At 73.0% G+C, this 57,671-nt stretch carries 51 protein-coding genes and 1 tRNA gene (1 of these 52 running past the window's edge); 26 read left to right on the top strand and 26 right to left on the bottom strand.

The features are described 5' to 3' along the window. Window positions 1-592: 592 nt before the first annotated feature. Together LX15_RS21160 and LX15_RS21165 are read left to right on the top strand one after the other, a co-directional pair. A complete protein-coding gene (locus tag LX15_RS21160; protein WP_253671366.1) occupies window positions 593-1,117 on the top strand; it encodes an NUDIX domain-containing protein in 525 nt (174 codons plus the stop codon). A 246-nt stretch (window positions 1,118-1,363) separates the two neighbouring features. After that, window positions 1,364-2,131, top strand: a complete 768-nt coding sequence (locus LX15_RS21165; RefSeq protein WP_253671367.1) for a CPBP family intramembrane glutamic endopeptidase — start codon at window positions 1,364-1,366, stop codon at window positions 2,129-2,131. An 80-nt stretch (window positions 2,132-2,211) separates the two neighbouring features. Here LX15_RS21165 and LX15_RS21170 read toward each other — a convergent pair whose 3' ends face one another. After that, the gene (locus LX15_RS21170) at window positions 2,212-3,132 is read right to left on the bottom strand and encodes an SDR family NAD(P)-dependent oxidoreductase (RefSeq protein ID WP_253671368.1); all 921 of its coding nucleotides are present in this window, start codon (window positions 3,130-3,132) and stop codon (window positions 2,212-2,214) included. 385 nt (window positions 3,133-3,517) lie between these two features. Here LX15_RS21170 and LX15_RS21175 point away from each other — a divergent pair, with 385 nt between their 5' ends. Further along, entirely contained in the window at window positions 3,518-4,765 is a 1,248-nt protein-coding gene (locus tag LX15_RS21175; protein ID WP_253671369.1) for an arginine deiminase, read from the top strand. A 133-nt stretch (window positions 4,766-4,898) separates the two neighbouring features. On the opposite strand, the gene LX15_RS21180 is transcribed toward LX15_RS21175, so the two are convergent. Continuing rightward, on the bottom strand, window positions 4,899-6,353 hold the full coding sequence (locus tag LX15_RS21180; RefSeq protein ID WP_253671370.1) for a hypothetical protein: 1,455 nt from the start codon (window positions 6,351-6,353) through the stop codon (window positions 4,899-4,901). 342 nt (window positions 6,354-6,695) lie between these two features. On the opposite strand from LX15_RS21180, the gene LX15_RS21185 reads away from it, so the two are divergent. The 3 genes from LX15_RS21185 (at window position 6,696) to LX15_RS21195 (ending at window position 10,125) form a co-directional block, all read left to right on the top strand. Further along, window positions 6,696-7,988: an alpha/beta hydrolase gene (locus LX15_RS21185; RefSeq protein ID WP_253671371.1), complete on the top strand. Its 1,293-nt coding sequence runs from the start codon at window positions 6,696-6,698 to the stop codon at window positions 7,986-7,988. Window positions 7,989-8,219: 231 nt separating this feature from the next. After that, on the top strand, window positions 8,220-9,746 hold the full coding sequence (locus LX15_RS21190; protein WP_253671372.1) for an alpha/beta fold hydrolase: 1,527 nt from the start codon (window positions 8,220-8,222) through the stop codon (window positions 9,744-9,746). A gap of 139 nt (window positions 9,747-9,885) precedes the next feature. After that, window positions 9,886-10,125, top strand: a complete 240-nt coding sequence (locus LX15_RS21195; protein WP_253671373.1) for a DUF6457 domain-containing protein — start codon at window positions 9,886-9,888, stop codon at window positions 10,123-10,125. 59 nt (window positions 10,126-10,184) lie between these two features. Here LX15_RS21195 and LX15_RS21200 read toward each other — a convergent pair whose 3' ends face one another. Continuing rightward, window positions 10,185-11,015 carry a putative hydro-lyase gene (locus LX15_RS21200; protein ID WP_301305000.1) on the bottom strand — a complete coding sequence of 277 codons (831 nt, stop codon included), beginning with the start codon at window positions 11,013-11,015 and terminating at the stop codon, window positions 10,185-10,187. 84 nt (window positions 11,016-11,099) lie between these two features. Between LX15_RS21200 and LX15_RS21205 the strand changes: the two genes are divergently transcribed. Together LX15_RS21205 and LX15_RS21210 are read left to right on the top strand one after the other, a co-directional pair. After that, window positions 11,100-11,657, top strand: a complete 558-nt coding sequence (locus tag LX15_RS21205; RefSeq protein WP_253671374.1) for a ferritin — start codon at window positions 11,100-11,102, stop codon at window positions 11,655-11,657. A 362-nt stretch (window positions 11,658-12,019) separates the two neighbouring features. After that, on the top strand, window positions 12,020-12,367 hold the full coding sequence (locus LX15_RS21210; protein WP_253671375.1) for a hypothetical protein: 348 nt from the start codon (window positions 12,020-12,022) through the stop codon (window positions 12,365-12,367). A 250-nt stretch (window positions 12,368-12,617) separates the two neighbouring features. On the opposite strand, the gene LX15_RS21215 is transcribed toward LX15_RS21210, so the two are convergent. From LX15_RS21215 to LX15_RS21235, 5 genes are all read right to left on the bottom strand, one after another. Then, window positions 12,618-13,166 (bottom strand): hypothetical protein, encoded by a 549-nt coding sequence (locus LX15_RS21215; protein WP_253671376.1) that lies wholly within the window; start codon window positions 13,164-13,166, stop codon window positions 12,618-12,620. Then, window positions 13,163-13,654 (bottom strand): SigE family RNA polymerase sigma factor, encoded by a 492-nt coding sequence (locus tag LX15_RS21220; RefSeq protein ID WP_308213502.1) that lies wholly within the window; start codon window positions 13,652-13,654, stop codon window positions 13,163-13,165. Before LX15_RS21220 ends, LX15_RS21215 begins: the two co-directional genes overlap by 4 nt. 220 nt (window positions 13,655-13,874) lie before the next feature. Next, on the bottom strand, window positions 13,875-14,228 hold the full coding sequence (locus LX15_RS21225; protein WP_253671377.1) for a DUF952 domain-containing protein: 354 nt from the start codon (window positions 14,226-14,228) through the stop codon (window positions 13,875-13,877). Further along, window positions 14,228-15,181 carry a DUF5926 family protein gene (locus tag LX15_RS21230; protein WP_253671378.1) on the bottom strand — a complete coding sequence of 318 codons (954 nt, stop codon included), beginning with the start codon at window positions 15,179-15,181 and terminating at the stop codon, window positions 14,228-14,230. The genes LX15_RS21225 and LX15_RS21230 overlap by 1 nt, the downstream gene beginning before the upstream one ends. Window positions 15,182-15,239: 58 nt before the next feature. Further along, entirely contained in the window at window positions 15,240-16,007 is a 768-nt protein-coding gene (locus LX15_RS21235) for a glycerophosphodiester phosphodiesterase (RefSeq protein ID WP_443729324.1), read from the bottom strand. A gap of 237 nt (window positions 16,008-16,244) precedes the next feature. Between LX15_RS21235 and LX15_RS21240 the strand changes: the two genes are divergently transcribed. Then, on the top strand, window positions 16,245-17,474 hold the full coding sequence (locus LX15_RS21240) for a cytochrome P450 (RefSeq protein ID WP_253671380.1): 1,230 nt from the start codon (window positions 16,245-16,247) through the stop codon (window positions 17,472-17,474). 560 nt (window positions 17,475-18,034) lie between these two features. Here the strand turns inward: LX15_RS21240 and LX15_RS21245 are convergent. From LX15_RS21245 to LX15_RS21260, 4 genes are read right to left on the bottom strand one after another with little or no spacing between them, the layout of a single operon-like run. Then, complete coding sequence (locus LX15_RS21245) at window positions 18,035-18,904, bottom strand: DUF4328 domain-containing protein (RefSeq protein ID WP_253671381.1); 870 nt, start codon at window positions 18,902-18,904, stop codon at window positions 18,035-18,037. 42 nt (window positions 18,905-18,946) lie between these two features. Further along, window positions 18,947-19,294 (bottom strand): rhodanese-like domain-containing protein, encoded by a 348-nt coding sequence (locus LX15_RS21250; RefSeq protein WP_253671382.1) that lies wholly within the window; start codon window positions 19,292-19,294, stop codon window positions 18,947-18,949. Between the two features lie 46 nt (window positions 19,295-19,340). Beyond that, entirely contained in the window at window positions 19,341-20,309 is a 969-nt protein-coding gene (locus tag LX15_RS21255; RefSeq protein WP_253671383.1) for a hypothetical protein, read from the bottom strand. Window positions 20,310-20,314: 5 nt separating this feature from the next. After that, window positions 20,315-20,833, bottom strand: coding sequence for a SigE family RNA polymerase sigma factor (locus tag LX15_RS21260; protein ID WP_253671384.1), 519 nt, complete (start codon window positions 20,831-20,833; stop codon window positions 20,315-20,317). A 187-nt stretch (window positions 20,834-21,020) separates the two neighbouring features. Between LX15_RS21260 and LX15_RS33200 the strand changes: the two genes are divergently transcribed. Beyond that, window positions 21,021-21,962, top strand: a complete 942-nt coding sequence (locus LX15_RS33200; protein WP_253671385.1) for a serine hydrolase — start codon at window positions 21,021-21,023, stop codon at window positions 21,960-21,962. Between the two features lie 10 nt (window positions 21,963-21,972). Here LX15_RS33200 and LX15_RS21270 read toward each other — a convergent pair whose 3' ends face one another. The 7 genes from LX15_RS21270 to LX15_RS21300 all read right to left on the bottom strand — a co-directional run bounded on the left by LX15_RS21270 (window position 21,973) and on the right by LX15_RS21300 (window position 30,147). Then, window positions 21,973-23,580, bottom strand: coding sequence for a monocarboxylic acid transporter (locus LX15_RS21270; protein WP_253671386.1), 1,608 nt, complete (start codon window positions 23,578-23,580; stop codon window positions 21,973-21,975). After that, window positions 23,577-23,963, bottom strand: coding sequence for a DUF485 domain-containing protein (locus LX15_RS21275; protein ID WP_253671387.1), 387 nt, complete (start codon window positions 23,961-23,963; stop codon window positions 23,577-23,579). The genes LX15_RS21270 and LX15_RS21275 overlap by 4 nt, the downstream gene beginning before the upstream one ends. Before the next feature lie 246 nt (window positions 23,964-24,209). Then, window positions 24,210-25,985 (bottom strand): sodium/solute symporter, encoded by a 1,776-nt coding sequence (locus LX15_RS21280; RefSeq protein WP_253671388.1) that lies wholly within the window; start codon window positions 25,983-25,985, stop codon window positions 24,210-24,212. Window positions 25,986-25,994: 9 nt separating this feature from the next. Continuing rightward, entirely contained in the window at window positions 25,995-26,408 is a 414-nt protein-coding gene (locus tag LX15_RS21285) for a hypothetical protein (RefSeq protein WP_253671389.1), read from the bottom strand. Next, on the bottom strand, window positions 26,405-27,241 hold the full coding sequence (locus LX15_RS21290; RefSeq protein ID WP_253671390.1) for a LytR/AlgR family response regulator transcription factor: 837 nt from the start codon (window positions 27,239-27,241) through the stop codon (window positions 26,405-26,407). The genes LX15_RS21285 and LX15_RS21290 overlap by 4 nt, the downstream gene beginning before the upstream one ends. Window positions 27,242-27,817: 576 nt before the next feature. Further along, the gene (locus tag LX15_RS21295) at window positions 27,818-28,693 is read right to left on the bottom strand and encodes a S49 family peptidase (protein ID WP_253671391.1); all 876 of its coding nucleotides are present in this window, start codon (window positions 28,691-28,693) and stop codon (window positions 27,818-27,820) included. An 83-nt stretch (window positions 28,694-28,776) separates the two neighbouring features. After that, window positions 28,777-30,147, bottom strand: a complete 1,371-nt coding sequence (locus LX15_RS21300; RefSeq protein ID WP_253671392.1) for a sensor histidine kinase — start codon at window positions 30,145-30,147, stop codon at window positions 28,777-28,779. A 233-nt stretch (window positions 30,148-30,380) separates the two neighbouring features. Here LX15_RS21300 and LX15_RS21305 point away from each other — a divergent pair, with 233 nt between their 5' ends. Genes LX15_RS21305 through LX15_RS21315 form a run of 3 tightly spaced genes read left to right on the top strand, consistent with a single transcriptional unit; the run spans window position 30,381 to window position 33,173 of the window. After that, the gene (locus LX15_RS21305) at window positions 30,381-31,136 is read left to right on the top strand and encodes a (Fe-S)-binding protein (protein WP_253671393.1); all 756 of its coding nucleotides are present in this window, start codon (window positions 30,381-30,383) and stop codon (window positions 31,134-31,136) included. Next, a complete protein-coding gene (locus LX15_RS21310) occupies window positions 31,118-32,548 on the top strand; it encodes a LutB/LldF family L-lactate oxidation iron-sulfur protein (RefSeq protein ID WP_253671394.1) in 1,431 nt (476 codons plus the stop codon). The genes LX15_RS21305 and LX15_RS21310 overlap by 19 nt, the downstream gene beginning before the upstream one ends. After that, complete coding sequence (locus tag LX15_RS21315; protein WP_253671395.1) at window positions 32,541-33,173, top strand: LutC/YkgG family protein; 633 nt, start codon at window positions 32,541-32,543, stop codon at window positions 33,171-33,173. The genes LX15_RS21310 and LX15_RS21315 overlap by 8 nt, the downstream gene beginning before the upstream one ends. A gap of 13 nt (window positions 33,174-33,186) precedes the next feature. On the opposite strand, the gene LX15_RS21320 is transcribed toward LX15_RS21315, so the two are convergent. After that, on the bottom strand, window positions 33,187-34,050 hold the full coding sequence (locus LX15_RS21320; RefSeq protein ID WP_253671396.1) for an Fpg/Nei family DNA glycosylase: 864 nt from the start codon (window positions 34,048-34,050) through the stop codon (window positions 33,187-33,189). A gap of 374 nt (window positions 34,051-34,424) precedes the next feature. After that, window positions 34,425-34,868 carry a DUF983 domain-containing protein gene (locus LX15_RS21325; RefSeq protein ID WP_253671397.1) on the bottom strand — a complete coding sequence of 148 codons (444 nt, stop codon included), beginning with the start codon at window positions 34,866-34,868 and terminating at the stop codon, window positions 34,425-34,427. A gap of 255 nt (window positions 34,869-35,123) precedes the next feature. On the opposite strand from LX15_RS21325, the gene LX15_RS21330 reads away from it, so the two are divergent. The 3 genes from LX15_RS21330 to LX15_RS21340 all read left to right on the top strand — a co-directional run bounded on the left by LX15_RS21330 (window position 35,124) and on the right by LX15_RS21340 (window position 36,846). Beyond that, window positions 35,124-36,224, top strand: a complete 1,101-nt coding sequence (locus LX15_RS21330; protein WP_253671398.1) for an alpha/beta hydrolase — start codon at window positions 35,124-35,126, stop codon at window positions 36,222-36,224. A gap of 23 nt (window positions 36,225-36,247) precedes the next feature. Further along, window positions 36,248-36,323 (top strand) — tRNA-Gly (locus LX15_RS21335). Between the two features lie 112 nt (window positions 36,324-36,435). Further along, window positions 36,436-36,846 (top strand): PPOX class F420-dependent oxidoreductase, encoded by a 411-nt coding sequence (locus LX15_RS21340; protein ID WP_253671399.1) that lies wholly within the window; start codon window positions 36,436-36,438, stop codon window positions 36,844-36,846. Window positions 36,847-36,850: 4 nt separating this feature from the next. Here the strand turns inward: LX15_RS21340 and LX15_RS21345 are convergent, their stop codons facing one another. Then, on the bottom strand, window positions 36,851-37,174 hold the full coding sequence (locus tag LX15_RS21345; protein ID WP_253671400.1) for a hypothetical protein: 324 nt from the start codon (window positions 37,172-37,174) through the stop codon (window positions 36,851-36,853). 200 nt (window positions 37,175-37,374) lie between these two features. Next, window positions 37,375-38,046, bottom strand: coding sequence for a peptide-methionine (S)-S-oxide reductase MsrA (gene msrA / locus LX15_RS21350; RefSeq protein ID WP_253671401.1), 672 nt, complete (start codon window positions 38,044-38,046; stop codon window positions 37,375-37,377). A gap of 155 nt (window positions 38,047-38,201) precedes the next feature. Here msrA and LX15_RS21355 point away from each other — a divergent pair, with 155 nt between their 5' ends. The 6 genes from LX15_RS21355 to LX15_RS21380 all read left to right on the top strand — a co-directional run bounded on the left by LX15_RS21355 (window position 38,202) and on the right by LX15_RS21380 (window position 48,345). Continuing rightward, entirely contained in the window at window positions 38,202-39,356 is a 1,155-nt protein-coding gene (locus tag LX15_RS21355; RefSeq protein ID WP_253671402.1) for an SHOCT domain-containing protein, read from the top strand. A gap of 238 nt (window positions 39,357-39,594) precedes the next feature. After that, the gene (locus LX15_RS21360; protein WP_253671403.1) at window positions 39,595-40,737 is read left to right on the top strand and encodes a hypothetical protein; all 1,143 of its coding nucleotides are present in this window, start codon (window positions 39,595-39,597) and stop codon (window positions 40,735-40,737) included. Further along, window positions 40,730-44,518, top strand: coding sequence for an FkbM family methyltransferase (locus LX15_RS21365; RefSeq protein ID WP_253671404.1), 3,789 nt, complete (start codon window positions 40,730-40,732; stop codon window positions 44,516-44,518). The genes LX15_RS21360 and LX15_RS21365 overlap by 8 nt, the downstream gene beginning before the upstream one ends. Continuing rightward, window positions 44,515-45,639: a hypothetical protein gene (locus tag LX15_RS21370; protein WP_253671405.1), complete on the top strand. Its 1,125-nt coding sequence runs from the start codon at window positions 44,515-44,517 to the stop codon at window positions 45,637-45,639. Before LX15_RS21365 ends, LX15_RS21370 begins: the two co-directional genes overlap by 4 nt. Further along, the gene (locus LX15_RS21375; RefSeq protein WP_253671406.1) at window positions 45,636-46,775 is read left to right on the top strand and encodes an acyltransferase family protein; all 1,140 of its coding nucleotides are present in this window, start codon (window positions 45,636-45,638) and stop codon (window positions 46,773-46,775) included. The genes LX15_RS21370 and LX15_RS21375 overlap by 4 nt, the downstream gene beginning before the upstream one ends. A gap of 139 nt (window positions 46,776-46,914) precedes the next feature. Continuing rightward, window positions 46,915-48,345 carry an alpha-amylase gene (locus LX15_RS21380; protein ID WP_253671407.1) on the top strand — a complete coding sequence of 477 codons (1,431 nt, stop codon included), beginning with the start codon at window positions 46,915-46,917 and terminating at the stop codon, window positions 48,343-48,345. Between the two features lie 57 nt (window positions 48,346-48,402). On the opposite strand, the gene LX15_RS21385 is transcribed toward LX15_RS21380, so the two are convergent. Next, entirely contained in the window at window positions 48,403-50,211 is a 1,809-nt protein-coding gene (locus LX15_RS21385) for a gamma-glutamyltransferase family protein (protein ID WP_253671408.1), read from the bottom strand. 552 nt (window positions 50,212-50,763) lie between these two features. On the opposite strand from LX15_RS21385, the gene LX15_RS21390 reads away from it, so the two are divergent. Continuing rightward, complete coding sequence (locus LX15_RS21390) at window positions 50,764-51,726, top strand: aldo/keto reductase (RefSeq protein ID WP_253671409.1); 963 nt, start codon at window positions 50,764-50,766, stop codon at window positions 51,724-51,726. A gap of 296 nt (window positions 51,727-52,022) precedes the next feature. After that, on the top strand, window positions 52,023-52,781 hold the full coding sequence (locus tag LX15_RS21395; protein WP_253671410.1) for an SDR family NAD(P)-dependent oxidoreductase: 759 nt from the start codon (window positions 52,023-52,025) through the stop codon (window positions 52,779-52,781). Between the two features lie 371 nt (window positions 52,782-53,152). Here the strand turns inward: LX15_RS21395 and LX15_RS21400 are convergent, their stop codons facing one another. Further along, window positions 53,153-54,817, bottom strand: a complete 1,665-nt coding sequence (locus LX15_RS21400) for a TM0106 family RecB-like putative nuclease (protein ID WP_253671411.1) — start codon at window positions 54,815-54,817, stop codon at window positions 53,153-53,155. Window positions 54,818-54,940: 123 nt separating this feature from the next. Between LX15_RS21400 and LX15_RS21405 the strand changes: the two genes are divergently transcribed. Continuing rightward, window positions 54,941-55,381, top strand: coding sequence for a DUF6474 family protein (locus LX15_RS21405; RefSeq protein WP_253671412.1), 441 nt, complete (start codon window positions 54,941-54,943; stop codon window positions 55,379-55,381). 83 nt (window positions 55,382-55,464) lie between these two features. Here the strand turns inward: LX15_RS21405 and LX15_RS21410 are convergent, their stop codons facing one another. Continuing rightward, window positions 55,465-57,156 (bottom strand): BCCT family transporter, encoded by a 1,692-nt coding sequence (locus tag LX15_RS21410; protein WP_253671413.1) that lies wholly within the window; start codon window positions 57,154-57,156, stop codon window positions 55,465-55,467. A 470-nt stretch (window positions 57,157-57,626) separates the two neighbouring features. Here LX15_RS21410 and LX15_RS21415 point away from each other — a divergent pair, with 470 nt between their 5' ends. After that, on the top strand, window positions 57,627-57,671 hold the 5' portion of the coding sequence (locus LX15_RS21415; protein WP_253671414.1) for a hypothetical protein. The gene runs 507 nt beyond the window's last position; only the first 45 of its 552 coding nucleotides appear in the window; its start codon is at window positions 57,627-57,629; the stop codon falls past the right edge of the window.

Here is a 57,671-nt window from a genome sequence, read left to right on the forward strand (position 1 = left end):
GACTAGAACCCGTTCCTGAAACACGGGTCCTCCGCCGCTTTCTCCGTTCGTGCGCCTAGCGGAGCGAATCGAGGGAGCACACTTCCTGTCTCCGGACGATCGGGCGTGGATGCGTGAGCGCCTGGCCGAGTCGCAACATCGGTACGGCCAGATTCCGCGGGGCCGGCCGATCGGCGTTGTGTCGCCTGCATCCGGGGCGAGCGGGGTCCGCGCCCGTGGTCTGGGTGGCGCGGGGTGCCATGAGACAGCGGGCGGGGCACCGTGGAAGGTGTCCCACCCGCCCTGACCTGCGGAATCAGAGTCAGTGTTTTGCGCACACAGTTGGTCTACCGGCTGGCGGGGTCGCCCCTCCGACGATGCCGTGTCCCGTCTGGCTGCTGCTCTCATCCACAACTATGACCGGCATCGGGACTGGATGTCTTCGAGCGGTCCAAGACGCTGAGCGTGTCCTGGCTAGGGCCGCCGGTGAAGTACCTGCGAAGTGGGTAGCGTCGTTTGACGAAGCATCTCTCGCCAGCGAGGTGGCAGCCGGCTTCCTCGCGGCCTTGACCAGCCGTCAGGCTGGTGGCTGCCCAGAAAGTGAGGGTGAGTCATGGCCGATCTGACCGACGACACACGGTTCGCCTACCTCGCGGAAGGAAACGCGAAGCAGGCGCGGAAGCGGGTGGCCGCCGACCTACTCATCAGAGACGCCGCCGACCGGGTCCTGCTGGTGAACCCGACCTACAAGGAATGTTGGGACCTTCCCGGCGGGATGGCCGAGGAGAACGAGCCGCCCCGGAAGGCCGCCGAGCGGGAACTCGTCGAGGAACTGGATCTCGTGGTGACGGCCGGTGATGTCCTGGTCCTGGACTGGATCGGACCACACGGCCCCTGGGACGACCAACTCCTGTTCATCTTCGACGGCGGAAGGCTCACCGCGCGCCAGGTGGCGTCGATTCGTGTGGCGGACCAGGAGATCAGCGAGTACGCCTTCGTCGATCTCGACTCCGCCGTTCGCATGCTTCGGGCTGACATGGCACAACGGTTGGTTCGGGCACAGCGCGCTCTCCCGCGAGGCACCACCGACTACTCGGAGGGTCCGCGCCCGTGGTCTGGGTGGCGCGGGGTGCCATGAGACAGCGGGCGAGGCACCGTGGAAGGCACCCCGCACTCGACCGTCACCGCGTAAACCAGCCCTGACCTGGGGAAAAGACGAGCCGCGTAGAGCACTCCCACTCGTCCGACGGGCAGGGGCGAGAGAACACGAAACCACCGGAAGACCGCCGCCGGACGCGACCTCCGCCCATCGCCCCCACCCGGCCGAGGCACGGTTCCTCCCCCGTCGGGTCCGGAGCCGCCGGGCTTCGCCTACAGTGCGGAAGTGTTGTCCGAGCAGGTGACGCCGGTCGAGCGGCGGGCGGTCCGGATCGAACTCGCCCTCGTGTTCGGGGCGACGTTGGGCCTGTCCGGCCTCCGCAGCCTCCTGTCGCTGCTCGACTCGTTGCTGCGGCCCGAACCGCTGAACCAGCAGTCCGTGGCCATCAACGCGCCGCGCACCGCGCTCAACCTGCTCGACCTCGCGTACCAGCTCACCAGCGTGCTCCAGCTCGCGGTCTGGGGCGGACTAGGCGCGTACCTGTTGTGGCGCGGCGGGATCGCCCTGCGGGAGATCGGCCTCGACCGCCGGCGGCCGGGCCGGGACGTCGCCGCGGGCGTCGGGCTCGCGGCGTTGATCGGCCTGCCTGGGCTGGCGTTCTACCTGGGTACCAGGGCGCTCGGGCTGAACCTGACCGTTCTTCCGTCCACTTTGGACGCGGCGTGGTGGCGGCCCGTGGTGCTCACCCTCTCCGCGCTGGCCAACGCCTGGGCCGAGGAGGTGCTGGTCGTCGGGTTCCTGATCACCCGGCTGCGCGGGATCGGGTGGTCGGAGAACCGGTCCCTGCTGGCGTCCGCGCTGCTCCGCGGGTCCTACCACCTCTACCAGGGCTTCGGGGGGTTCGTCGGCAACGTGATCATGGGCCTGGTCTACGGCAGGGTGTGGCAGCGCACGAACCGGCTGTGGGCGCTGGTCGTCGGCCACGCCGTCATCGACGTGGTCGCGTTCGTCGGCTACTCGGTGTTCAGGGGCAGCGTCTCCTGGCTTCCCTGAGCCGCGAACAGACGTCCCGTGGTGGCCGTGAGACGCCCCGGGATGCGGTGAGAGACGCGGACGCCCGCGAAAACGGGCCCTCAGGACGGATGGGCCAGGATCCCGTACCGCATCCTGGCCATCATGTTCTCCGGCCCGGCCTGGATGCCGGACGCGGCGAACAGCTCGTCGATCCGTCCCGCCAGCTCGGCCGGGTCCCAGCGCCGCCCGCCCGCCGTGATCTCGGCGGCCGACGTGAACGGCTGGTAGATCTCCACGCTGTCGCCCTGCACCCCGAAGACCTTGCCGCTGATGTGCCCGGCCGCGTCGGAGCACAGGAAGGCGACCAGCGGGGCGATGTTGTCCGGCGCGAAGAAGTCGAACTCCCCGCGCTCGGCGGCCTCCTTGCGGCGCGTCCGCACGTCCTCCGGCAGCAGTTCCTCGGTCATCCGCGTGATGGCGGAGGGGGCGATCGCGTTGCTGGTGACGCCGTGCCGGGCCATCTCCATCGCCACGATCGTGGAGAACGCGGCGATGCCGGCCTTGGCCGCGCCGTAGTTGGCCTGGCCGAAGTTGCCGAGGATCCCCGAGGTCGAGCTGGTGTGCACGATCCGGCCGGGGCGCTCGCTCTCCCGCCAGTACCGGCAGGCGGCCCTGGTCGGGGCGAAGTGGCCGCGCAGGTGCACGCGGACGACGTCGTCCCACTCCTCGTCGGACATCTTCACCACGGTGCGGTCCCGCAGGATGCCCGCGTTGTTCACCAGCGCGTCGAGCTGGCCGAACCCCTCCACCGCCGTGCGGATCAGCCGGTTGGCGACGGCGGTGTCCGCGACGTCCCCCGTCACCAGCGTCGCCTGGCCGCCGGCGGAGGCGATCTCCTCGTGGACCTGGCGCCCGGCCTCCGCGTCGAACTCGGCCAGGACGACGGCCGCGCCCTGGCGCGCGCACTCCAGCGCCTCACCCCGACCGATGCCGCGCCCGGCACCGGTGACGATCACAACCCTGCCGTCGAGGATGCCCATGCCGGGCACCCTATCGACGGTGGGAAGAGGCACGGTCTCCTTCGACCGCCCTTGGCGTCTCTTGACATCCCTTGATGTCCCTATGCCCCTCGTGCCCGGTGGCGTCCCTCGGTTGCGCGGAGCCGGAAAGTTGGGAACTCGCTCCCGGCAGGGACGCGCGCGCTGGAGGACGATGGCGGGCAGGCCGACCGCCCCCCTCGCGGAAGGAGGCCACATGGGCTCCGCCGGGCCCGTCGGAGGATCACGACCCCACGCAAGAAACCACGCCTCAAAACCTGGTTCCGGTTCACGATGTGCGCCTCGTTCCGGCGCTTCGCTGCGAACTCCACCGAATCCGACCGTTCTCACTGCGGATTCTCCTCACGCGCGGGTTACGCTCGCTGGCGTGACCGCCCGACAGGCCGCACCGGAGTCCCCTTCCGCCCGCCCCGCCGGCACGCCCCGCGTCGACAGCGAGGTGGGCCCGCTGCGCACCGTGTTGCTGCACCGCCCCGGCGCGGAGCTGAAGCGGCTCACCCCGCGCAACAACGACCAGCTCCTCTTCGACGGCATCCCCTGGGTGGACCGCGCCCAGGAGGAGCACGACGCCTTCGCGGACACGCTGCGCGCCAGGGGCGTCGAGGTGTTGCTCCTGGCCGACCTGCTCGCCGAGGCGTTGACCGACCGGAGGGCCCGCGCCGCCGGGGTGTGGTCCGCGGTCGACGAACGCCGGCTGGGGATCGACCTCGCCGACACGCTGCGGTCCCACCTCACCGGGCTGGACGCGGCCGCGCTCGCCCACGTACTGACCGCCGGGATGACCTTCGAGGAGCTGCCGGCCGCCGAGGGCGCCTCACTGGTGCGGCGGATGCACCACCCGCACGACTTCGCCATCGACCCGCTGCCCAACCTGCTGTTCACCAGGGACTCGTCCCTGTGGGTGGGCGACAGGGTGGCGGTGGCGTCGCTGTCGATGCCGGCCCGGCGGCGGGAGACCTCGCTGACCGACCTCATCTACGCCTACCACCCGCGGTTCGCCCGCACCGACCGCGCCTACGGCGCGCACTCCGCCCCGGTGGAGGGCGGCGACGTGCTGTTGCTCGCGCCGGGTGTGCTGGCGATCGGCGTCGGCGAGCGGACCACGCCGGCGGGGGCGGAGTCGTTCGCCCGGTCCGCGTTCGCCGACGGGCTGGCGCACACGGTGCTCGCGGTGCCGATCGCGCAGGAGCGCGCGACGATGCACCTGGACACCGTGTGCACGATGGTCGACCGCGACGCGCTGGTCATGTACCCGGTCATCCGGGACGCGTTGTCCGCGTACCCGATCCGCCCCGACGGCGACGGCGGCGTGAGGGTGGACGGCCCGGTCCCGTTCCTGGAGGCCGCGGCGGAGGCGATGGGCATCGAGCGGCTCCGGGTGATCGACACCGGTCTGGACCCGGTGACGGCCGAGCGCGAGCAGTGGGACGACGGCAACAACACGTTGGCGATCGCGCCGGGCGTGGTGTTGGCCTACGAGCGGAACGTGGAGACCAACGCGCGGCTGGAGGACGCGGGCGTGGAGGTGCTGCGGATCTCCGGTTCGGAGCTGGGTTCCGGCCGGGGCGGTCCCCGGTGCATGTCCTGCCCGATCGAGCGCGCGCCGTTGGCCTGACCGTCCCTCCGGGACCAGGCCAGGGTCCTGTCCCGTTCGGCTCATCCGCCGTCCGTGCCGGATGAGCCGAACGGCGCCGCTCCCCGGGACGGCTCCCCGGCGCCGCTCCCTCGGGACGGCTTCCCGGGGCGGCTCACCTGCGGTACAGCTTCAGGCCCACATGGTCGACGATCCACCGCAGCTCGTCGAAGTCGACGTCGAAGTAGATGCGGCCCACGTACTCCCACGACGTGTTGTCGCCGAGCTTGACGTGCCGTTCCCTGCTGCGGCGCACCCCGTCGTACTCGAACCGGTCGAGTCGGCGCACGCAGAGGTCCCTGTCCGTGGGGGCGTAGTTCAGGCCGTAGCGCTCGGCCAGCCACCGCTCCATGCCCATGCCGATCCGGCCCCGCTGCCCGCGCCACTCGGCGGCGGCCATGGCCAGGTCCCGCAGCGCCTTGCGCATCCGGGTCGGCTCGGCGTACTCGCACTTGGCCCACGACCGGCGGGCGTTCTCGGTGAACACGATGGCGCCGTCCGACTGCCGGGTGAGCTGGTCCCAGAGGGCCCCGAAGTCCCGTTCGTCCAGCGGGGCGCGCTCGACGGCGTCGTCGGGGCCGAGCGCGGCCCGGTCACGCCCGAACCGCTGGAACTCGGCGTGGTACCAGTGCACCTCGGCGCGGAGCCGTTCGACCTGGCTCTCCAGGGCCTCGTTCTGCCGCAGCAGCTCCAGGGCGTACTCGCTGTCGCTCTCCAGGGCGGTCAGCCGGGCGCGGCGCAACGCGCCGAGGATCTCGTCCCGAACCTCGTCCCTCGGTTCGGCGAGCACCGACAACCGGGCGAGCTTGGCGAAGAGGTGGTGGACGAACCGGTGGTTGTTCTCGGCCGCCGCCGACGAGGTCCACCAGGGGTGGTGCAGGACGTCCTCCCGGTCGCCGAACCCCGGCCAGAACAGCCGCACGCCCTCCCACGGCAGCCGGGCGTCGGGGCACAGGGCGGTCAACGCGTCCGACGCGGCGCGGTCGTCCAGCAGCACGACGTGCGCGAGGCCGCAGTTGGCGTGGGCGATCCGGACGGCGAGCCGGGCGCGGCCGGCCACGACGATGAGCGGCAGGCCCCTGCGCGGGTCGACGAGGTCGGCCACCAGGGCGTCGACGTCCGCGGTGGTGACCGTGCGGGGTTCGGCGGACAGCGGCATGCCGGCGCGGGCCAGGCAGGGCACCGCACGCAGCAGTTCCCGGACCACCCGGGGCGGCTGGAAGTCGTTGATGGGCGCGGGGCCGAGGCGGTTGTCCGCAGAGACGCGGGACAGCGCGACGAACGCCTGGGTCGCCTCGGCGGTCCTGGTCACGCTGACCCGGCTCTCCCAGACGACGTTGTGGGTGCCGGAGGGCCGGCGTAACTCCAGGTCGAACAGGTCGGCCGACCCGTCGCCGAGGCCGCGGGTCGCCCACCGGACCCCGCGGTCGCCGACGACCAGCTCCCCCTCGCCGGTGTCCGGCGCGCGTCGCGGGCGGCAGCCCCACCAGCGCACCACCCCCGCCATCAGGCGGAACGTGTCCCTTCCCGGGTCCCTCGCGACCAACCGTGTGGCATAGAGGTTCTGCACGACACCCTCCCTGTGCTTCAGGTCACATGGAGGGAGCATGGCGAGACCGGACATACCGAATCAATGCGGACGCCGAATCCGGCTGGGCGGGCCGCGGCGACAGATCCCTGCCAGCTCGGCGCTTCCGCGCGACCGCCACCCCGACACTGGACGGCGTTCCCTCGCGACGGGAGGAATGCCTTGTCCCGATGGAGGTCGGCCGGCCCGCTGGCGCTTCTCCTGGCCCTGTCGTCGGTCCTGACGGCTCCCCCGGCCTCCGCGGCCGAGCCCGGGGGTGGCATCAGGTGGGAACGGTGCGACGGGGCTCCCGAACAGAACCCGGTTCGCTGTGCGAAGGTCGTCGTGCCGACTGATTGGTCCACTGTGGACGGAAGTCGGGTCAACCTCCGCGTGGCCATGGCGCCCGCGGCAAGGCCAGAACAGCGGATCGGCGTGTTGTTGTTCAACCCCGGCGGCCCCGGCGCGTCCGCCGCTGATCTGCTGACCAACCCCGAGTATTTCGCCGAGTACTTCCCCTCCGAGCTGCGGGACCGCTTCGACATCGTGGGCGTGGACCCGCGGGGCGTCGGGGGGAGTCAGGCGCTCACGTGCTCCCTGCCCCCGGACGACCCGGCGGTGACGCGCTTCCCCGCCGACGCGCGGCAGGCCGGTCAGCTCATGGCGGCCAACGCCCGCCTTGCGAAGTCCTGTGTGGACGGTTCAGGCCCGCTGGTCGGGCACGTGGACACCGAGAGCGTCGCGCGCGACCTCGACCACGTGCGGAGACTGCTCGGCGAGGAGCGGATCAGCTTTCTCGGCATCTCCTACGGAACGATGGTCGCGCAGAGCTACGCCGAGCTGTTCCCCCGCCGGCTCCGCGCGTTGGCCCTCGACGGGGTCGTCGACCGGGCGCACCCGTGGCGACAACTCCTGGAGGACAACACCTCGGCGGTCGAGGACGGTGTCGGGCGGTTCGCGACGTGGTGCGCGGCCAACGAGACCTGCGCGCTCCACGGGCAGGACGTCCGCGCCGTGATCAGGAGAGTGCTGGCCAAGGCCGACGCCCACCCGGTTCCGGCGGGGGACCACGCGTTCGACGCGGAGCAGATCACCGAGGCGTTGACGGGCGCGATCGGCGGGCCAGGCCGTTTCCCCTTCGCGGCGAAGGGACTGCGCGAGATCGACGAGGGTGGCGACGCGAGCGCGCTGCTCCCCTTCTCCCGCTACGCGGACTCCGAGGGGCGGGCCCTGTTTCGCGCCATCTCCTGCCAGGGCGTTATCGCGCCGGCGAACCAGGGCGAACTCGTGGAAGCGTCGCGCCGCATCCGCCAGCTCGGGCCGACGCTGCGGGGAGCGTCCGAGAGCTGGGACATCCTCAGCGGCTGCGCCGGGTGGCCGATTCCCTCGCCGTGGCGTCCCCACGCGTGGCGCGTCCCCCAGGACTTCACGCGAACGCTGCTGGTCTCCGGGGCGCACGACGTCTCGACCCCCCGCGCCTGGGCGGAGAGCGTGCACCAGCAGATCCCGAACAGCGTTCTCCTCCGGTGGGAGGGGGACGGGCACACCGCCTGGCTGGCCAACCACAACCCTCAGGCGCGCCAGGCCACGGCGCGGTACCTGATCGACCCCGCCACTCCTGTGTCCTCAATGGACTGATGATCGGAGTTCGTTCCCCCTGTTCCCACCGTTCCCACGCCGATGCCGCCGATCACGCGCGTCGGGTGTTCGAGCGACGCTGAGGTGAGCACGCACGGTCGCGGTGGTGTCGGGCGCGGGCTCGGCGCGCGCGTGCCGCCGTGGTCGTAGGTCCGAGGAATGACACCCCGGGGTTGATCTCCGTCCCCGGGGCGATCCGCCGGGGCGGCCGGCCAACCGAGACTGCCAGGCATGGCATTCGAGGGGCAACACCGGGTGGAACCGATCCCGGCGAGGGCACGACGCACCCCGTCGCCGCGGTGGAGAGCCGCGACGGTCACCGCACTCGCGCTGGCCGCGTCCGCCGTCATGGTGACGCCCGCCGCGGCCCACACCACCGGAGCCGGCGAGGAGCCGCTGCGCTGGGAGCGGTGCGCGAACACCGACGAGCGGAACCCGGTCCGGTGCGCCCGCGTCGCGGCCCCCGTCGACTGGTCGGTTCCCCGGGCCGGCGACACGGTGGACCTGCTGGTCGCCCGGCTTCCCGCCACCAGTCCCGAACGCCGTGTCGGCACGCTGTTCTTCAATCCCGGTGGACCGGGCGGGGCGTCGGGAACGATGATCACCAACCCCGCGGTCGCCTCCGCGTACTTCCCTGAGGAGCTGAGGGAGCGCTTCGACATCGTCGGAGTGGACCCGCGCGGCGTCGGCGGCAGCCGGTTCCTCCGGTGCGACAGCCCGGTCAACGACCCGGAGCCCACCCGCTTCCCCGGCGACGTGCCCGGCGCGGTCCGCCTCGCCGCCGCGAACGCCCGGTTCGGCGTCTCGTGCCTGCGGGGCACCGGACCGCTGGCCGCGCACCTGGACACCGGGAGCGTCGCCAGGGACATGGACCTGGTGCGCGCCCGGCTCGGCGAGGAGCGGATCTCGTTCCTGGGCATCTCCTACGGAACGATGCTGGCGCAGAGCTACGCCGAGCTGTTCCCCCGGCGGGTCAGGGCGCTCGTGCTCGACGGCGTGGTCGACCGCTCCCTGGGCTGGCGGCAGATGACCGAGGACGGGGCCGCCGCCACCGAGGAGGGCTTCGCCCAGTTCGTGGCGTGGTGCGAGCGCACCGAGACGTGCGCGGTGCGCGGCCGCGACCCGCGCGCGCTGATGCGGGCGGTGCTGGACCGGGCGGACCGGGCCCCGATCCCCGCCGACGGCCGGACCGCGAACGCGGAGGAGATCGCCTCCGCCGTCTCCGGGTGGCTCGGCGACCCGTCGGCCCTGCCCCTGCTCGCGCGGGGACTGCGCGAGGCGGCGGACTCCAACGACGCGACCACACTGGTCCGCGGCAGCCTCGCCACCACCGGTCCGTGGTACGCCGCCTACCGGGCGATCATCTGCCAGGACGTCCCCGTGCCGCCGCACGCCGTGGCCGAGCTGCCCTCGGCCGCCGAGCGGGCACGGCGACTCGGCCCGACGCTGCGCGGCGCGTCCGAGTTCTGGGGCGTCGCCTCGGGCTGTGTCGGCTGGCCCGTCCCCAGCCGCTGGCAGCCCCACGGATGGCGGGTGCCGACGGACTTCCCACCCGCGCTGCTCCTGGCCGGCGCGCACGACGTGTCCACGCCGGCGCACTGGGCGGAGAACGTGCACCGGCGGATTCCGAACAGCAGGCTGCTGCGCTGGGACGGGTTCGGGCACTCCGCGTGGGGCGTCGCCGACCCGGAAGCCGCGCGGGCGATGGCGGCCGGCGTCCGCCACCTGGTCGACCCGACGACCCCGGCGGCACGGTGACGCCGTCCGCGGGGTGACGCCGACCGCGGCGTGAGGCCGATTGCACGGTGCCGGCCACCGCACGGTGCCGGCGACGGCCACCGCACGGTGCCGGCGACGGCCGGCTGCGCGACGGGCCGGCCGTGCCGATGATGGGCTGATGGTGCTCGACGACTGGATCGAGGCGCTCCAGACCGAGCTGGGGCTCGACGTGGACGTGGACGTCCGCGCGTTGCTCGACGTGGCCAGGGTTGCGGCGCACGCGGTGGACCGCCCCGCCGCGCCCCTGACCACGTTCCTCATCGGGTACGCGGCGGCGCGGGCGGACGCGCCCGACGTCGGGGAGCTGTGCCGCAGGGCCGCCACGCTCGCGGAGGCGTGGCGGCCCGGAACGGGCTGAGCGCGGTCGGGCCGGGGTGGGGCGAGGCTGCGCGCCCACCCCGGCCGGGCCGCCGCGGCTCAGGGCACGAGGTAGGTCGAGTCCCGGGCGTCGGTGATCGCCATGTGGCCGGGCGCGTGGCCGATCGCGAAGGGCGGCCGGGACGCCCGCACGGCGGCCTGCGGGGTGACGCCGCAGGCCCAGAACACCGGCACCTCACCCGGCTCGACCGGCACCGGGTCCCCGTAGTCCGGGGCGTCCAGGTCGCGGATGCCGATGGCCGCCGGGTCGCCGACGTGGACCGGCGCGCCGTGCACGGCCGGGTAGCGCGAGGTCACCCGCACCGCCGTCGCCACGAGCGACGCGGGGACCGGCCGCATCGACACCACGAGGGGCCCGTGCAGCGCGCCGGCGGGGCGGCAGTCGAGGGAGGTTCGGAACATGGGCACGTTGCGGCCCAGTTCGATGTGCCGCACGGGAACACCCGCCGTGAGCAACGCGTCCTCGAACGTGAACGAGCAGCCCAGCAGGAACGTGACGAGGTCCGGTCGCCACACCGACCGCACGTCCGTGACCTCGTCGACCACCTCGCCGTCCCGGTACACGACGTAGGCCGGCAGGTCCGTGCGCAGGTCGCCGCCGAAGAGCGGGGTGCTGACCGCCCCCACGTCGGTGACGTCGAGCACCGGGCACGCCTTCGGGTTGCGCTGCGCGAACAACAGCAGGTCGTAGGCGAGGTCGCGGGGCACCGCGACGATGTTCGCCTGGGTCCAGCCCGCGCACCACCCGGCCGTCGGCACCCGCAGACCCTGTCGGAACAGGGCACGCGCCCTGGCGGGGGTCATGGCGGAGACGTCCTCGGGCGCCTCGCGTTCGGTTGCGTCACGTTCGACCACGCTGCGTTCGGCCATGCGGCTCCTCCTGTAGTCCGAACAGGTGAATCTGCTCACTTCCAAGGCGATCCTTACCGGGGTGCCACGGGTAGCGTCCGACGCATGGCCCTGATCGGCAAGAAGGCTTCCGAGAACAAGTTCCACGACCTGCTGCGCGCCCAGGTGCGCAACGAGTTCACCGCGTCGCAGCAGTACGTGGCGATCGCCGTCTGGTTCGACGCCCAGGACCTCCCGCGCCTCGCGGCGCACTTCTACCGGCAGGCCCTCGAGGAGCGCGACCACGCGATGATGATCGTGCAGTACCTCCTCGACAACGACCTGGACGTGGCGATCCCGGGCGTGGACGACGTCCGCAACGACTTCGCGAACGTCAGGGAGCCGGTGGCCCTCGCCCTCCAGCAGGAGCGCGAGGTCACCGAGGACATCACGGCGCTGGCCAGGGCGGCCAGGGACGAGGGCGACTACCTCGGCGAGCAGTTCATGCAGTGGTTCCTCAAGGAGCAGGTCGAGGAGGTGTCCCAGATGTCGACCCTGCTGCACGTGGTGGAGCGCGCCGGGGACAACCTGTTCCACATCGAGGACTTCCTCGCCAGGGAGACGGTCGGCGACGAGGGCGCCGACCCGACGGCCCCGAAGGCCGCCGGCGGCAACGTCGCCTGATCCCGCCGCTGCGCACGGGCCCGGTGGGCCGCCTCAGGACGGAGGCGGCCCACCGGTCCTTTTTCCGGCAGCGTCGAACCTTCCTCACATATCCGCGAGGAATTCGCCGAAATGGTGGGACGGCGGGCAGGCCGCCCCTTCTCGCCGTGAAAGAAACCTGTCGCGGCGGCGGAGAACATACACATGTTGCTTCGTCGACAAATGGCTTCGTCGCCGAAGACACTCGTGCTCGGAAGACACTCGTGCTCGTTGGTGACGGTCCGCCGCGTGCGCCCCGTCCGGGACTCACACGGCAGGCACCCGCCCACCGGAGGTCAACCCGCGCCGACTCCGGTCACCGGTGCGCCGGCGTGGAGGGCGGCGTGACCAGGACACTGGACTCGGAGGGCTTCGTCGTCACCCGCGTCGACGACACAGCCGGCACCGACGGCAAAGACGACACGGAGGAGGAGACGGTCGGCTCGGCGGGACGCGAGGTCACGCTGGCGGACGGGTCGTCGGTGGTCGGCAGCCTGGTGCTCGACGGACCAGCCGGGGTCGACGGCCTCGACGTGGTCGAGGCGCCGGGGTCCGCCGGGCGCGACGTCTCGGAGGTGGCCGCGGGCGTCGAGACCGGCCCGGACGTCACCGACGCCGCGGTCGATGAGGGGGCCTCGGAGCCGGTGAACGACACCGGCGTGGTGGCGGGGTCGCCGGGCGAGGCGGCGTAGGCCGTGGCCGCGAGCGCGAAACCGCCCACACCGGCGGCGAGCGCCCCGAGGAACTTCTTCTTGCTCAGCATTTCCCTACCTCTCGTTGTCCACGAACGCCACGATCGCGTTCGCTGGGGAAACGCCCCGCGCCGCGGGGAGGTTGCCCCGACTTCTCCGCCACGACTTCTCTGCCACGACCGCTCCGGAAAACCGAAGCGAGGCAGGAAATCCCGCCCGACCAACGGGTGGTCCCCAGGGCGTTTCCCGGCTAGCGGGTGCTGGCCGTCGATTCCACGATCTGGGTCCACGCGCTGGGCGTGGGCCTTCCCGACACGGATGAGCGGGCCGTCTCGGTGCCCGTGGACGCCGTGCTCGTTCCAGGGGAACCCGGCGTCCCGGTCACCGACGAGCCGCCGCCCACACGCGAGTGGCTCGTCGCCCACGGCGTTCCCGGGGGCGACGCCGGAGAGGTGGCCGTGCTGCCGGTGGCCGAGGGCGGGGACGGGGCCGTCCGCTCGGCCCCGCTGGTCACGGGCGCGCTGCTCCCGGTCGTCGCGGGAGTGCTCTCGCTCGTCACCGAGGGAGTCTGGGCGGGGGGAAGCTCCTCGCCCCTGCCGAAACCGGCCAGGAACGCCCCACCAAGGAGCACCCCGACGACGGCGAGCGCGCCGCCGGCGGTGGCCAGGGCGGTCCGCACGCGCCGGCTCCGCCGAACGCCTCGGAGCACGACCTCGTCGGCGTCGGCGCGGGCCGCCACGTCCAGCCGCGGATCCTCCGCGAACAGCCTGCGCAGCTCGTCGTCGAGATCCGCGCTCATCGGACACCCCCCTCCGCCATCGTCCGTTCCAGCCGCAGCCGCAACGTGGCCATCGCCTTGCTGGCCTGACTCTTCACCGTCCCCCGGCTGACCCCCAGGGTGGTGGCGATCTCCTCCTCGCTCAGGCCGTCGTAGTAGCGCAGGACGACCACGGCGCGCTGCCGGGGCGGCAACGCCCGCAACGCCCGCCACAGCGGCTCGTTCTCCAGCCGGTCGGGGGCGACCTCCGCCGGCACCTCCGGCAGCTCGGCCACGAGGTTCTCCCGACGGCGACGACGCCAGCGGCTGATGTGCGCGTTGACCATCGCCCTGCGCACGTAGGCGAGGGGGTCGTCGATGCGCAGCACGGAACGCCAGCGCCGCCCCACGCGCTCCAGCGCGCCCTGCACGAGGTCGGCGCCGTCGTGCGGGTTGCCGGTGAGCGCGTGGCCGTACCGGAGCAGGCTGGGCATGGCGGCCCGTACGAACTCACCGAAGTCGTCCCCCACCGTCCCCCTCCCCGACCGGTCGGCGGCCCGTTCCGTCCGGTCGTTCGCGTGCTGTCGTCACCGGGGGACACGCGGGGGTGAACCCCGCGGTTGCCGCGAGTTCTCCGGAGGTGACCGCCGTCACGAACGCGTCGCCCACGCCGGTGCCGGCTCGACGGCGTTGACGTCACACGGCGGCGACGTGACCAGCGGCGCAGCGGAACGGCCGTGACGCCGGTGGCTAGGGGCGGGCGAGCGCGTTGGGGAGGCGGAACGCGCCGTCCTCGGCGGGAGGGAAGTCGTGCGTGGCGACGACCGCCGAGACCGGGATCGGCCCGTAGACGTGCGGGAACCACGGGCCGGCCGGGTCAGCCGGGTCGCCCGGCTCCCATCGCAGCTCGGCGTCGAGCAGGGCCGGGTCGATCACCAGGAGCAGCAGGTCGTCCCTGCCGCGGAACAGGGTGTTCGCCGGCAGGTGCACCGTGCCGGGGTCCGAGCAGTGCACGAAGCCGTCGACGGCGAACCCGGCGGGCACGTGACGCCCGGACTCCCGCGCCGAGGCCCACTCGGCGCGGGAGCAGATGTGCAGGATCATCAGCGGAGCGTGATCTGTCGCCCGCGCAGGCCGTCCCTGGCCCGCCGCTCCGCCTCGTCCAACGGCTCGGCGTCCACCGTGGCCAGCACGTCGGCCAGCCGCCGGCCCAGCGCGGCCGCCGGCTCGGCCCACTCCCTCGGGTGCTGCTCGCGGTCGAGGTCCCACACCGGCACGAGCAGGCCGTGCGCCCGGAACGACCCGGCGTACCGGGTGTTCTCGCCGAGCGACAGCTCACCGCGCACCGAGAGCCGGGCCAGCGCCGCGAGCAGCGCCTCCTCCGGCTCGGGCCGCACCCACCGCAGGTGCGCCCTGTCGCCCGCGTCGACCCAGTAGGCGGCCTCGACGCCCTCGGCCTCGACGCGCGCGGTCGGCATGATCGCCGCGTTCGCGCGCTCCAGCGACGCCGCCACCTCGCCGGTGGGGGTCACCTCCTCGGGCAACCACCACGAGAAGTCCTCGTGCAGGGTCACGTCCAGCGAGGCCGACGGGTCCAGCAGGTCCTGCAACCGCACCTGGTCGTCGGCGCCGGCCGGGCCAACCACCGGCAACGCCTCGCCGGGCTCGGCGGTCATCGCCCAGCGGACCGCCCGCGCCACGTCCCTGCTGACGTCCCCGGACCGGGTCTGCACCTGGAGGCCGACCAGGGCGGTGCCGTCCGCGCGCACCAGGGCGGCCGCGGCCATGGGCAGCACGGTCGCCAGGGTGATCTCGCGGTCGCCGGGCTCGGCCAGCGGCAGCGGCGTGGTGGCGGACGGGACGAACTCGCGCAGCGCGATCAGCTCGGTCTCGGCGGCCAGCCCCTCGAACGGCCGGTTGACGATGGCGTCGACGGCGCCGCCCGGCGCGCCGTGGCAGGCCTTGTACCGCCTGCCGGAACCGCAGGGGCAGGGCTGGCGCGGGCTGACCCCGTCGTGGGTCCTGGCCGCCCGCCTGACCGCCGTCCGCTTGGCCACCGCCGTCCTCCTCGCACCTCGGCTGGTCGACCGGCGTGGCGAACCGCCGTTCGCCACGTCACGGCGCGACGGTATCCGAAAGCCGATCAGTGAGGGCCGCCCGGGTGGCGGCGGGCGCGTTGGTCGCCACGTAGCGCACGCCCAGTCGCCGGCACAACGCCACGTCGTCCGGATCGTCCACCGTCCAGCAGTAGGTGGCGTGGCCGCGTTCCGCCGCTCTGGCCACGTAGTCCGGGTCGCGGCGCAGCAGGTGCACACCCGGTCCCGTGATGTCCGCCCACGGCGGCAGCGACCCGTCCCGCCGCGTCGACGACAGGCGGGCCAGCAGCAGCACCGTGGGCAGGGCGGGCGCGTGCTCCCGCACCCGGCGGATCGCCCGGGAGGAGAACGACATGACGACCACCGGCGACTCCTCGCGGCTCGGCGGTCGGGCCAGCCCGTACCGGGCCAGCATCGCGACGAGCTTGGCCTCGACGAGCCCGGCGTAGCGCGTGGGGTGTTTGGTCTCGACGAACAGCCGGATCGGGCGCCCCGCGTCGACCAGCAGCGCGAGCAGGGTGTCCAGGGTGAGGAGCCCGCGGTGCGGCGGCTCGGCCGAAGGGGCCGCCACGCGCCGCCGCACGAGGTCGTCCGCCGAGGTCGGCGGGTCGTCGTGCCAGTGGCCGTAGTCGAACTCCTTCAGCCGGGCGAGGGACAGGGTGCTGACGACGCCCGTGCCGTTGGACGTCCGGTCAATCCGGCGGTCGTGGACGCAGACGAGGTGGCCGTCGCGGGAGAGCCGAACGTCGCACTCCACGCCGTCCGCGCCCTGCTCGATCGCGAGCATGTAGGCGGCCGAGGTGTGCTCGGCGCGCTCTGTCGAGGCTCCGCGGTGCGCGACGACATGGACACCGGGAGGGACGCCGGGAGGGACGTGGACGGGCGGCACGGCAGTCACAGTGGGCCATCCGAGGGTGGTGGGCGGGGCGGACGGGCGACGATCGACCGATCGGGACTGACCCGGACGACGCCGTGGTTATCGGCGCGCAACCCACGATTGCGCCGTTCGAGTTACGGTGCGGCTGTGAGCCAAGCCCCCGTGACCGGAGTGACCGCCGACCGGGTCCCGTTCGACCCTACCGACCCGGACTTCGTGGCCGACCCGTATCCGGTGTTCGCCCGGCTGCGGGCCGAGGCCGAGGTGCACCGGCACGACGGCATGGGACTGGCGGTCGCGGTGTCCCACGCCGCGTGCTCGGCGTTGCTGCGACACCGTTCGCTGGGCCGCATCTGGACCGACGCCCGGCCGGTCGACCAGTTCGCCTCGTTCAACCTGCTGCACCGGAACTCGTTGCTGGAGAACGAGCCGCCCACCCACACCCGGCTGCGCCGGCTGGTGGCGGCGGCGTTCGGCCGGGGCCACGTGGAGCGGATGCGTCCGTGGGTGGAGCGGCTGGCCGACGACCTGGTGGCGGGCCTCGCCGGGCGGATCGCCGACGAGGGCTCGGCGGACCTGCTGGAGCAGGTCGCCGCTCCCCTGCCGGTGCAGGTGATCGCCGAGCTGCTCGGGGTGCCCGACGCCGACCGCGGCCTGCTCCAGCCGTGGTCGAACGCGATCGTGAAGATGTACGAGTACGACCTCGACGAGCCGCGCAGGGCGGCCGCCGAGCGCGCGGCCACCGAGTTCGTGGCCTACCTGCGGGAGCTGGTGGCGCTGCGGCGGCGGCAGCCGGGCGAGGACCTGGTGAGCGACCTGGTCGCGGTGACCGACGCCGACGGCGGGAAGCTCACCGAGGACGAGCTGGTGGCCACCGCCGTGTTGCTGCTGATGGCGGGGCACGAGGCCACGGTGAACGTCGTGGGCAACGGGACGCTGGCGCTGATGCGGCACCGGGACCAGTGGGAGCGGCTGGTCGCCGACCCCGGCCTGCTGGCCACGGCCACCGAGGAGCTGATCCGGTACGACTCGCCGTTGCAGCTTTTCGAGCGCACGGCCACGGCGGACGTGGAGATCGCGGGCTTCCCGGTGCGCGAGGGCGAGAAGATCGCCGCGCTGCTCGGGGCGGCGGCCAGGGACCCCGAGGTGTTCGAGGAGCCGGACCGGCTCGACATCGGGCGGACCACCAACCCGCACCTCGGCTTCGGCGTCGGCATCCACTACTGCCTGGGCGCGCCGCTGGCGAGGGTGGAGGTCCAGGCGGCGCTGGGCGCGCTGGCCCGGCGGCTGCCGCGTCTGGCCCTGGCCGCCGAGCCGGTGCGGCGGTCGGAGTTCGTCATCCGCGGCCTGCACGACCTGCCGGTCACCAGCGGGTGATTCCGCGGTTTTCTTCGCGCTGGGCGGCTCGGGCGGGGAATGACGTGTGTTGTGGTGACGGTATTCCCCGTCCGAGCCAGAAAATTCAGCCTTCTTCGCGCGATGGGCGACGAGGCGTGATTGCTGAAGCATGATGACCACGCCATCGTGTGTGGGTGGCGCGGGCACGAGGATGAAGATCTTCATCCGTCCCTGCCGGTGGTGTCACCAGCCTGAGCAGGCTTGAGGGTGCGGGCAGGGGTGCTCGTGGGGGGCGATGAGCGGAAAACCGTGTCAACTGGTTATTCGTCTGGCAGCCCGAGTTGTCCACAGGATTCCCGCGCTTCTGGCGCCACAGCCGTCATTTTCCCCCGTGTGGGTGTGCAACGCGGCTTTGTTCTCCACAGGCTTCCGGCAGTTGTCCACAGCTCGCCGGTTCCTCGTTTCGCGCCGGGTTATTCCTGGCTAGGCTGACAGGGGGTCGCCCCCCCGGGAGGGAGGGGGCTGACCAGGGCAGAGGAAGAGGCGGCGCGGCGGCGGAACCGTCCGGGTCCCGGGCAGGACCGGGCGGCCGCGTCGGGTCAGCGGCGCGAGGACGGGTGCGGCGGCCGGAGGAGGGGCTCCTCGGCGTCGACCACCCGCACCACCCGCTGGCGGCGGATTCCCGCGGGGTCGGCCGGGGCCAGCAGGCCCGTCAGCATCCGGACCACGTGGATCGTGAACACCGCGACGACCACCGCGGCCGCGTCGGTCAGCGCGTGCAGCAGCACGGTGTCGGCCTGGGCCTGGAGACTGCTCCGCAGGCCCCACAGCAGGGTGAGACCCGCCAGGACGCCGTTGGCCGCCCACGCCGCCCACCACCGGACGACCAGCCGGGACGGGCGGGGTCGCCGGTCCGGGGGCAGGCGCAGGGCCGTGTGCTCCAGCTCGCCGAGGAGCTGACCGGCCTGCACCAGGTTGAGCCCGGGGGTCAGCAGGCCGACGAGCACCTGCCAGGTGGGCCGCGCCGGCCGCACCTCCGCGAGGTCCGCGGCGGCCTCGCGCGCCCTGAGCAGCCACAGCACCAGCACGACCGCCGACAGCACCCCGGTGAGCAGGGCCACGACGCCGGCGACCTGGGCCAGGATCTCGGCGGCGCGCACCACGCCGGCGGAGAGCATGCTGTCGCGGCTCATCGCCAGCAGCACGTACCGCCACAGCTCGGCGAGCGCGCCCAGCCCCGCGCCGCCCGCCGTCAGCCACAGCAGGGGAACCGCGAGCGCGACGAGCGCCCTGACCCGCTCGACCGGGCCGACCTTGCCCGTCCGCCGCCCCGGCAGGGCGGTCGGCCGCCGCCACGCCAGCATCGGGAAACCCCACCTCGGCGCCGCCGGGTAGGAGGGCGGCCCGGTGTAGGGCGCGCGCGCTCGTGCAGGGCGCGGGGGGTACGGCGGAGCGGGTGGAGTGGCCACCCACTCCACCTGCCACGGCTGGCCTGGTCGCACCCGGCCGTCCTACAGGATGTGCGGCTCGGTGCCGGCCAGCTCGCCGACGACCGGCCGCCCGCTGGCCGCCCACGCCTTCATGCCGCCGGCCACGTTCACCGCGTCCCACCCGTTCTCGTTCAGGTAGGCGGTGACGCGCGCCGAGCGGCCGCCGGTGCGGCACACCACGAACACGTCGGCGTCGTCGGGCAGCTCCCCGAGCCGGGCCATCAGCTCGCCCATGGGGATGTGCAGGGCGCCCGGGGCGTGGCCCGCCTGCCACTCGTCGTCCTCGCGGACGTCCAGCAGCACCTGGCCCGCCGCGGGCTCGACCGGAACTTCGTCGACCGTCACTTCCGGCACCTGGTTCAGCGTCACACCCCGATGCTGCCACGTCCGGCCGTAGCGGTGGCGTGAGCCGCCCTCATCGCAGCCGCGCGGCCAGCTCCTCGGCGATCCGGGCCAGCCCGGCGTCCGACAGGGGCAGGGTCGCCCGCCCGGGACCGAAGCGCACGACGGTTCCCGGCTCACTCGGGTCCGGCCGCACGTCACCGCTGCCCCAGCTCCGCACCGTGAGCGTGTAGGTCCGTCCGCCTGGGCGGTAGATGACGGCGAGCTGCCTCAGCGACTGGAACGGCTCGGTCGGCGTCGCCTCGTACATCTGGAGCACGGTCCCGTCCGGCAGGACCTTGCGGAACGGCGGCTGGCAGTTGCGGTCGCCGAAGGCGTGGCGGTCGGCGGCCACGAGCGGCTCCTCGCTCACCCGGGACGCCTGCATGGCCAGGCTGCCGGTGCCCTCCGCGTCCGTCAGGTCCACCTCGACCGCGTACGCGGGACGTCCCCCCGGTCGGGACGGGGGCGGCAGGTCCTCCCGCCTGGGTGGGGACACCTGGAGCGGCACCCCCGCCGAGCGCACCACCGAGACGAAGGAGGCGAGCTGCTCGTCGCCGATCCGCTCCGGGCCGAAGGACGACAGCACGTCGTCGGGCACACCGCTGGAACACCACTCCTTGTGGATCACGGGGCGCCCTGACGGCGGTGGGGCGGACATGCCCGTTGACCAGGTTCCGTCCGGCTTCCTCGCCGGCAGGCTCGCCCGGGGCCAGTCCGGCCCGGCGGCCGCCGTCGCCGTCCCGGCCACTGTCGAGGTCGTGGACGCGGCACCACCCGCGGGGGGAAGCGGTCGCGCGAGGTCCCGACCGGCCAGGCCGGAGGCCGCCACGCCGACGGCCACCACCGCGACCACCACGCCGACCGCGCCGCCGGCCCTGATCCACCGCAGTCGGCGTCGGCCCCGGGCCACCACCTCGTCCAGGCCGGTCCTGGCGCTGGGCGCCGGTCCGTCCACGACGTCCCGCAACCACGCCACGACCTCGCGATCCTCGTCCCGCATCCCGCTCACCTCGCCGTCCGCGTCGCCTCGCCGCCGAGGGCGGAGTACGCCTCCCGCAGCGCCGCCAGCCCCCGGGAGGCCTGGCTCTTCACCGTCCCCGTCGAGCAGCCCATCGCCTCCGCGACCTGTTCGATCGACAGGTCCTGGACGAACCGCAGCACCACCACGGCGCGTTGCCGGTCGGGCAGCCGGGCCAACGCGGCCAGCAGCGGTCCCCGGGTCTCCGCGGCGTGGAAGGAGCCGGCCGCCCGCGCGTCGACCCGTTCCGGCGGTTCGGCCACCGCCCGTTCCCTGGCCCGCCGTCGTCGGCGGGTGTTGAGGAACTCGTGGGTGAGGACCTTCCTCAGGTAGGCGTCGACCGTCTCCTCCCGGATGCGCCGCCACCGCGCGTAGACCTTGACGAACGCGCTCTGCGCCAGCTCCTCGGCCTCGCCCCAGTCGCCGCACAGCGCGAAGGCCGTGCGGCGCGCCGCGTCGAACCGGGCGGTGAAGTAGTCGGCGAACTCCGCGTCGCGTCCGGCCATCCCGGCTCCTCCCTGCCCGACACCGCGGCCTGCCCGACACCGCGGTCGGCCTCTCTACGCGCGGGGCGGGGCCGAGGTTGCATGGGGAGGATCACCGGCGGCGGGAGGTCCTCCGGACGCCCGGGCCGCCGAAAAGGTTGCCGTCACCTGGGGGCATCCTTCTGGCGGCCGTCGAGGTCAAGGGGGTGTGGGTGACACACGACCGCTGTTGACGGGGCTGGTCGTCGGCGCGTTGGTGGCGGGCCTGGCGACGGTCGCGACCAGCCAGGGGGCGGACGCCTCCGGCTCGCTGTCCATCGAGGGACCGGGACCGGACGCGCCGCCGGACCCCGAGGACCTCGCGACCGCGCCCACCCTGGTGGTCGAGCCGACCGCGCCGAGCCCCGCGCCTCTTCCGCGGGACGCCGGTTCCGGGGCGTCGGCCGAGCGGGCCCTCGCGGCGGCCAGGGCGGCGGCGCCGGGCACCGCCCTCGGTGTCGCGGTCTACGACCGGCGGCGGGGCGCGTTCCTGGCCCGGTACGGGGCCGATCGGCGGTTCACCTCGGCGTCGTTGGTCAAGGTGCTGATCGCTCTGGAGGCGCTCGACCGGCAGCGGGGCGGGCCGAGCGCCGGTCTGGCCGACCAGCTCCACCAGATGCTCGCGCGGAGCGACGACGGGATCGCGAACGTGCTGTGGCCCCAGCACGGCGGGCCGGAGATCGTGCGACGGGTCGCGGCCAGGGCGGGGATGACGCACACGCGCCCGCCGAAGGACCCCGACCGCTGGGGCGACACCGTGGTCACGGCCGGCGACGTGGTCGCGCTCTACCAGTACGTGGTGGACGAGGCCCCGCCGGCGCACCGCGACCTGCTGCTGCGCGCCCTGCGCGCGGCTCCCCGGCGCGCCGCCGACAACCTGGACCAGCACTTCGGAATTCCCCGGGCGGCGGGTGGGCGGCCCTGGGCGGTCAAGCAGGGCTGGGCCTGCTGCCTCCCGGACCGCGTGCTGCACACGACCGGGCTGGTCGGGCCGGGCGACCGGCACATCGTGGTCGTGCTCAGCTCGCACCCGGCCAGACGGAGCCAGTCGGTGGCCGCCGGGTACGTCACCGCGGCCACCGCCGCCCTCACTCCCCTGCTCACGGGCTGAGGGCGCGCCGCTAGTGCGGGACCGCCTTCTCGGCTCCGGCTCCGGTGAGCGCCCTGACCTCCATCTCGGCGTAGCGGGCCGGGTCCGAGGGGTCCCTGGCGAACACCGTGCCGAGGAAACCGAACAGGAAGGAGAGCGGGATGGACACGATCCCCGGGTTGGACAGGGGGAAGAGGTCGAAGTCCGCGCCGGGGAACATCGCCTTGTCGTTGCCGGACACGGCCGGCGAGAACACGATCAGGAGCACGGTCGTGGCGAGCCCGCCGTAGATGCTCCACAGCGCGCCGGAGGTGTTGAACCGCCGCCAGAACAGCGAGTACAGGATCGTGGGCAGGTTCGCCGACGCCGCCACCGCGAACGCCAGGGCCACCAGGAAGGCGACGTTCTGGCCGTTGGCCACGATGCCGCCGAGGATGGAGACCAGCCCGATCACCACGGCGGTCGCCCTGGCGACCCTGACCTCCCGCGCCCGGTCGTCCACCCTGCCGCGCTTGATCACGTTCGCGTAGATGTCGTGGGCGAACGACGCCGACGCGGTGATGGTCAGCCCCGCGACCACGGCCAGGATCGTGGCGAAGGCGACCGCGGCGATCAGGCCGAGCAGCAGCGGGCCGCCCAGCTCCGCGGCGAGCAGGGGCGCGGCGGAGTTGACCCCGCCCGGCGCGTTCCTGATCGTCTCCGGCCCGACCAGGGCGGCGGCCCCGTACCCGAGCACCAGGGTGAACAGGTAGAACAGCCCGATCAGCCAGATCGCCCACACCACGGACCGCCGGGCCTCCTTGGCCGTGGGCACGGTGTAGAAGCGCATGAGGATGTGCGGGAGGCCGGCGGTGCCGAGCACGAGGGCCAGGGCCAGCGACAGGAAGTCCAGGCGGCTCAGCCCGCTGACGCCGTACTGCTTGCCGGGGTCGAGCAGGGCGGCGCCGTTCGGGCCGCCGCGCTCGACGGCCGCCCCGAGCAGCCCGGAGAGGTCGAGCCCGAACCGGACGAGCACCCACAGCGTCATGGCGGCGGCCCCGGAGATCAGCAGCACCGCCTTGATGATCTGCACCCACGTGGTGCCGCGCATGCCGCCGACCAGCACGTAGAGGATCATCAGCAGGCCGACGACCGCGATCACCACGGCCTGGCCGCCCCTGCTGGTCACGCCGAGCAGCAACGCGATGAGGCCGCCGGCCCCCGCCATCTGGGCGAGCAGGTAGAAGAACGACACCGCCAGGGTGGACAGGGCCGCCGCCATCCTGACCGGCCGCTGCCGCATCCGGAAGCTGAGCACGTCGGCCATCGTGTAGCGGCCGGTGTTCCGCAACAGCTCGGCGACCAGCAGCAACGCGACGAGCCACGCCACCAGGAAGCCGATGGAGTACAGGAACCCGTCGTAGCCGTTGATGGCGATCGCCCCGGCGATGCCGAGGAACGAGGCCGCGGACAGGTAGTCGCCGGAGATGGCGACGCCGTTCTGGGGACCGGTGAACGCGTGGCCGGCGGCGTAGTAGTCGGCGGCGGTCCTGGTGTTCCTGCTCGCCCGGAACACGATCACGAGGGTGATCGCCACGAACAGGGTGAAGATCCCGATGTTGAGGACGGGGTCGCCGCCCGCCTGCGCCAGGGCCGTCACGCCGCGCCTCCCTCGGTGGGGCGCCGCGGGGTCGTGTCCTCCCCGGCGCCCTCGATCCGCTCCCGGATCTCCTCGGCCAGCGGGTCCAGTCTCCTGCCGGCGTGCCGGACGTAGAGCATGGTGATCGCGAAGGTGGAGACGAACTGGGCCAGCCCGAGCACCAGGCCGAGGTTGATGTTGCCCACCAGGCGCGTGCTCATGAGCCCGTGCGCGTAGTCGGCCAGCAGCACGTACAGCAGGTACCAGGCGAGGAAGAGGACGGTCGTCGGGAAGACGAAGCGGCGCAGTCTGCGGCGCAGCTCGCGGAACGGCTCACCCGACTGGACGGCCAGCCAGGTCTCGGCGTCGGTCGGGCCCCCGGTGGGTCGTTCGGTCATGCTCACTCCGGCCTCCCCAGAGCTGCGCGGCTCGTCGGTCAGGAAGTCTCGCGAACCGTAGAGAGACGCAGCTCACGCCGTAAGCCTCCGATCGGGGGGCAATTGCCACCCGGGACGGGCGGATCGGCGAGCGGTCGCCCGGGCACGACAAACGGACCGTGGCACGGGCTGGGCCGTGCGTCCCGCGCCCCTCACCCGTTCGGCCGCGCGGGCCGCGCGGCGGTCACCACGCCGGGTCGGCCCCGACGGACCTCATCTCAGCTTCCGGCCCTCGACCAGTCGGGCCCTGTCCTCGGTGAACCGCTGCACGGCGCGGTCGTGGCCGAAGCCGAGGCGGTCCGGCGCGTGCAGCCGCAGCATCGTGCGGGAGACGTCCGCCGGCACCCGCCGACGCGTGATCTTGCTGACCACCACCATGGTGAGGAACGCCGCCGGCACGGTGACCGCCGCGGGCTGGGTGAGCAGGGGCCCCGCCCATCCTCCGTCGTTGGCCGCCACCACCGTCGCCACCGTGGAGAACAGCGACAGCCCGCCGCCCACCACCAGTCCCACCGCCGCGCCGGCCGCCGTCAGCCCACGCCACCAGATCCCCAGCACGAGCAACGGGCAGAAGGTGGAGGCCGCGGTGGCGAAGGCCAGGCCCACGCTCTGCGACACGTCCAGCGAGCCGGCGATCACCGCGGCGGTCAGCGGCACCAGCCCGGCGATGACGGTGCCGACCCGCACGTCCCGCACGCGCCCCCGCAGCACGTCGGTCGACAGCACCCCGGCGACGCTCATCACGAGGCCGGCCGAGGTGGACAGGAACGCCGCGAACGCGCCGGCCGCGGTGAGCGCCGCCAGCAGCCGTCCGCCCCAGTTGCCCAGCACCGCCGACGGCAGAAGGAGCACCGCGGCGTCGGTGGTGCCGGTGACCAGCAGCTTGGGCACGTACAGCCGGGACAGGGCCCCGATGATCGTCGGGAACAGGTAGAACAGCCCGAGCAGCACCAGCACGAACAGGGTCGTCTGCCGGGCCTGGCGCCCGTCGGGGTTGGTGTAGAACCGGACCAGCACGTGCGGCAGGCCCATCGTGCCGAGGAACGTCGCGAAGATCAGCGAGTAGGTCCGGAAGAGCGGCCACTCGTCGCCGTAGAGCGGCCGCAGCCAGCTCGCGTTGTCCGGGGGGGACCCGATCACGACCGGCACGGGCGCGCCCTCGGGGAACCGCAGCCGGGTGCCGGCCGACACCTCCTGGTGGCCGGGCCCCCAGTAGACGGGGCCGTCCGCGGCGCGGCGGTTGACCTTCCCGTGCGCCTCCAGCAGCACGGGCTCGGCGACCGTGAGCACGACGTTCGTCCGCACGTCGAGGGTGGTGTCGGCGGTGAAGACCGGCGGCAACGGGTCGCTGAGGGTGGGCTGCTTCGGGGCGCGGTCGCCCGCGAACGCGATGCAGAGGACGAAGGCGGGCACGCCGATCGCGGTGAGTTTGATCCAGTACTGGACCGCCTGCACCAGGGTGACCGCGCGCATCCCGCCGAACAGCACGTTCATCACGACGAGCCCGGCGACCAACAACGCCCCGGCCCACGGCGGCAGGTGGGTGACGGTGCTCAGGGTGAGTCCCGCCCCCTGGAGCTGCGGCACCAGGTAGAGCCACCCGATCAGGACGACGAAGATCGTGGCGAGCCGGCGCAGGCGCAACGATCCGAGCCTGGCCTCGGCGAAGTCCGGCAGCGTGTAGGCGCCGGAGCGGCGCAGCGGCGCGGCGACGAACAACAGCAACGCCAGGTACCCGGCGGTGAAGCCGACCGGGTACCACAGCGCGTCGGCCCCGTCGCGCATCACCAGCCCGGCCACGCCGAGGAACGACGCGGCCGACAGGTACTCCCCGGCGATGGCCGCCGCGTTGGTCCTGGCCGAGACCACCCGACCGGCGACCAGGAAGTCGGAGGTCGTGCGCGCCCGGCGGGACCCCCACACCCCGAGTCCGAAGGTGAGCACCGCGACCACCGCGATGCCGGTCAACGCCCAGACGTCCAGCCCCATCGAAGGCTCTCAGTTGTCGAGCATGGTGACGAAGTCGCGCTCGTTGCGTTCGGCGAGCCGGTTGTGCAGGTGGCCGACGCCGACGAGCACGGGGTAGGCCAGCACGCCGAGGATCAGCCACGGCACCGGGACGCCGAACACGGTGTGGTCGGCGATCTCCGGCACGAGCAGGAAGAGCGCGGGTAACCCGGCCAGCAGCACGACGGTCACCGCGCCCAGCGTGGCGGCCATCCTGAACTGCGTCCGCACGAGGTCGCGCACCAGCCGCTCGCCCACGGTCGCCTGCTGGCCGACCGGCAGCGGGGGGCGGACGACGCGGTGGGGCGCGGCGAGGACCACGCGGACCCGACGCCGGCGCTTGGCCGCGAGGGTCCACTCGTCCCGCCGGCCGGGCGGCGGCCCGAGGGCGTCGTGCGGGCTCATCGCGACCCCCAGTTGTTCTTCGGACCCCTGACCAGGCGGTCCTTGAGGTCCCGGGTGTGTCGCCGGCTGACCGGCAACGTCTTGGCCCCCTCACCGCGCCCCACCACCACCTGGTAGCCGGAGGAGCCCATCTGGAGCTCGCTGATCAGCGGCAGGGACACGAGGTAGGAGCGGTGGATGCGCACGAACCCGGCGTCGGCCCAGCGTTCCTCCAGTTGGGCCAACGGGATCCGCACGAGGTGGCTGCCGTCGGTGGTCCACAGCCGCGCGTAGTCGCCCTGTGCCTCGACCCACTGCACGGTCGACCGGGGCACGAGCTTGGTCGTCCCCGCCAGCTCGACCGGGATCACCTCCTCGTCGTGGTGCTCCTCGGCCGCGCCCGAGTGCGCCGAGCGCACCTTCTGGATCAGCCGGAGGACGCGCTCCACGCGGTCCGCCCTGGGCGGCTTGAGGATGTAGTCGAGGGCGCCCAGCTCGTAGGCCTGCGCGGCCTGTTCGGGGTGGCCGGTCACGAAGACCAGCGCGGGCGGCTCCCGGAACGCCTCCAGCACCCGGCCCAGCTCCATGCCGGACAGGCCGGGCATGTTGATGTCGGCGAACACCGCGTCCACCGGGCAGGCGACGCTGCGCACCGGGGGGCGTGAGGAGTCGGGTCCGCCCCGGATCAGGCGGAGCGCCTCGGCGGCGTCGAACGCGGTGAGCAGTTGCCTGACCCGAGGGTTGTTCCCGAGCAGGTAGGCGATCTCCTCCAGGTTGCGGGGCTCGTCGTCCACCGCCAAGACGACGAGGCCGTCCGTGCCCGGGTGCGCACTCGTGCTCGTGTGGGTACTCACTGTGACGCCCTATCCTGCCGATCCGCCTGGCTGGCTGTCCACGGTGACGCGACCGCCCGTCGGGGTGACGGTGTGGAGCGTTCCGCGCCGCCTCCGCCGGAGCAGGTGATCACTATGGCGCGCGGCCCGTGCCGGGCGGCATGCGGGGCCCACCCCTAGTTGATCACGCACTCATTCGGAGCAACGAGCGGGAGACGCGCCGGTCACGCGTCCATTCGGCAGCACCCACCGAAAGAGCGGCTCTCGCGGCGGGTCCGCTGACGTCATGGCGCACGGGAAGAGAGGGTCGGCGTCCACGAGCAGCGCCGAACCACCAGTTTTCCCAGGGCCACGGGCAATTGCCCTGCACTGTCCACTATGGACAACCAAGGTCGCGCTACGACCAACCGCAGCACGACCAACGGCAGGTTCTGGGATTCCGGCACGACGTCCCAGAACGCATCGTGCGCTCTCGATGGCCTTGCTGGCGCGGTCATCGCCAGTCCTGTCCCGGGACGCGCACCGCGCGCACCGACCAGAGGGCATGGCTGCCCCGTCACCAGGACGAGGCAGCCACCCCACCGCCGAACTACGGCGCTACAGACCGAACCGGGACCAGACAGCCCGGTGCTCCAACGCCTCGATCGCGCCGAGCACACCCTCCGCCGGGCCCGCGCCGAACCGGGCCGCCGCCCCACCCAGACCGAGCCGGGCCAGCAGCGGCCTGCGGGGCTCCGCGACCGCGACCGTGGCGTCCGGCCAGCGCTCGCCCACGACCCCGCGCATCGTGCCCAGGCCGTCGACCAGGCCGAGGTCCAGCGCCTTCGCCCCGGTCCACACCTCGCCGGAGAACAGGTCCGCCTCCTCGCCGCGCAGCCGGCCGCCACGGCGCTCGCGCACCCACTCGACGAACTGGGCGTGCAGGTCGGCCTGCATGGCCTTCAGCCAGGCGACGTCCTCGGGCTTCTCCGGCTGGAACGGGTCGAGCCGCGCCTTGTGCTCGCCGGCCGTGTGCACCCGTCGTTCGACGCCGAACCGCTCCAACAGGCCCGCCAGGCCGAACCCGGCGCTGACCACGCCGATCGAGCCGACCAACGAGGTCGGGTGGGCGTAGATCTCGTCGGCCGCGCACGCGAGCCAGTACCCGCCGGAGGCGGCGACGTCCTCGCAGAACGCCAGCACCGGCACGTTCTTCTTCGCCGCGAGGCCGCGCACCCGGTCGGCGATCAGCGCCGACTGGGTGGGGGCCCCGCCGGGCGAGTTGACCTCCAGCGCGACGGCGACCAGCCGGTCGTGGCCGAAGGCCCTGGTCAACGCCGTCTCCACGGCGTGCGTGTTGATCGTGGCCCTGGCCACCGGCGTGGGCGTCGGGGTGATCACGCCGTGCAGGCGGACCACCGCCACCACCGGGCGTTCCGCCCGCTCGCCGAGCCGACCCGGCAACCGTGAGGCCAACCGCTCCGCGACGTTCATGTGCCCACACTACGGATCAGGCCACGGCCCGCGCCGGCGCCCGGCCCCGGGCTCCTCAGGGGGCGGTCACGACCGGGCGCCGGTCACCGCCGGCCGACCGGGGTCTCCTGGGGCGAGGCCACCACCCGGAGCTTGGGCTGCGCGGGGACCGGCAGCGCCTCGGGGTCGAACCCCGCGGCCCGGAAGTCCCCGTCGTCGTCCAGGTGGCCGCGGAGGTCGTCGTCCCGGTCCCCGTCGTCCTCGAAGAGCTGCCAGGCGGGGGGTTGGGCGTGCACGCCGGCCCTGAACTTCGGGACCCGCATGATCACCTTGGTGCCGGCCCCGAAGTTGGTCTCCACGATGAGCCCGTAGTCGTCGCCGAACGCCGTGAGCAGCCGCTGGTTGATGTTGCCGAGGCCGACGTGCGCGCCGGTGACGTGGGCGTTGGCGAGTTCCTCGCGCAGGCGCTCCGGGTCCATGCCCACGCCGTCGTCCTCCACGCTGATCACCGCCTCCGCGCCGGCGTCGGCCGCGACCACGGTGATCGTGCCGCCCTCCCGCTTGCCGGCCAGCCCGTGCCGGACCGCGTTCTCCACCAGCGGCTGCAACGTCAGGAAGGGCAACGTCACCGGCAACACCTCCGGCGAGATCTGCAACTCGATCCTCAGCCGGTCCTCGCCGAAACGCGCCTGCTCCAGCGTCAGGTACCGCTCGATGTTGTGCAGCTCGTCGGCCAACGTCGTGTACTCGCCGGCGGTGCGGAAGGAGTACCTCGTGAAGTCGGCGAAGTCGAGGAGCAGCTCCCGCGCCTGCTGGGGGTCGGTGCGCACCAACGAGCCGATCGTCGTGAGCGCGTTGTAGAGGAAGTGCGGCGAGATCTGCGCGCGCAGCGCCTTGAGCTCGGCCGTCGCGAGCTGCGCCCTGGACTCCTGGAGCTCGGCGAGGGAGAGCTGGATCGACACGTACGTCGCGGCCTCGGCCGCGGCGCGGTCCAGCCGTTTCCCGTTGGTGGAGGCCACGATCGTCAACGCGCCCGCCGTCCTGCCGTCGACCTGGAGCGGCACCACGACCGCGTGCCGCATCGGGCAGCGGGGGACCTCGCAGTAGAGGTTGCCGTGGTCGATCTTCTGCTTCCTGCCGGTGGTGAGGACCGCGACGATCGCGTCGGAGATGTCGGCGTAGTGGTGGTTCGCCTCCCCGTCCCACGCCAGGAGCTGGCCCTGGGCGTCGCTCAGCGCCACCGCGACGCAGGCCAGCAGCTCGCGCAGGTGCGGCGCGGCGGCCTCCGCCGACTTCACCGACAGCCCGTCCTGCAACGCCGGCGCGGCCCGGGAGACCCTGTGCAGCGCGTCCAGCGTGGCGTTCTCCACCGAGGTGCTCACCCTGCGGGCCCGGCACAGCATGAGGAACAGGGAGAGCACCGCGGCGGTGGAGACCAGGGTGGGCGTCGTTTGCTGGATGATCAGCTCCCGCACGCGACCAATGCTGGGGGGACGCGGGCCCCCGGGGCAACCGCCGGCAGCAAGGTCACGTAAATCGATCGGGTGAATGTTGTGGGGACAACCTGTCGCGGAGCCGGCTCCCTGACGACATCTTGGTCTTGTGGACGGGCTGGGCCGCGACGCCCGCGCGGCGCGGCAGGGCCGTCCGGGACCGCGAGGGGAGCGGGCCTGGACAGCGACGGGACTGGGCCGGCAGGGTGAACAGGGTGTCGACGCGGAGATCGAGTCCGGTGCGGGTCGCGCTGTTCGCGACCTGCCTGACGGACACGTTGTTCCCCGGGACCGCGATCGCCGCCACCCGACTTCTGGAGCGGTTGGGGTGCCGCGTCGAGTTCCCGCTCGACCAGACCTGCTGCGGCCAGATGCACCTCAACACCGGCTACCGGGAGCACGCCGCCGACCTCGCCGAGCGGTACGCCGCGATCTTCGCGGGCTACGACGCGGTGGTGGCGCCCTCCGGGTCGTGCGTGGCGATGGTGCGGGAGTTCCACCAGGACCTCGTCGCCTCCCCCTCCCGCAACGGCGCGGTCCGCCACACCTACGAGCTCTCCGAGTTCCTGGTCGACGTCCTCGGGGTGACCGACGTCGGCGCGTACTTCCCGCACCGGGTCACCTACCACCCGACCTGCCACTCGTTGCGGGCCATCGGGGTGGGCGACCGCCCGCTGCGCCTGCTGTCCTCGGTGCGCGGCCTGGACCTGGTCGCACTGCCCGAGGCCGAGACGTGCTGCGGGTTCGGCGGCACCTTCGCCGTGAAGAACGCGGACGTGTCGACCGCGATGCTCGCCGACAAGATGCGGTGCGTGGCGGAGACCGGGGCGGAGGTGCTGACGGCGGGCGACAACTCCTGCCTGATGCACATCGGCGGCGGCCTGTCCCGGCTCCGGGTCGGCGTGCGCACGGTGCACCTGGCGGAGATCCTGGCCAGCACGGAGGAGGAGCCATGGCGGGCACCGGCGTGACGTGGCTGGGCACCCCGGCCTTCCCGAGGGCGGCGCGGGGCGCGCTGGCCGACACCCAGCTCCGGCGCAACCTCCGCAAGGCCACCCACACCATCCGCGACAAGCGCGCCGCCGCCGTCGCGGAGCTGGCCGACTGGGAGCGCCTGCGGCGCGCGGGCGCCGCGATCAAGGACAGCGTGCTGGCCAACCTGGACGTCCACCTGGAGCGGCTGGAGGCCGCGGTGACCGCGCGCGGCGGCGTGGTGCACTGGGCGCGGGACGCCGACGAGGCCAACGCGATCATCCTGCGGCTGGTGCGGGCGGCCGGGGCCGACGAGGTGGTCAAGGTGAAGTCCATGGCCACCGCCGAGATCGGGCTGAACGAGGCGCTGGCCGAGGGCGGTGTCCGCGCGGTCGAGACCGACCTCGCCGAGCTGATCGTGCAGCTCGGCCGCGACCGCCCGTCGCACATCCTGGTCCCGGCGATCCACCGCAACCGCGCGGAGATCCGGGAGATCTTCCGCAGGGAGATGCCGTCGGCCTCGCCCGGCCTGACCGACGACCCGCGCGAGCTGGCCGACGCGGCCCGGCACCACCTGCGGCTGAAGTTCCTGTCGGCGCGGGTCGCCGTCTCGGGGGCCAACTTCGCGGTCGCCGACACCGGCTCGGTCGTGGTGGTGGAGTCGGAGGGCAACGGGCGGATGTGCCTGACCCTGCCGGAGACCCTGATCACCGTGATGGGCATCGAGAAGGTGGTGCCCACCTGGCGGGACCTGGAGGTGTTCCTCCAGCTCCTGCCGAGGTCGTCCACGGCGGAGCGGATGAACCCCTACACGTCGGTGTGGACCGGGGTGACCCCGGGCGACGGGCCGCGCCAGTTCCACCTGGTGCTCCTGGACAACGGCCGCACGGACACGCTGGCCGACGAGGTCGGCCGGCAGGCGCTGCGCTGCATCCGGTGCTCGGCCTGCCTGAACTCCTGCCCCGTCTACGAGCGGACGGGCGGGCAGGCGTACGGGTCGGTCTACCCCGGGCCGATCGGGGCGATCCTCACGCCGCAACTGCTGGGCGACCTCTCCCACCCCCAGCCGGCCTCGCTGCCCTACGCGTCGTCGTTGTGCGGCGCGTGTTTCGAGGTCTGCCCGGTGCGCATCGACATCCCCAGGGTCCTGGTGCACCTGCGGTCCCGCGTCGTGGACGCCAGGGGCGGCCGGTCGCCGGAGGCGGCGGCGATGGCGGCGCTCGCCTGGATCATGCGGGACCCCGGCCGGTTCGAGGCGGCGCAACGGGCGGGGTCGCTGGCCCGCCTGCTGGCCCGGCAGGGGCGGATCAGCCGGCTGCCGTGGCCGGGGTCGCGGTGGACGTCGGCGCGGGACGTGCCCGCGCCGCCCCGGGAGTCGTTCCGGGCGTGGTGGAGGCGCAACCGTGGTTGATCCCGATCCGCACGCGTCGGCGCGTTCCGAGGTGTTGGGCCGCATCAGGGCGGCCATCGGGCCGGACCGCCCCCGGGTCCAGATCCCCAGGGACTACGACGTCCGGCGGGAGCACGGCAACGTCGTGGAGCTGCTGGCGCGGCGGATCGCGGACTACCGGGCCGTCGTGCGGCGGGTGGCGGCGGCCGACCTGCCGGACGCGATCGGCACGTTGCTGGCCCGCCGCCAGGTGCGGATCATGCTGGGTCCGGCGGACCTGCCGGAGGAGTGGCGGGCGCCGGACGTGGAGTGGCACCTGGACGACCCGCCGCTGACCGTCGAGCAGCTCGACCGGGCCGACGGCGTGCTCACGGGCTGCGCCGTGGCGATCGCCGAGACGGGGACCATCGTGTTGGACGCGGGCGCCGCGCAGGGGCGCCGCGCGCTCACCCTGGTGCCGGACTACCACCTGTGCGTGGTGCGCGCGGACCAGGTCGTCGGCTCGGTGCCCGAGGCGCTGGCGCGGCTGGACCCGGTGCGGCCGTTGACGTTCGTCAGCGGTCCCTCGGCGACCAGCGACATCGAGCTGGACCGGGTCGAGGGCGTGCACGGGCCGCGCACGCTGGAGGTGCTCGTCGCCTCGTGACGCGCCGGGAGCGTCACTTGAGGAGGCGGGACAGCCGACGGTCGGCCAGTGGGCGGCCGCCCGTCTGGCAGGTCGGGCAGTACTGGAGGGAGCGGTCGGCGAACGACACCTCGCGCACGGTGTCACCGCAGACCGGGCAGGGCAGCCCGGTGCGCCCGTGCACCCGCAGCCCGGAGCGCTTCTCCCCCTTCAGGCGCGCCGCGTGCTGGCCGACGGAGCGGTCGACGGCGCCGGTCAGGACCTCGCGCAGCGCGGTGTGGAGCCGGTCGAGGGCGTCGTCGTCGAGCCGGCCGGCGGTGGCATAGGGCGAGAGCCGGGCGGCGTGCAGGATCTCGTCGGAGTAGGCGTTGCCGATCCCGGCGAGCAGGGACTGGTCGGTGAGGGCGGTCTTCAGCCGCTCGCTGCGGCCGGCGAGCAGCTCGGCCAGCTCGTCGCGGGACAGGGCGAGCGCGTCCGGGCCGAGACGGGCGACGCCGGGGACCTCGGCCGGGTCGTGGACGAGCCACACGGCGAGGCGCTTCTGGGTGCCGGCCTCGGTGAGGTCGAACCCCGGGCCCTCGCCGGGCGGGCCGAGGTGCGCGCGCAGGGCGAGCGGCCCCTTCCCCGGGCGCGGCGGCGCGGCGGCGGTGGTGTCCAGCCAGCGGAGCCAGCCGGCCCTGGCCAGGTGGGTGACGAGGTGCAGGCCGTCGCAGTCGAGGTCGAGGTGCTTGCCGTGGCGGGTCGCGCCGGTGACGACGCGGCCGACGAGCGCGGACGGTGGGGGGTCGACGGTCTTGAGGGCGGTGAGCGAGGCGACGTCGACCCGGGTGACGGTGCGGCCGACGGCATGCTCGCGAAGGTGGTGCGCCAACGCCTCCACCTCGGGAAGTTCGGGCACCCACCCAGTGTGGCAGTCCGGCCGGGGCGCCACCGCCCCGCCGCCCGGACCTCCCACCGGGGCCCCACCCCTCCCCCAGGACAGCCCCCACCCGCCCTGGGGGGCGTCCCCTGCACCAGCCTAACCAGCCACACCCACCCGACCCAGGACCCCGCACCAGCCTGTGGACAACTCCGGGTGATGTGGATAACTACCCTGCGCGACCGCCATCCCGCTAGTCACCGCACGTCGATCGCTGCGCCGCCCCATCGGGGTCCGCTGTTCGCGTGAGCCGTGGGCGACGAGATCCACAGCAGGGAGTCAGGCGACCCGCATCAGCCTGGTGCAGGACCCGGGTGAGGGAAAGGCGAAGGAAAATGCGGGGAGAGCGCCGGTCACTCCACCGGTTGCAGCGGCCCGACGCCGTCCCGGTCCGGCGTCGCGAACACCTCGATGTTGCGGGCCACCCGTCCGACCTCCTGGCGCACCTTGAGCACGCCCCGCACCTGGCCGACCCACCGTTCGGCCGGGTGGTCCTCCAGGTTGCCCGGCGTCTCCGCGACCACGGTCCACGGCCGGCGCAGCGCCCACCGGGCGGGGAAGAAGCCGACCACCAGCGCCAGGGCGAGGATCAGCCAGGCCGGGACCATCACCGAGGCGGGGGTCCACCACACCAGCGCGACGACCAGCAGGCCGAGCAGGACGGCCATGAAGACGCCGGGCGCCTGGCCGCCGCTCACGTCGTGCTCGAAGTCGTCGGCGGTGGCCGGGTTGCTCCACTCCATCCGGGTGCGCACGGTCCACATCCGACCGTCCGCACCGCGCACCAGCCGAGTCATCGCCGCCTCCTCGACCAGACCCGGGCGGGTCGGACGGTCACGCATCCGCCCCGACCGGTCACCGAGCGTGAGACAACGGTACCTCGCGAGCACTGCGCCGCGCGGGTGAATGTCGTGTCCACCTGACCTCCGGCGAGGCGGGCCCTGAGCAGCAGACGGTCCCGGGAATTGTGCCGTCAGAAGATCATTCGACCGGAGTCGGAGTGACCGAGACCACAGCACCGGCGCTCACTACCAGCCAGTAGCTTCCAGGGCATGCGCTCCCCGCTGAGCATGCTTCCGGCAACGACACTCGCGAGGGCAGCCCGCGCCCTCCTCGGCCTCCCCGACCCCGTCCTCCGAGTCCTCGGGGGCCGTCCCATCCGGGTCGACGGCCAGGTCATGGCGCCCACCTCGCAACTCGTGCTGCGCATCCAGCGGTTCATGGACACCGGCTTCGAGGCCGACCAGCCCGCCACCCGCGCCCGAGCCGACTTCGGGCAGCTCACCAGGATGCTCAACGCCGCGTGGCGGAGCACGACCCTCGTGCGTCGGATCGTCATCCCCGGTCGCGACGGGCCGATCCCCGCGGCGCTCCACGAACCGCGCGGCCTCCCCGAGGGATCGCCCCTGCTGGTCTTCCTCCACGGCGGCGGATGGGTGATCGGCGACCCGGACAGCCACGACGTCGTGTGCCGCTTCCTCGCCGAACAGGCCGAGGTGCGCGTGCTCTCGGTCGACTACCGCCTGGCCCCCGAACACCCCTTCCCCGCCGCGGTCCAGGACGCCGAGGACGCCTTCCGGCACGCCGTGGAGCACGCCGCCGAATGGGGAGCCGACCCCGCCGCGGTCGCGGTGGGCGGGGACAGCGCGGGCGGCAACCTCTCGGCCGCCCTCGGGGTGCTCACCAGCCGCGCCGACGGCCCCCGCCCGGCGTTCCTCCTCCTGATCTACCCGGCGACCGACGCCACGCGGGTCCGTCGATCCCGTCGTCTGTTCGCCGAGGGCTTCCTCCTCGGCGAGCGCCAGATCGACTGGTTCCTGGACCACTACGCGCCGGACCGGGCCGCACGTGAGGACCCGAGGCTGTCCCCCCTGCTCGCCGACGATCTCAGCGGGCTCCCGCCGACCTACGTCGCCACCGCCGGGTTCGACCCGCTGCGCGACGAGGGTGAGGAGTTCGCGGAGCGCCTGCGGCAGGCGGGCGTTCCCGTGGCCGTGCGGCGGCACCGGGAGCTGTTCCACGGCTTCGCCAACATGCTGGGGATCGACCGGCACGCGCGGGCGGCGATGCTGGAGGCCGCGGGCGCGCTCCGGGCCGGTCTGGCCTTCGGGAGGGGGCGATTTCGGGGTTCGGCGGGGCGTCCGCTACAGTAGTGCCCGCACGCCGGAAGGCGCAGGCGGACGTAGCGCAGTTGGTAGCGCATCACCTTGCCAAGGTGAGGGTCGCGGGTTCGAGTCCCGTCGTCCGCTCCACGAGCGGGAGGGTGACCAGGTCACCCTCCCGCTTCTGTTTTCCCGGTGTTCGCGGAGCTTCCCGCCCGCGGTCTCCCGAGCGCCGGTCCCGCCGGCCCGGCAGGATGACGCCGTGGATCTCGACACAGCCAGGGCGGTCGCCAGGGAGCAACACCACGCCGTGCTCGCGACCATGCGCGCCGACGGGACACCCCAGATGTCGCCGGTGCTGGTCGCCGTCGACGACGAGGGTCGGCTGCTGATCAGCACGCGGGAGACCGCCTTCAAGGCGCGCAACGCGCGTCGCGACCCCCGCGTGTGGATCTGTGTGCTCCCCGACGGCTTCTTCGGCCGATGGGTCCAGGTCGAGGGCACGGCGACCGTCGTGTCCCTCCCGGAGGCGCTTCCCGGCCTGGAGGACTACTACCGGCGGATCTCCGGCGAACACCCCGACTGGGACGAGTACCGCGCCGCGATGCGCGCCGAGCGGCGCGTGCTGCTGCGGATCGAGCTGACCAGGGCGGGTCCCGACCGCAGCGGGTGAGCCGTCACCCGCAGCAACGCGGGTTCCGGCAGGGGACCCCGTACTCGCTGCCGTAGGCGACGAACTCCTGGACGGGGCGGAGCGCCTCCGCCGCGAGGTCGGCCGGCATCTTCTTGTGGTCACGGCCGGCGGGGTTCGCCCAGGTCGCGGGCGCGTCGTCGAGGTCGAACCGAGGGCGGCCGCCGACGAACAGCGTCCAGAGGGGGTGGTTGGGGAAGTTGTTGATCCGCAACACCCACCACTCACCCTCGACGAGGGCGGCGACCGGGAAGAACACGTCACCGGTCTGCCCCCACTCCGGGCGGACTGTCAGTTCGGGCCGTTCCACGGCGGCCATCGTGCCTGACGCCCGTCACCCGCCGTGCGCCCGGTCCTGGCACACCGCCCGACCAGGGAGGACCTCACCCGGTGCCGTGAAGCCCCCCGTCACCGGGTGTTCGTCGGGCGTTCCCGCACCGTCGGGCTCCCCTGGCCACCGGACGCCAACCGCCCGGGACCAGGAGCTGTCTCGGTCAGGAGCCGTCCGGGTCAGGAGCCGTCCGCGACCCCGAGCCCGACCGGGCAGGACACGCCGGTGCCGCCCAGGCCGCAGTAGCCGTTCGGGTTCTTGGCGTCCGAGAGGTACTGCTGGTGGTAGTCCTCGGCGTAGTAGAAGGCGCGGAGCGGGGCGATCTCCGTCGTGATCACGCCGTGGCCCGCGGCGCTGAGCGCGTCCTGGTACGAGGCGCGGCTGGACTCGGCGGTCGCGCGCTGCTCGTCGTCGGCGTAGTAGATCGCCGACCGGTACTGGGTGCCCACGTCGTTGCCCTGGCGCATCCCCTGGGTCGGGTCGTGCGCCTCCCAGAACACGCGCAGGAGCTGCTCGTAGCTCACCTGGGAGGGGTCGAAGACGACGAGGACGACCTCGGCGTGCCCGGTCCGCCCGCTGCACACCTCCTCGTACGTCGGGTTGGGGGTGTGGCCGCCGGCATAGCCCGCCGCGGTCGACCAGACGCCGGGCGTCTGCCAGAAGCGGCGCTCCGCGCCCCAGAAACACCCCAGCCCGAAGACGGCGGTGCGCATTCCCTCGGGGAACGGCGGCACGATCCGCCGGTCCGGGTGCACGGCGTGCCGCTCGGAGACCGGGATCGGCTCGGTCCTGCCGGGCAACGCCGTCTCGGCGGTGACCAGTTCCGTCTTGTCGCGTCCGAACCAGGTCATACCCCCACCCTACGGGCAGCGCGTGGTCGTGTGGTGCTCCTGTCAGGTCCTGTTCGCCAGGGTGCCTTCGTCTGATCCACTGCTTCGGCACAATGTTGCGGGTCTCCAGGCTGTCTTTCGCGGGAGCCGACCATCAACCGAAAGGGGGCGCCAGGGTGACCTGGCAAGACGAGCTGCGGCGTCTGGACGAGGAGCTGGCCGCCGGCCGCATCTCGGCGGACGAGTACCGCCAGCGCCGGGACCAGATGGCCTCGGCGGGCTCGGGCTCCCCCGGCACGCCGCCGGGTGGCCAGCCCCTGCCGGGCGGAGGAGCGCCCGCACCGCAGGGAGCGGGCCCCTTCCCACCTCCCTTCCGCTGGGGGGACAACGCGGACACCACCCAGGTGGTCGGACAGGGTTCGGACCAGGCTGCGTCGTCCGCCGAGTCCACGCAGGTCGTCCGCTCCGGCGGCGACGCCGACCGGACTCAGGTCGTGCCCGGCGGTGTCGGCGCCTCCCCACCGCCGCCGGGTTACGCCGCCCCCGGCTACCCGCCGCAGGCCGGCGCGCACCAGCCGATGCCCGTGCCGGGAGGGTGGGCCCCGCAGGCCGAACCCGACGCGCCGCCGTGGGCGGGCTCCGACCTGCCCTCCCTCGCCCAGGGCTGGTTGCGCCAGGGGCCGGAGGTGTTCGACGAGGACACCGGGTCGAGCACCGGCAAGAAGATCGGCATCGTCGCGGCCGTGGTGGTCCTCGTGGGCGCGCTCTCCTTCGGCGCCTACTGGTTGTGGGGCCGTGACACCGCCAGCGGCAAGGACCAACCCGCCGCCACCGGCGAGACCAGCGCCAGCCCCAAGCCGAAGGACCCGATGGCCGTGGCGGATCTCGGGGGCAAGGCGGCCGACCACAGCAGGATCACCACGTTCGACGACGTCAAGAAGATCAACTATCTGACGCCCGAGGAGATCCAGATCTACGAGGCGGGCCGTCCCGACAAGGCGCGGATGGCCGTGGCCCAGCTCGGGGACGGCCAGCAGGCCGTGGTGCTGAACGTGGCCGTCGGGGAGCCGACGAAGGCGGCGGACACCGCGAACAGCCTCAGCAACCTGCAACGGGTGTACGGCATGGAGGCCGCGGCGGACATGCCGTCCGCGGTCAAGGTGACCAAGACGGGCCCCAAGGCCAACACTCCCGCCACCGTCCGGGGGCACTACCGCGCGAAGGGCGTGGTCGTGCGGGTCCAGGTCACCGGGAAGGACCTCGACGCCGCGTTGAGCACCTTCCGGAAGACCCTCGACCGACAGCTCGAGGCGTTGCCGGCCGACGAGTGAGGTCGGGCGCTCGTGCCGCGAACCGTGGCCCCCGTCCGTCCCGCTCGGATAAGTTCACCGAGGATGGTCACCTGATGACCACTTTTCAGTGAAGCATTGAGGACCATCACGCTCGTTACCTGCGCTATCAGTAACGATCTTGTCGCAGGTCACGACATGGGTGGCGATCCACACACCCATTCGGTCGGTATATGCCATTGCCGCGTCACCGCGCGGGGAGGGAAAGGGGGAGCCGGGGTTGGCTTGGCAAGACGAGCTCCGGCAGCTCGAGCAGGCGCTCGCGGCCGGCCAGATCACGCCGGACGAGCACCGACGTCGACGGGAGGACGTCCTCAGCGCGGCCGCGCAGGCCAGCACGTTCACTCCCCCACCGGTCCCCAGGGCCGACCAGCCGGGCGACGAGGGGGCGAACGAGACCACGGCGATGATCCCGCCGGTCCCGGCGGCGGCCCCGGCCCACCCCCCGGTGTCGGCGGAGAGCACGCAGATCGTGCCCAACGCCGACCAGACGCAGGTCGTGCGCGAGCAGGCGATGCCGCACAGGGTCAACACCCCGCCTCCTGGCTTCCCCTCCCCGTACGCCGCGGCTCCTTCCTCGCCGCCGTCCCCCGTGAACAACGGTTGGCGGCAGGTCGAGGACGCCTCCCCGCCCTGGGCGGGGCAGACCTGGCCGCCCTCCCCCGCCCCCGGTGGCTGGGCTCCCCACGGCGCCGAGGTCTTCGAGGACGCCAAGAGCGGGGGCAGGGGCAAGAAGATCGCGGTGATCGTCGGCGTCGTCGTCCTGCTCGCCGGCCTCAGCGTCGGCGCGTGGTGGCTGTGGGGTAGCGGGTCCCAGAACACCAGTGCCGCGGCGCAGCAGACGAACACGTCCCAGAACAGCCCCTCGCAGGACCGGAAGCCGGGCGACCCGCTCCAGATCGCCGACCTCGGCGGCAAGCGGGAGAACCACGAGAAGATCAAGACGTTCGAGGACGTCCTGGCCGCGAAGTTCCTCACGACCGACGAGGTCAAGCTGTACACCGACGGCGGGGCCGAGAAGACCCGGGTCGCCGGAACCGTCGTCGACAACACCAGGGCCACGGTCTTCATCGCCCAGATGAAGGACAAGGAGAGCGCGAAGACGGCCGTGGACGAGCTGGGCAAGCTGCAACTGCGGTACGCGTTCACCGAGTACAAGGACGCGCCAGCGGGCGTGGTCGCGGGCGAGCTCGCGCCGAAGCCGAACGTCAGGGCCGGCGTCCGCGCCCACTACCAGCACGAGAACCTGGTCGTCCGGGTCGAGGTCCGGGGACAGGAGCCCACCACCGACCTGAACACGGTGCGGGACTCGTTCAACAAGATCATCAAGCTGCAACTGGAAGCGCTCTCGGCCAATGCCTGATCAGCCCAACGGTCCCCTCCTGCGCCCGGACGTCGCGTGCACGGTCGTGGCCCGCAACTACCTCGCGGCCGCACGTGTGCTGGCCACCTCGTACCTGGAGCACCACCCGTCCCACAGCTTCGTGATCGCGGTCATCGACGGCGAGGACGGAGCGGCCCAGGAGGCACCCGGCCACCACGTCGTCGGCCCGGACTGGTTCGACATCGACCGGGACGACTACCACCGGATGGCCACGGCGTACACCGTGATGGAGCTGGCCACCGCGGTGAAGCCGTTCCTCCTGCGCCGGCTGCGTCGCGACGCCCGCACGGTGACCTACCTGGACCCCGACATCCGGGTGTTCGCCCCGTTCCCCGAGGTCGCCGACCTGGCGCACGAGCACTCCATCGTGCTCACCCCCCACGTGCTCGAGCCGATCCCCCGGGACGGCAAGGAGCCGGACGAGGCCGCGATCATGGCCTCGGGCATCTTCAACCTCGGCTTCATCGCGGTCGGTCCCGGCTCCGACGGATTCCTGGACTTCTGGGCGGAACGGCTGCGCCAGGACGCGATCGTGGCGCCCGAGCAGCAGCTCTTCACCGACCAGCGGTGGGTGGACAACGTCCCCGCGCTCTTCCCGCACCACGTGCTGCGGGACCCCGGGCTGAACGTCGCCTACTGGAACGTCTACCAGCGACCGATCAGCCAGGACGCGGACGGGGTGGTGTACGCCGGCGACTCGGTCCTGAAGTTCTTCCACTTCAGCGGATACCGTCCCGAGAAGCCCTGGCTGCTGACGCACCACTGGGCCCGGCGGCCGAGAACGGTGCTGTCCGAGCACCCCGATCTCAAGCGGCTGTGCGACGACTACGGGCGCGCCCTGGTCTCCGCCGGTTACGGCGACTCGGTCGAGTCGGTGCCGTACCGGTTCAACGAGCTCCCCGACGGCACCCCTCTGACTCCGATGATGCGTCGCGTCTTCCGGTCGGGCTGGGTGGAGGCCGAGCGTGAGTCGGACGACGCGCGGCGCACCGAGATCCCCCCGCACCCGTTCGGTGAGGACGGCGGACGGGCGTTCCGCGAATGGCTGACCACGCCGGCCGACGAGCAGCAGGCCGTCGCCGGTCTGCACCGCTGGGCGATGGCCGTCTGGGCGAGCCGGGCCGACCTGCGCGGGACGTTCACCCACCCCTGCGGTCAGGACGCCGCGGCGTTCCGCGCCTGGTGTCGCACGTCGGGGGTGTCGGAGAAGGCCCTCGCCACCTGGGCCCTGCCGGAGGAGCCGGAGCCCCCGCGCGCCCCGGAGGACACGTTCGGGGTGAACGTCCTCGGCTACCTCACGGCCGAGCTGGGCGTCGGCGAGATGGGGAGGATCGTGCACGACGCGATCACCCTGGCCGAGGTCCCGGTCGCCTCCGTGGTGGAGGAGCGGACCGTCCCGAACCGCACCGCGCTCCCCCGCCCGGCGACGGCGGGACGGCCGCGCTTCCCGGTCAGCCTGCTCTGCGTGAACGCGGACCAGACCCCGGCCATGGTCGCGACCCACCCCGAGGTGGTGCACGACCGCTACCGCATCGGGCTGTGGGCGTGGGAGCTGGAGGACTTCCCGTCGTGGCAGCACGGCGCCTTCGACCTCGTCGACGAGATCTGGACGATCAGCGCGTTCTGCCAGGAGGCGTTCGCCAGGCACACCGACAAGCCGGTGAAGACGATCCCGGTTCCGGTGCGCGACCCCGGGGAGCCCGCGCGACGCGTCCGCGAGCCGGGCGAGCCGGTCCAGTTCCTGTTCGCCTTCGACTTCAACAGCATCGGACAGCGCAAGAACCCCTGGGGACTGGTCGAGGCCTTCCGGCTCGCGTTCCCCGGGCGGGACGACGTGCGCCTGGTGATCAAGGCCATCAACGGGGACAAGAACCCGGAGTCCAGGGAACGTCTGCGGACGGCCGTGGCTGACGACCCGAGGATCGAGCTGCTCGAGCGCTACCTCTCGGTGTCCGAGCTGGACGAGCTGTACGCGCGCAGCGACTGCTACGTGTCCCTGCACCGGAGTGAGGGCTTCGGCCTCACCGTGGCGGAGGCCATGGTCCGGGGCCTGCCGGTGATCGCGACGGAGTACTCGAGCACGACGGAGTTCCTCGACGCCACCACCGGGTGGCCGGTCCCCTGCCGGCTGGTGCCCGTGGGCAAGGGGTGCCACCCGTATCCGGAGACCGCCGTGTGGGCCGAGCCCGACCTCGCGCTCGCCGCCCAGGCGATGCGGGCGGTGGCGGACGACCCGGCCGAGGCGGCGCGGCGCGGCCGGGCTGCCCGGGAGCACATCCTGCGGACACGCGGGATGGACAGGGCGGCCCGGTGGGTGCGCAAGGAGTTGGAGCGGGCCCACGAGACGTGGCGCGAGCGGCGCCGACCCGCCTCCGTGCCGGAGCCGGAGCCGGACCCGGTCGCCCCGTTGCACGAGGCACGCGAGGCCCTGCGGTGGCGGGCCGACGCGCAGGCGCCGTCACGTCTCCCCCTCGCGCCCGCGTTGCGCAGGGCGGTCCTGCGGGCCATCGACCATTACGACGTGCACCAGCGGAAGGTGCTCGGTCGGCTGACCGACGGCGTGGAGACCACGTTGCGCCGCCTCTCGGAACGCCTGTCCGCGGTCGACGCCCGAAGCGCCGCCGCGGCCGCGGAGGAGCGAGCGGCGCGGGAGTCCCTCCAGCGCAGGATCGACGACCTGGACCGGGCTGTCCGCCGCCTCAACCAGCAGGTCCCCGACGCCAGGAGGGCGGCGCTCCGCCTGGAGGCGGACACGGCCGAGCTGCGACGGGAGGTCAGCGGCCGGTTCGAGGCGCTGCGCGCCGAGCAGGAGGTGGCCAGGGAGGAGGTCCTCGACCGGATCACCGAACTCCGGGACCGGGTCGACGCCGAGGCGAAGCGCACGTTCGACATGTTCGTCGAGCGGGACCGCCGCGCGGACCAGGACGAGTTGGAGCTGGCCCGGCTGGAGCGCGACCTGGTCGCGCTCCACCGGGACGCCGCCCTGCGGCACGCCCCGCTGCCCGAGGGCGCGGCGGTGGTCGTCACCGACGCCGGGGCGCTGCTGCTCCCGTCCGACGACGACGTCGTCCTCCCCTGGATGGAGTACCACCGGTCCTGGGAGACCGACGAGGCGGAGTTGATGGCGCGCCTGGCCGAGGACGGGGACACCTTCATCGACGTCGGGGCGCACGTCGGGTACCACACGCTGCGGCTGCTCCGCGATCGCGACCTGGCCCGCGTCGTCGCGGTGGAGGCCAACCCGGCCACCGCGGACCTCCTCCGGCGCAATCTCGACGTGAACCTCCCCGCCCGTCTCCGGGAGCGGGTGACCCTGGTGCCCGCCGCCGCGTGGGACAACGAGGGCACCGTGCGGTTGGCGCACCCGGAGGAGAACAACAGCGGCGACTTCCGGGTGTCGGCAGGGGGCGACGGCGGGGTGGAGGTGCCCGCCGTGCGACTGGACGACGTTCCCGAACTCGCCGAGGGGCGGGTCGGCCTGGTGAAGGTCGACCTCCAGGGCAGGGACCACCGCGCCCTGGCCGGCCTCGCCGAGGTCCTGCGGCGCGACCTCCCGAACGTCGTCTGCGAGTTCTGCCCTGACGCCATCGAGGAGCTCGGCGACGACCCGGAGCAGGTGCTCGCCGGGTACCGGGCGCTGGGCTACGTGGTGCGCGGGGTGGACGGCGAGGAACTCCCCCACGACAAGGACACGGTCCGGGACGCGCGGGCGTCCGAGACCGGTTTCCTCACCCTGTGGTTGTCCCCGGCCGCGACATGAGCGACAGAGCGAGCCCGCGGGCCCCCCTGTCCCTGGACATGGCCCGCGGGCTCGGCGCCTGCCTCGTGCTCTACAGCTACGTCGTCGCGCTCCGACCGGACGAACTCGGCTCGCAGTTGACCGTCGTGGGCACCGTCCGGGCATGGTTGAACCGGCCGTTGGGCATCGGTGAGGACTTCGGCTTCTTCGGTCTGGCGTTGCTCCTGGTCGCCGGGGGCTACCTCGCCGCGGCGGCCGCGGCGGAGTCCGGCGTGCGGGGCGTGCTGGGACGCCTGCTGGCCGTCTACCCCCCGTTCGCCTTCGCGGTGACGGTGGCGGCACTGTTGTCCCAGCTCGGCGCGCCGACGCTGTCGGTGCCGCGCGACGCCGAGGCCGGGCTCTCCGACTGGCTCGCGAGCCTCGCCCTCCTCGGCAATGTCCGGGCGTCGTCCGTGGTGCTGCTCGAACTGAGCTGGATCACGGCGGCGGAGGTCCTCTTCGTGCTGTGCACCGCGCTGCTGGCCCCCGTCCTGAGACGGGCGCCATGGGCACCGGTGGTGGTCAAGCTGCTCGTGGTGGCCGTGGTGGTCGCCTCGGGAACGGAGGCGAGCGGGGTCCATCGCGGACTGACCCTGGTCGTGCTCTACACGTCGTTCCTCCTGGTCGGCGAACTCGCGTGGGCGGTGCGGGCCGGACGGCTCCCCACGTGGGCGGGCGTCCTCCTGGGGTGTTCCTCGTGGCTGTGTCTGGCGTGGGCCGAGCGGAAGTACCGCGAGTTGTTCGGCTGGTGGAACGCGTTGGCCCTGTTCTACGCCGCCATCGTCTTCGTCCTGATGGTGCGGTTCTGGGGAGGTAGGCGTTCCGGCCGTGCCACCGGTTGGCTCGCGGACCGCGCGTACGCCCTGGTATTCCTCCAGGGCACCGTTGGTTGGGCGGTGCTCGACCTCCTGCACCGACTCGTCCCCGTCGAACTGGCCGTGCCGTTGGCGCTGCTCTCGACCGTCGGCGTGGCCGAGATCAGCCATTGGCTCGTGGAACGGCCTGCCGGCCGGCTGGCTCGACGGCTCTCCGGAAGCACGTCAGGTGGGGGCTGGACTCCGGACGATGACGACACCGTGGTCCTCAGGGCGGTGCGCACGTGATCACCCCGTCTCCCGCCCCGGCGAAGTCGGCCTACCTGCCGGGCGTTCCGCTGCTCCGGGTGCTCGGGGCGACCGCCGTCGTCTACACGCACCTGGCGTCCTGGTACACGGCGCGCGGGCGGGCGTGGACGGTTGCCGACCTCCTGAACGTGTCGCTCGTCGAGTCACTCCACCTGATCAAGGATCTCGAGGTGGTCGGTGTCTCGCTCTTCCTCCTCGTGACCGGCCTGGTCGTCACGCAGGCCGCCACCAAGGAGACACCGGGGCAGTTCGGAGCGCGCAGGGCCGTCCGCATCCTGCCCGCGTTGTGGGTCGCGGTGGCCGTCGCGTTCCCCCTGGTGAACAGCGGGCTGCTTCGACCGGGGGAGGGAACGGGACCGGTCGGGCCGCTGACGCTGCTCTCCAACATGACCCTGGTCGAGTTCTTCCTCTCGCCCCACGTGATCCTGATCGGGTCCACCTGGACGCTCGTCGTGCAGGTCGCCTTCTACGCGTTCACCGCGCTGACCATCCCGATCCTGCGGCGTTGGCCCTGGCTCGTGCCCGCCCTGGGCGCCACGGTGTGCTCGGTGGTGCTGTCCCTCGTGTGGGACGCCCGTGGCATGGCCTACGAGTGGATCGGCGTGATCGCCGCGTACATGCCCATGATCTTCATCGGCCAGGTGGTGGCGCTGGCGCGGAGCGGACGGATGCCGACGTGGGCGGCCGCGGCGCTGGGGACCGGCCACTTCCTGTTGTTCGTCAAGGCCGACATGATCGGGCGCTACGTCGCGATCGGGGACGCCCGCCCCCGCACCCTGTTCGTGGTCGTTCTCGTCGTGTTGGTGACCATGAACGCGAACGGGCGACTCGCCAGCCACCCGGCGACGTCGACCCTGGCCGCCCGCACGTACAGCCTCTATCTGGTCCACCAGATGGCGCTCTACCCGGTGCTGGACGCGCTGTTCCCCGTCTGGGGCGAACTCCCCGCGCTCGCGGTCGGTCTGGCGGTCACGGTCGTCGCCACCGAGGTGGTGCACCGATTCGTCGAGGCGCCGGTCGTCCGGCGCTACCGCGACTGGGAGAAGCGGAGGAGACAACGCCCCGCTCCGCGGCATCGGCGCGCGCCGGAGTCACGCGGCCTGGCGCGAAGCTGACCCGGATTCGCCAGCGCGGGCTCGCCTGCTGCAAAAGTTTGCGGCCGTCTGAGGAGGTGGGGCTGGTCCTTCCGCCTGGTTGACAGTCGGCGTCGCAAAGAATTGTCTGGACGGACACTCTGCGTCACACGGAGGTCCGATGAAGCGCCGACGTGTCCTGACCTTGATCACGCTGTTGGTCGCCGGGGTGGCGGCGGCGCCGCCCGTGTTGGTGGCGGCGGAGCCGCGGAACGGCAGGGACGTGATCGTCCAACTGTTCCAGTGGAACTGGGCGTCGGTCGCCAGGGAGTGCCGGGACGTGCTGGGCCCACGCGGATACGGCGCCGTCCAGGTGTCCCCACCACAGGAACACGTGGTGGTGGCGGGCCGCCCCTGGTGGCAGGACTACCAACCCGTCAGCTACCGGATCGACAGCCGACGCGGCGACCGCGAGGCGTTCCGGTCCATGGTGGACACGTGTCACGCGGCTGGCGTGCGCGTGTACGTGGACGTCGTCATCAACCACATGACCGGCCAGGAGACCCCGGGGGTCGGCAGCGCCGGCTCCCGGTACTCGCACTACGAGTACCCGGGCATCTACCGGCACCAGGACTTCCACCACTGCGGACGGCACGGCGACGACGACATCAGGGACTACCGCGACCGGTACGAGGTCCAGAACTGCGAGCTGGTCAACCTCGCCGACCTCGACACGGCCGCCGACCGCGTCCGCGACCGGGTCGCCGGCCATCTCAACGACCTGCTCGGTCTGGGCGTCGACGGGTTCCGCGTCGACGCGGCCAAGCACGTCCCGGCCTCCGACATCGCGGCGATCACCCGGCGACTGGACCGCCCTGCCCACGTGTACCAGGAGGTCATCCCCGGCGCGGGCGAGCCGATCACACCCGAGGAGTACACGGCCAACGGAGACCTGCTGGAGTTCCGCTACGGCGCGGACCTCGCGAGGATCTTCAACCGGGAGCGCCTCGCGTCCCTGCGCGCGTTCGGGGCGCCGCTGCCGTCCGACAAGGTCGTGGTGTTCACGGACAACCACGACACCCAGCGGCACTCCCCGGTGCTGACCTTCCGCGACAACGCCCGCTACGCCATGGCCAACGCGTTCATGCTGGCCTGGCCGTACGGGACGCCGAAGGTGATGAGCAGTTACGAGTACGCCGACCCGGACCAGGGGCCGCCGGCCGACGCCAGCGGCCGCACCTCGGACACGACGTGCTTCACCAACCGCTGGCGCTGCGAGCACCGCTGGCAGGTGATCGCGAACATGGTCGCGTTCCACAACGTCGTGCGGGGTGAGCCCGTGACGAACTGGTGGGACAACGGGAACGACCTCATCGCCTTCGGAAGGGGATCGAGGGGCTATCTGATCCTCAACGACGAGAACGCGGGCGTGACCGGCCGCTCGTACCAGACCTCGTTGCCCGCGGGAACGTACTGCGACGTCATCCACGGCGACTTCACCGCGGGGCGCTGCACGGGACCGACGTACGTCGTGGACCGAAACGGGTGGTTCGGCGCCGACGTCGCCGCACAGGACGGGATCGCGCTGCACGTGGGCGCGAAGGTGAACTGAGGGCGCGGGCGGTGGGGCTTCGGGGCCTGCCCGACGGTGAGGGCAGGCCCCTCGCGCTCACCGGCCGACGGCGTACCCCTGCATGCCCCGGGCGTTCGCCCCGGCCCTGAGCAGGCCGCTGACCGGGTCGCGGGACACCGCCGAGAGACGACCCAGGGACCACGGGCCCGCGTCAACAACCTCGTGCCCCCGTTCCCTCAGCTCGGCCACGCGGTCGGCGCCGAGGCGGGACTCGACGACGAGCTGACCCGGGTACCAGGAGCGCGGGAAGAACGAGGACGGGAACGCGGTCGAGTGCCACGCCGGGGAGTCGATCGCCGCCTGGAGGTCGAGGCCGCCGGTGACGTGCGCCAACCAGAAGCAGAGCTGCCACTGGTCCTGCTGGTCGCCGCCGGGGGTGCCGAACGCCAGGGTGGGCTCGCCGTCCCGCAGCGCCAGGGACGGGGTGAGGGTGATGCGGGGGCGCTTGCCGGGGGCGAGTGCGTTCGGGGAGTCCTCGTCGAGCCAGAACATCTGGGCGCGCGTGCCGAGGCAGAAGCCGAGCGCGGGGATCGTCGGCGAGGACTGGAGCCAGCCGCCGGACGGCGTGGCCGACACCAGGTTTCCCCAGCGGTCGACCACGTCGATGTGCACCGTGTCGCCCCGGGTGGTCCCCGCCCGGTCGACCGTGGGCTCCCCGATGCCCATCGCGGTGCCCGTCGGCATGTCGGCCCCACCGGCGCCGACGCCCTCGGCGACGAAGGCGGGGAGGCGCGGGGCGCGGCCGCCTGGCGATCCGGGGCGGAGCTCCAGCGACGCGGTCTCGCCGACGAGCTGACGTCGCCGCGCGGCGTAGTCCCGGGAGAGCAGGTCGTCCAGCGGCACGGCGTCGCTGTCGCCGTACCACGCCTCGCGGTCGGCGAACGCGAGCTTGGCGCACTCCACCGCGAGGTGGACCGTCTCCGCCGTGGGAACGCCGTCCACATAGGACAGACGATCGGCGAAGCCCTCCAGCAGGAGGAGCTGCTGGGCCAGCGCGGGGCCCTGGCTCCACGCGCCGCACTTGGCGAGGGTCCACCCGTCGGCGAGGTCGACGGTCAGGGCGTCCTCGGTGCCGGCCCGCCAGCCGGCCATGTCCGCGCCGGTCAGCACGCCGGCGTGGTCGCGGCCCGAGTCGTCCCGCACCGGCGTCCGGCAGAACCGGTCGATCTCCTCCGCGACGAACCCCTCCGCCCAGGCGCGGCGGGCGGCCTCGATCTGGGCGTCCCGGTCGGCGCCGACCGCCTCGGCCTCGGCGAGGAGCCGCTCCCACGTGTCGGCCAGCACCGGGTTGGTGAACCGCGTGCCGGCGACCGGGACCCGGCCGCCGGGCAGCCACAGTTCGGCGGAGCTGTGCCAGTGCTCCCGGAACATCCGCTCCACGGTGGCGATGGTGTCGGGGACGCGCGGCACGAGCGGGAAACCGTCACGCGCGTAACCGATGGCGTAGCGGAGAACGTCGCGCAGTCGCTTGGTGCCGTGGTCGCGCAGCAGCAGCAACCACCCGTCCCACGCGCCAGGAATGGTGGCCGCGAGCAGACCGGTGCCGGGCACGAGATCCAACCCGAGGTCGCGGTAATGGGCGGGGGTGGCGCCGGCCGGGGCGACGCCCTGGCCGCAGAGCACCCGGGGACGCGGATCGCGCGCGGTCGTGAAGACCACGGGAACCTCGCCGCCCGGGCCGTTCAGGTGCGGCTCGACGACCTGGAGCACGAACCCGGCCGCGACGGCGGCGTCGAACGCGTTGCCGCCGTCCTCCAGCACGGCCATGCCGGCGGCCGAGGCCAACCAGTGCGTGCTCGCGACCATGCCGTGGGTGCCGACGAGCTCGGGGCGCGTGGTGAACACGCGTCACACCATAGGGTTCATCCCCGCTGTCGTTAACCCCGCTAACGATCCCGTTTCTCCGCCCCCTCCACGGGAGGGGGCGGCTGAATCGATTCGACAACCACGAAAATCGACGCAATGACGTCGGACCCGGTAACCCTGACCGTTCCCAGAACCAAAACACCGTTACCTGGGGGAACCCCTGTTTTTATTATCCCAGGTCGTGACGGGCCGATCCGAGGCAGAGGCGGAGCGACACACCGGAGCCTTCGGGTGAAGCGGCCGGGCTTCCACGAGGAGGGTCACGGCAGGCTCAGGTCGGCTCACCCGACGCCATCGTCCCGGTCCCGGCTCGCCCAACGCCATCGTCCCGGTCCCGGCTCGCCCAACGCCGTCGCCCCGTCCCGGCTCGCCCGGCGATCACACCTCCGTCACCACCCGAACGGCCGCCAGCGGGAGATGGCCACACCGCGACCACAGGGTGAACGATGACGCACGAAACCTGGTCCCGCTGTCACCATCAGCGACGGGATGGTGACCGGGGGCTGATCATCGACGTAGGGTCTGGTGCTCGTGGAGCAGCGACGACTGGGTGATTCGGGTCTGGTGGTCAGCGCGGTCGGCCTCGGCTGCAACAACCTCGGCCGGCCGGGCACCGGCACCGAGACGTTGGCGGGGGCCCGCGCGGTGGTCGACGCCGCGCTGGAGGCCGGCGTGACGTTCTTCGACGTCGCCGACGTGTACGGCGCGCCGCGCGGGCGCAGTGAGGAGCTGCTCGGCCAGGCGCTGGCGGGCCGGCGCGAGCACGCGGTCGTCGCCACGAAGTTCGGGCTGGACATGCAGGGCGCGAACGGACCCGACTTCGGCGCGCGCGGGTCACGCCGGTACGTGCGGCGCGCGGTCGAGTCGTCCCTGCGCCGACTCGGGACCGACTGGATCGACCTGTACCAGCTTCACCGGCCGGACCCGGCGACGCCGCTGGAGGAGACCCTGTCGGTGCTGGACGACCTCGTGCACGAGGGCAAGATCCGCTACATCGGGCACTGCAACCTGGCCGGCTGGCAGATCGCCGACGCCGGCTGGACCGCCAGGACCAGGGGCACGGCCATGCCGATCTCCGCGCAGAACCACTACTCGCTGCTGGAGCGGGAGGCCGAGCGGGAGGTCATCCCCGCGTGCCAGCGGTTCGGGCTCGGCGTGGTCCCGTACTTCCCCCTGGCCAACGGCCTGCTCACCGGCAAGTACCACCGGGACTCCGCGCCGCCGCCCGGGTCGCGGCTGGTCGGCAGGGAGCGGTTGCTGGCGGACGCCCCGTGGGACCGCATCGAACGGCTCAGGGCGTTCGCGGCGGCCAGGGGCCTGGCGATGATCGACGTCGCCATCGGCTGGTTGACCGCCCAGCCCGCGGTGGGCACGGTGATCGCCGGGGCGACCACGCCGGAGCAGGTGCGGGCCAACGCCGCCGCGGGGCGGTGGCGACCGACGCCCGAGGACCTGCGGGAGATCGACGCCATCTGCCCGCCGGGGCGCCGCTGACGCCGTCCGACGGCCCCAGGGCTCCCTCAGGGTCGGGTCACCCTGCGGGAGGACCCGGGTCGTCCCGGGGCAGCATGCGGGAAAGGTCCCCGGAGGGGACGCGGCGCGCGGGGCGCGGCGGCGAAGCTGGGCGCATGGAGCTGATCGGGATCGCACTGGTGTTCGTCGGACTCTCGCTGGTGGCCGCGCTGCCGCTCGTTGTTCTGCTTCACACCGCCGGTCCGCGCCGGGGCACGACGCACTAGCCTCACCGCGAGCCGGCCATCCTCCGGCCACCTCGACGGAGAGGGGAGCACATGCAGATCACGGACACCGCCGCGATCGTCACCGGTGGGGCGTCGGGTCTGGGCGGGGCCACCGCCCGCGCCCTGGCCGCGCGCGGCGCTCGGGTCTTCGCGGTGGACCTGCCATCGGCCATCGAGAAGGCGGAGCGGGTCGAGGGGGTCACGTACGTGGCCGCCGACGTGACGGACGCCGAGCAGGTGCGGGCCGCCGTCGACCAGGCCGCCGGGTCGGGGGCGCCGCTGCGGATCGTGGTCAACTGCGCCGGGGTCGGCTGGGCGGGGCGGATCCTCGGCAAGCAGGGTCCGCACGAGCTGGACCTGTTCCGCACGATCGTGGAGATCAACCTGGTCGGCACGTTCAACGTGATGCGGCTGGCGGCCGAGGCGATCGCCAAGACCGAGCCGCTCGCCGACGACCAGCGCGGTGTCGTGATCAACACGGCGTCGGTGGCGGCGTTCGAGGGCCAGATCGGCCAGATCGGCTACTCGGCGTCCAAGGGCGGCGTGGCCGCGATGACGGTGCCCGCGGCCCGCGACCTGGCCTCGTTCGGCATCCGGGTGATGACGATCGCGCCGGGGATCATCGACACCCCGATGCTGGCCGGGGTGACCGAGGAGTTCCGCGCCGGTCTGGCGGCGGGGGTGCCGTTCCCGAAGCGGCTCGGTCGTCCGGACGAGTACGCGCAGCTCGCGGTCTCGATCGTCGAGCACGACTACCTGAACGGCGAGGTCATCCGGATGGACGGCGCGCTGCGGATGGCGCCGCGCTGACCTCTCCGGAGCCCGCCCGACGGCTCATCGCCACCCGTTCGTGGCCTAGCACCCCGGGGTCATTCCGTCAAACAGTTGTCCACAGCCTTCCGGCCTCTTCGTGCCTGACGGGTGAGGGGACCCGATGGTGGGGTGACGCTTCGCGGAGTTGTCCACAGGCTCGCGCTGTGGGATTTCGCGCTGGTCGTGTGCTGGATAGGCTGGAGCGGGGCTCGCCCCCCAGGGCGGGTGGGGGCTGAGCTGAGCTGGGGAGGCTTGGGAAGCGGGAAGGCCACTTTTCCGCCCGGTGGCGGAAAAGTGGCCTTCGGCGTTCCTCGGGGTTCGCGTTGGGCACGGCGACGGGCGCGGCACGACGGGCGACCGGCGCGTGATCAGTCCTCAGTGGACGGACATGGCGCGGTGAGGTCCCCGGTGTAGGGGATCGCGTTCGGTCCGCCGTCCGTGATCCACCGGCGCAGCGCGTGGGTGGCGCGGACGTCGTCCTCGTTGTAGTCCAGCAGCCGGCGGCGCTGGCTCTCGTCCGGCTCCTGCCCGTCCATGCCGACCGCGTCCCGGTACCAGCGCATCGAGTTCTCGCCGCCGGCCTCCGGGTCGCGCCAGGAGAACCCGGCCGCCGGGGCGATCGTCTTCAGCCCCTTGCCGTGCGCGCACAGGAACTGGTCCCGCACCACGCCGAACAGGTCCACCCACTGGTTCGAGGAGATGAACTCCTTCACCGCCTCGACGTCCGGGATGCCGGGCTTGCCGGCGAACCGCTCCGCCGACGCCAGCAGCCAGCGGTTCTCCGCCAGCTCGTTGTAGCAGTAGGCGCGGAAGGTCAGACCCCTGGCGCGGGCCCGCAGCCGCAGCGAGGTGAGCCAGGTCCAGAACTCGCCGAACGAGCGGGCCTCGTCGTCGGTGGGCAGCGGCTCCCAGGTCACGAACGCGCGGTAGCCCGCCGGCTCGCCCACGTCGACCCCGGACAGCCAGCAGCCCCACAGGTAGGCGCCGGCGTCACCGAAGCTCTCCATGTCCACGTCGACCTCGACGTCCGCCCTCGGCACCGTCACCTCCGGCACCCGGCGGACCAGCGAGTAGTCCCGCAGGTACGCCCTGGCCAGGTGCACCGCGTCCGGGAACGGCATGCCCACCATCGGCGCGGGCGGCTCGCCGTCGGGGTCGAGTCCGGCCAGCCGGTCCACGGTGCCGTAGCCGGCGGCGCGCAGGGCGACCGCGTCCTCGCCCCGCAGGACGAGGCTGACGTCCCTGGTCTCCCGCAGCGCGCTCTCGCAGGTCGGCCACCACGGGCAGGTGCGGCACTCCACCACGCGGGAGGGGCGGGCCAGGGCCGGCGCCCGGCTCGCGGCGGCCGCGGCGACGGCGAGGCGGTCCGCGAACCGCGCGTCGTACTCGGCGAGCGCGGTGCGGCCTCCCGGCCAGGTCGGGGCGTCGAGGTCGTGCCAGACGACCACGTCCGCGTCCATGCCGATCGCGCCGCCGGTGGCCCGTCCGCCGGCCATCAGCCCCGCCGCCTGGAGCATGCGCACGGCGTGGGCCAGCCGGAGCTGGTCCCTCGGCTGGGCGCGCACCTTGCGCAGCGGGTCGGTGCGGGCGCCGTCGGGGAACGGCTCGGACAGGGGGCTGGTCCGCGCGCCGCTGCCGGGGTCGCTGACCTTGTGCCGCACCACGAGCACCGGCACGTAGCCGTCGCCGACCCGCACGAGCAGGTCGACGGCCCCGCGACGTCCGCCGGTGGGGTCGCTGGGGAGTTGGGGCGCCCACACGAGCCGGGCGCCGCCGCGCAGCGCCGCGAGGGTCGCCCGCTCCCGGGCGGCGGCCGACGCCGAACGGGGGATCTCGGTCCACTCGCCGCCCATGAGGCGGGCCATCCGGTCGGCGACCGCCCTCCGGTGCGCGGCCGCGTCGGCCTTGCGCTGTTCGGCGGTGGGGTCCGGCGGCGCCTTGGGGGCGTCCGCCATGTCCGGGTCGTGCTCGAGGTGCACCCGTCGCCGGCAGCGGCTCACCACGCCGGCGTCGAGCAGCACCGAGGAACTCATGGGAACGAGCCTAAGCCGTGCGTACGACGTTCGGGGTAGGCCGGTCTGGTGGATCTTCGTCAGCGGCGTGCCGCGCGATGGGGCGCGGGGCCCGGTCCTAGGGTGGACGCCGGAGGTGGTCGGATGGCACGCGGCAAAGGCCGGTCGCCCCTGGTCACGCCGGCCAGGCTGCGGCGACTGCTGGGTCTGGCCAAGGTGGTCGGGCCGGTGGTGGCCCCGGTGGCCCTGCGGGCCGTGGCCGTGGCCAGGGAGGGCCTCGACCGGGCCCGTGCCCGCCGACTGGGGGTCCCCGTGGAGTCCCTGGCGGCGTTCAGCGGCAGGGGCGGGGCGCTGCACGCGAGGATCTCCGGTGTGGCGGGCGTGCTGGCCGAGCTCAGGGCGCGGCACGAGGACGCGGAGACCCAGCGGTTCGCGGACGAGGGCGAGCGCCGGCTGGCGGACCTGGCCGCCGCGGTCCGCGCGGCCGAGCGGATGCCCTCCGCCCGGCGCAGGGCCGCCCACCGCGCGGTCGCCGGGGAGCTGGTGAACCTGGAGTCCGAGCTGCTCCGCCGCCTCGGCGTGTGAGTGACGACACACGGGTGGGGCGTGTCCTCACCTGTCCGTGAGGGCACACCCCACCCGTGCGCACCGGTCGCCGGCCGCCCGGCTCAGTCGCCCCCGGCGGCCTTCCCGGAGTGCCGGAGCTTGCGGCGGGCGCGGCCCACCTCGCCGGCGCGCTCCGCGGAGCCGCGGTCGATCTCCTCCAGCACGGCCTTGACCGCCCTGGCGGCGATCCGCCGCGCGACCTTCTCCGGGTTGCCGTCGGTGCGCTGCTCGACCTGGCTGGCCACCTGGTTGACGACGGCCGCGACCTGTTCCTGGCGCCGGACCAGCGGGTCGGTGCGCAGGTCCTTGGCCAGCGACACGCACAACGCGACCATGATCACGGCGAACGGCGCGGCCGCGATGATCGTCACGTTCTGGAGCCCCGTCAACGCGTCACTGCCGCCGACCAGCAGCATCACCGCGGCCACCGCCCCGGTGAGCACGCCCCAGAAGATGACCACTCCCCTGGTCGGCGCGATCGACCCGCGCTGGGACAACGTGCCCATCACCACCGACGCGGCGTCGGCCCCGGACACGAAGAAGATCGCCACCAGCACCATGACCAGCACACCGGTGACCGCCGCCCACGGGAAGTGGTGCAGCACCGTGAACAGTTGCGACTCCTGCGTGGCCTGGCCGGCCACGTCGGTGCCGGAGCGCTGGAGGTCGATGGCGGAGCCGCCGAGGATGGCGAACCACACCAGGCTGACCAGGCTCGGCACCAGGATCACGCCGCTGACGAACTGCCGGATCGTGCGGCCGCGGCTGATCCGCGCGATGAACATGCCGACGAACGGCGTCCAGGAGATCCACCACGCCCAGTAGAAGATGGTCCAGCCGGCCAGCCACTTGCCGGTGGCGTCGCCGCCGCTGGCCGCGGTGCGGGCCGACATCTCCGCCAGGTCGCGGAAGTACTCGCCGACCGAGGTCGGCAGCAGGTTGAGCACCAGCACCGTGGGGCCCACCACGAACAGGAACACCGCCAGCAGCACGGCCAACACCATGTTGACGTTGGACAGCCACTGGATGCCCTTGGCCACGCCGGAGACGGCCGAGGCCACGAAGCACACGGTGAGCACGGCGATGATGGCCACGAGCGCGCCGGTGCCGATGTCGCCGCTCATCCAGCCCGCCGCCTGGAGCCCGCTGCCGATCTGCAACGCGCCGAGGCCCAGCGAGGCCGCCGAGCCGAACAGGGTGGCGAAGATGGCCATCACGTCGATGGCCTTCCCGATCGGGCCGTTGGCCCTGCTCTGGCCGAACAGGGGCGCGAAGGCCGAGGAGATGAGCTGCGAGCGCCCCCTGCGGAAGCTGCCGTACGCGATGGCGAGGCCGACCACGGCGTAGATCGACCACGGGTGCAGCGTCCAGTGGAACAGGGTGGTGGACATCGCGGTCTGCACCGCGGCGGAGCTGCCCGCCTCCACCGTGCCGGGTGGCGGGCTCGTGAAGTGCGCCAGCGGCTCGCTGACGCCGTAGAACATCAGGCCGATCCCCATGCCCGCGCTGAACATCATCGCGACCCAGGAGATCGTGCGGAACTCCGGCTTCTCGCCGTCCTTCCCCAACGGGATGCGCCCGTACCGGCTGAACGCCAGCCACAGCGCGAACACCACGAACCCGGTCGCGGCCAACACGAAGCCCCAACCGGCGTTCTGAATGATCCAGTCCAGAACCGACCTCGCCACACGCCCCAGCGAGTCGGTGCCGAACACGCCCCACAGGACGAACGCGACCGCGAGCACCGCGGCCACGCCGAACACGGTCGGATCGGTCCTGGCGGGCTGTTCGGCTGAGCTTTCCGCCCCGGGTGCCGTCGCGGGCGCGTCCCCGGGCAGTTCGGTGGGTCGTTCGTGGTTGTCGCCGTGGTCGTTCGTCGGTCGTTTGTCTGCAATATCCGTCGACACGACTGCCGGCGCCCTTTCCAGGCGCCGCCTCCTTTCCGAAAGGGAACACCTGTGGCTCCCGGCGGTCAGGAGGGAACGACGACGCCACGATGACGGCGTCGGTGGGTCACCAGCGAACCGCCCGAGGACGGCCCCGACCGCCGGCAACTCACCCACCGTGACCCATTCGGCGCAACGAGGTCAACCGCAGCCCACCCAGCCGTGGCCAAATAGACACCATTTTTGCGAGTTCCGTCACGTGCTCGCTGGGCCGTTGAGGTGCTGGACACAGGCGGGGCCTCCCGAGTGGCGCAGACGGACACCTACGCTGCTCACCTGTGGTGGTGAGGCTGGCCCCGACCAGGGGAGCGCTGCGCGTGGCC

It is taken from the genome of Streptoalloteichus tenebrarius (genome assembly GCF_024171885.1).
Taxonomy (GTDB): Bacteria; Actinomycetota; Actinomycetes; order Mycobacteriales; family Pseudonocardiaceae; genus Streptoalloteichus; species Streptoalloteichus tenebrarius.

Excerpts from the sequence above, each read along its gene's own strand:
- LX15_RS21160 (WP_253671366.1), top strand. The coding sequence starts at position 593 with ATGGCCGATCTGACCGACGACACACGGTTCGCCTACCTCGCGGAAGGA.
- LX15_RS21170 (WP_253671368.1), bottom strand. The coding sequence starts at position 3,132 with ATGGGCATCCTCGACGGCAGGGTTGTGATCGTCACCGGTGCCGGGCGC.
- LX15_RS21190 (WP_253671372.1), top strand. The coding sequence starts at position 8,220 with ATGGCATTCGAGGGGCAACACCGGGTGGAACCGATCCCGGCGAGGGCA.
- LX15_RS21195 (WP_253671373.1), top strand. The coding sequence starts at position 9,886 with ATGGTGCTCGACGACTGGATCGAGGCGCTCCAGACCGAGCTGGGGCTC.
- LX15_RS21200 (WP_301305000.1), bottom strand. The coding sequence starts at position 11,015 with ATGGCCGAACGCAGCGTGGTCGAACGTGACGCAACCGAACGCGAGGCG.
- LX15_RS21205 (WP_253671374.1), top strand. The coding sequence starts at position 11,100 with ATGGCCCTGATCGGCAAGAAGGCTTCCGAGAACAAGTTCCACGACCTG.
- LX15_RS21215 (WP_253671376.1), bottom strand. The coding sequence starts at position 13,166 with ATGAGCGCGGATCTCGACGACGAGCTGCGCAGGCTGTTCGCGGAGGAT.
- LX15_RS21225 (WP_253671377.1), bottom strand. The coding sequence starts at position 14,228 with ATGATCCTGCACATCTGCTCCCGCGCCGAGTGGGCCTCGGCGCGGGAG.
- LX15_RS21235 (WP_443729324.1), bottom strand. The coding sequence starts at position 16,007 with ATGCTCGCGATCGAGCAGGGCGCGGACGGCGTGGAGTGCGACGTTCGG.
- LX15_RS21255 (WP_253671383.1), bottom strand. The coding sequence starts at position 20,309 with ATGCGGGACGAGGATCGCGAGGTCGTGGCGTGGTTGCGGGACGTCGTG.
- LX15_RS21260 (WP_253671384.1), bottom strand. The coding sequence starts at position 20,833 with ATGGCCGGACGCGACGCGGAGTTCGCCGACTACTTCACCGCCCGGTTC.
- LX15_RS21280 (WP_253671388.1), bottom strand. The coding sequence starts at position 25,985 with ATGGGGCTGGACGTCTGGGCGTTGACCGGCATCGCGGTGGTCGCGGTG.
- LX15_RS21285 (WP_253671389.1), bottom strand. The coding sequence starts at position 26,408 with ATGAGCCCGCACGACGCCCTCGGGCCGCCGCCCGGCCGGCGGGACGAG.
- LX15_RS21295 (WP_253671391.1), bottom strand. The coding sequence starts at position 28,693 with ATGAACGTCGCGGAGCGGTTGGCCTCACGGTTGCCGGGTCGGCTCGGC.
- LX15_RS21310 (WP_253671394.1), top strand. The coding sequence starts at position 31,118 with ATGGCGGGCACCGGCGTGACGTGGCTGGGCACCCCGGCCTTCCCGAGG.
- LX15_RS21325 (WP_253671397.1), bottom strand. The coding sequence starts at position 34,868 with ATGACTCGGCTGGTGCGCGGTGCGGACGGTCGGATGTGGACCGTGCGC.
- LX15_RS21330 (WP_253671398.1), top strand. The coding sequence starts at position 35,124 with ATGCGCTCCCCGCTGAGCATGCTTCCGGCAACGACACTCGCGAGGGCA.
- msrA (WP_253671401.1), bottom strand. The coding sequence starts at position 38,046 with ATGACCTGGTTCGGACGCGACAAGACGGAACTGGTCACCGCCGAGACG.
- LX15_RS21365 (WP_253671404.1), top strand. The coding sequence starts at position 40,730 with ATGCCTGATCAGCCCAACGGTCCCCTCCTGCGCCCGGACGTCGCGTGC.
- LX15_RS21370 (WP_253671405.1), top strand. The coding sequence starts at position 44,515 with ATGAGCGACAGAGCGAGCCCGCGGGCCCCCCTGTCCCTGGACATGGCC.
- LX15_RS21380 (WP_253671407.1), top strand. The coding sequence starts at position 46,915 with ATGAAGCGCCGACGTGTCCTGACCTTGATCACGCTGTTGGTCGCCGGG.
- LX15_RS21395 (WP_253671410.1), top strand. The coding sequence starts at position 52,023 with ATGCAGATCACGGACACCGCCGCGATCGTCACCGGTGGGGCGTCGGGT.
- LX15_RS21400 (WP_253671411.1), bottom strand. The coding sequence starts at position 54,817 with ATGAGTTCCTCGGTGCTGCTCGACGCCGGCGTGGTGAGCCGCTGCCGG.
- LX15_RS21405 (WP_253671412.1), top strand. The coding sequence starts at position 54,941 with ATGGCACGCGGCAAAGGCCGGTCGCCCCTGGTCACGCCGGCCAGGCTG.